Genomic DNA, 56,379 nt, shown 5'->3' on the forward strand with positions numbered 1-56,379 from the left:
AGTTGCAGGAGACGCGGTTGCTGCTCGATGAGCGGGCCGCGCTGCTCGAGCACACGCGTCGGGACCTGGCCGAGCGGCGGCGGGTGTTGACGATTCGGATCGCGGCCCTTGGCGATCTGACTCGGCGGGCCCCGGATGCCGCGCGGATGCGTGAGGAACTGGCCGCCCTGCCGACCGTGCGAGCCGAACTGCATGCGGAAATGGCTGTGGCCGAGGACGAGGAGCGCACGGCGGCGGCTGCGGCGACCCGGCACGCGGCCGATGCCGAGCGGGCGTCGTCGACTGTCAGGGAGTACCGAATCCGGTGTGAAGATTTGCAACGCATCGCCTCTTCGATTGTCGTTGAGAGCCTGCCCAACCTGACCGAAGCGACGAATGCGTATCAGGCGGCGCACGATGCGTACCTGCGGCAGACGTCCGGGTCGGCGCTGGAGGCCACGATCGCCGAGATCACGAGCCGGTTGGCGGCGCTCGATGAGGAGATTCAGCAGTTCGCGGTGAGTGAGCGGACGACCGCGCAGACGCTGTTGGACGGTTCCGATCCGGCTGCCGTACGGCTGGCGATCGGTCAGGCAGAGAGCGACTTCTTGGCCGCGCAGCGCGATGCGACTCTGGCCGGTGCGGCGCTTTCGAATGCGCAGACGGCTTTGCAGGCTTGTCCGCCGTCGACGCTCGATCTGGTCGCCGATGATGCCGACATTGTGCGGTTGGGGGATGAGGCGCAGCGGGCGTTGGACGAATCGCGCACGGCCGAGCAGGGCGCGCGGGACAAGGCGGGCGCGGCTGAAGTGGAGGCGGTGACCGCTCGACGCCGCGCGGACGACCTGCAGCAGTTGGTCACTGATCTCACGGAGGACACCGAGCCGACCGAGACCGCACTGCCGTTCACCGGTGACGTGGACGTCGCGCGCGAGTCGGCCCGCGGTGCGCGGCGGGCGCTGCAGGCGGCCGATCGGGCCGTGAATGCCGCGCGAAACCGGCTCAATGCCGAGGCGCACCGCATCGACCGGTGGGCCTCCGACGACCGGTTTGCCACGGTGAGCCCGGAGGTTCGCGACCGGTTCCGTGAGGGCCGCCTCGACTTCGACGCCGCCGAGCAGTTGGTCGAGCAGCTTGTGCGCTATCGCCACGGCCTGGCCGGCGAACTCGACGCGGTCGAGAAGGACAAGCACCTCGTCGTGACCGCTTTGTGTGCGGAGGTGCGCGAGGGGCTCAAAACCTTGCAACGTGCGCAGCACCACGCGCAGCTGCCGCCCGGCCTGGCTGACCATTTGCGCAACCGCCGGTTCCTCGACGTCGGCCCGCGGTCAAGTGTGGACACCAGCGACGCCACGCTGCGCAGCCGGGTCGAGCGCCTGGTCGACAAGCTCGTCGCGGGCAAGGACCCAATCCCCGACGGCCTACCCCTCGCGTGGGAGGCGATCGCCGCCGTCGTCGGCCGCGGCAACTTCGTCGCCCGCGTGCTCAAACCGTCAACGGAGCTGACCGACGACCGCCAGCCCGTCGAGCTGATGAGCAAGTGGAGCGGCGGCGAGAAGGTCACCATCGGCCTGCTGCTGTTCTGCATGCTGGCCCGCCTCCGTGCCGCGAACCGCGGCGGCGACGTCCCGGGCCTCGGCGTCCTGCCGATGGACAACCCGCTCGGCACCGCGAACTACGTGGCGTTCCTCGACCTGCAACGCCGGGTGGCGGCCGCGAACGGCATCCAACTCATTTTCTTGTCGGGCTTGGGCGACATGCGCGCGGTCGGCCGCTTCCCGAACGTCGTGCGCATGCGCAACACGCACAACCGCGGCCGCAACTACGCAAGAGTCATGGACCGCGAACTCAACGAGGACCAGATTCTCGAAAGCATCACCACGGCTAGATTGACCTTCCCCATGCAAGGGACCCTGCTGTGAAGACCGAACGGCTCAACTTGCGCCAACTCACCGCGGACGACCTGGACAATCTCGTCTCGCTGGACAGTGATCCGGAAGTGATGCGGTACCTGAACGGTGGGCACCCGACGCCGCTCGCGGAGATCCGGGACTCGGCTCTGCCGCGGATCCTGGCGTATTACGACCGGGGCACCGACTACGGGTACTGGGCGGTTGAGGCTGCCGGTGAGTTTCTCGGCTGGGCGTTCTTTCGGCCGCACCGGGGTGATGGGCCGCCGGTAGATGTGGACCGTTCCGGGATCGAGATCGGGTATCGGCTGAAGCGTTCGGCTTGGGGCAAGGGGTATGCGACTGAGGCTTGCCGGGCTTTGATCGCTCACGGGTTTGACGTGGTTAGCGTTGATCGGGTGTTCGCGGAGACGATGGTCATCAACGCGGGGTCGCGGCGGGTGATGGAGAAGTCCGGGCTACGGCACGTGGCCACGTTCTTCCCGGACTGGCCGGACCCGGTGCCGGGCGACGAGCACGGCGAGGTCCAGTACGCGCTGACCGCCGCGGAGTGGGCTACCACAACATGACCGATGGCTTCCATTTTCTGAAGTTATCCGACATGTGACGCCCGAACGTGTCGGCTTGGTTGCTGAGGGTTGAAACCTAAGGCCAGAGGCGGTTTAACCAGGACGTTTGTCCGAATCAATCCACCTTTTCGTCGATATTTGTCCGGCGTCGGTTCTGTCACGTTGACGTGATGGACCATTCAACTCATGTCACGTTGGGGGGATTCCTGCTCGGCGGGCTCGTGGGGTTCGGGTTCGGCTTCCTCTACGCCATGGCTCGGCGCGCCTGGCGGAGTGTTGCCGGGGCCAAGGAGCTGGCCGGGGAGGCTAGGTCGTCGGCGTGGGCTCGGACCGGAGAGCTGGTCATTCTCGGGTTCTTCCTCGCCGTGTTCGCCGCGCTCGCGCTCGGCGGTCTCACCGACCGGTGACGGATAGCTTCGGGGCGGCGAAGCTATCCGTCAGGCGGGGACGCGGTGGGATTTCAGGTGGGTCATGATGGCTTCGTTGGCTTCCCAGCCGTCGGGGAACTTCACGATTTCGTTGAGGTAGACGCGGCCGGTTGAGGGGTGGTCGTCCAGGAGTTGCGCTATGCCGGCCCTGGCTACCGCTATGCACGCGTGTCTGTGGCGGGAAGTCAGGACGCACAGGCGGCCGGCTTCCAGGTGGAAGGCGGTTGCGTCTCGGCGGCCGGATAGTGGGTGCCAGATTACTGTCACGTCGTACTCGCGGCCCTGGAGGCGGTTGGCTGTGTCTACCGTTATGCCGGAGTCCGGGGGTAGGTGTTGGCGGACTGCTGTGGCTTGGTCTCGGTGGGCGGTGCCGATCGCTATTCGGTCTGGTGTTAGCTCGGAGGCCTCTGAGCGCTCGGAAACTGTTATCGCTCCTCGTTCCAGTAGGCGTAGGGCTACCGTTGCGCAGGCTTTGGCTACCTCGTCGTCGGTTCGCATGCTGTGTCTGGCCGGGAGTTCGTGTAGCGCCCAGCCGGTTGTTGCTGCCATTTCGAGAGTCGCGTCCACTGGGGACGATCCGAAGGCGTGGGTTGAGAAGGACATTTTGCGGTCAGAGAGAGCCGTGCCCGACGTGAAGCCGGTGAACGGATAGAAGGCTTCTGAGATCACCGGGGCGGCTGTTGCTGGTAGGCGCCACGAGACTGGTAGGCGGTGTTGGGGGATGTCTGGGTTGTGGCGTAGTAGGACGGCCACGGCGCTGAGTTGGGGGTCCCAGGACAAGCCCGCCCAGCGTTCGGTTTCCACTGTGGAGAATGGGTCCAGTTGGCCTGGGTCGCCTACGAACAGGGTGCGTTCGAAGCGGCCCGCGATTTGTAGCAAGGCGTCCGAGCGCATCTGGTAGGCCTCGTCGATGATGGCGCAGGGCCATTCGCCCGTTGTTACCGTCGCCCACTTGGCGGATGTGCCGATGATGACTGCGGAGCCCGCTAGACCGGCTACCGCATTGTCGACCGAGACGTTGTTGTGTGAAGCGATTCTTGGTACTGGTACATAGCCCTGAGCGGACAGGCGGCCGATCGGCAACGTGGGCGATGAGCGGGCCAGGTTGGCGATCAGATCGTCCACCTGTTCGTTGGTCTGGGCGACGATGGCCAGCGGCTCGCCGGTCTCAGCGATATGGCGTGCGGCCCGGACTACCAGCGTTGATTTGCCGGCGCCCGGTGGGGAGTCGACGACCACGCCTTCGCTCGCCGAAAGGGAAGACATCACAGCGGGGAAGATGTCGGTCATGACCAGGCCTCCACGGCGTCCTCTTCCGTCGGTTCCGGCGGTGGTGGTGGGCCGCCGTGCGTCCACGGTGTGTCTTCCGCCTGAGGGAAATTGCCGCCGGGCTGGAAAGCGGTCGACACCGTGCTGTACGTGACCCGTTCGGCCAATTCGGGGACGCTGCCGGGAGTTGGGGTCAGGGCTCGGCCCATGCCGCCCGTCAGCTCCAGAACAATGTCGGAGCCGTCGATCGAGACAATGCGAGCGGTTTGCGCGCGGCGGGTTGGGGACTGCAGTTCGGTACCCACGGGAAGCTTGAACGGATCCGTCGTGCGGACTGTCACATGTGGACGGAGCTTCCGGCGCGGGCCCGTCGCGTCCAGGCGGGTCGGGTCGGCCGCCACCACCTCGCCGGCGAAAGCCTCACCGGCCAGGCGGAACTCGGCCATGACCAGGGGGTCGTCCAAGGCGCGCTGGGCGTCGTACAAGGACTGGGCGCGTTCCAGGCGGTTGAGGCGGCGGGCGGCGGCCACGGCACTGTCGCGGCGGGCCTGGGGCAGCGCGGTGCCGGTTTGCAGGTACTCGACGTAGTTCGTGTACACGTCCCGGTCGTCGGCCCAGCGCTCCACCACCGTGGCGCCGGGCTCCACCGTGCGCAACAGGTCGATGCCGCGCCACATCAGCTGCCACGTCGGGTCCAGCTGACCTTGCAGTACCGCGCGCAAATGCTCCAACGCCTGCTGGCGGGCGATCGGGTCGGCGTCCGTTTTCGCGTACCGGTTGATGGCGGGCATCAATGCGGCCGCGTCGAATGTCGGGTCGGTCGTGGGGCCCGCCGGTGGCCAGATGGCGGCGTCCTCGGCGTCGCGGGCGGCCTCGAACGGGTCGTCGGTGAACCAGGCCATCAACGCGGCCAGATTCGCGTCCTCGACCGCGCTCTGGCCGGTGGCCCAGTGGGCACTCAATGTCGACGTCATGGCCAAGGTCAGCGATGAGCCCGGGTGCTCCGCGCGTTCGGCGAAGAACGTCAGCCACTTTCCTAGCGTGGGGACGATTGGCTTCACCGCGTATTCGCCCCAGATGCGGCGGAGCCTCGTCGAGCGGCCGAACAAGCGCAGGAAGGCGATGCCGCCGGGGTTCGGGACCAGGATTTGCGGCGCGTCGGTAAAACGGCGTTTGCCGCGGATCTCCTCCTGGCGGCGGGCGAAGCTGTCCACATAGGACACCAAGATGCGGCCCAGTTCGGCGGCGAACTCGAAGCGCTGGTCGCGGTTTCTCGGCTGCGGGACGATGAGAAGCCTTGGCGCCTCCACAGAATCGCCCAGCATCGCGGCCAACGGTGCGTTCGCCTCGCCGGCCAAAGTCAATGGGATGAACACCAGTGGGCGGTCGGCCAAGTGGACATGGCGGACGGTGGTGATTGGCTGGGCGGCCTCGGCTCGGACGGCCAATGCGCGGGCCAAGGACGTCAGTGCGCTCATACCGGCGCCCCGAGGCACTCCTCGCGCAGACGCCGGGCTGCACGCAGTACCAATGAAGCTTCAATTTGCTCTGGAGACGCCTCCCGATCGCCGGTCGCGAGTTGTAGTGCCGTATCGACGTACTCGATGCTGCCGAGCTCCTCGGCCACCGATTTGCCGAGCGCGTGGGTACTGCCTCTGGCCTCGTCGCGGCAGAAGTACGACATTTCGCAGGTCGAAAGGCACTCCGGCGAATAGCGGGCCGGAATGTCCTCGATGGCGGCGCACAGTTCACCGGGTGGGCGAGTGGGGCGGCCGTCGCGATCCGGCGCCAGGTCGAAGGTGACGCCCTGGGAAACGTGGGCGAGAACCTCGTCGATGCGGGTCATGTTCCGGAGTTGGCGTTTGAGGACGGTCAGTTGGCGGCGTACGTCGAGCTTTGTTCCGACGGCGTGATTGGAAAAGTTCTCCGGGCAGACGAGGACAACTTCGTGCGAGACCGTGGCCGGATCCTGGTCGAGCTCCTCCAATAGCTGACGGAGCGCCAGAACGTAGACCGCTGACTGCACGGCCGCCGCGGCTACCTTGCCACCGTCCGCTTGGCCATCGATCACGGCGAAGCTCTTGATTTCGATGATGTAGAAGGTGCCCTCGTACTTGAATGCGATGAGGTCCGGCTCGAGGAAGACCTGACGGCCACCGACCGGGATTCTCAGGAGTGGGTGGTCGAACAGGGTGCCGTCGGCAGTGGTCGCGGCGGCGCCGAGTACCTGGCGCGCATAGCGGTGGCGGACTTCCTGGCTCTCGTTGCCGGCCACCTCCTCGAGGTCGTGGTAGGCGACCTCGGGAATGTCCAAGTGCAGCACTTCGCGCAGCATTGTGAGCAACTCCGCGCAGCCGTTCGCTTTCACCTGGTTGACGAACGCACGAGTGCGCGTGATGGCGAACGGCGACTGGCCGTATGGCGGAGCGAAACCCGTGCGCGCCGCCAGTGTTCGTTTGTCCACGCCGGCGGCGTCGAGGACGGCTCGGCGGCGACAGCCCGGGTTGGTCGTCAAGGCGGCGATCGTGCGCGCGTTGTGCGGAAGCGGCGGCACCGGACCGCGCAGGTCGGCGAGCCGGTCTTCGATGCTGTTCACGGTCTGTCCTTCGCGGTCAGGTACCGGTCCGTGGCACCACTTTCAGGTTGACGCCGAACAGCTGACCGGCGTCGTCGAGCTGGGCCCGGGCCCTGGCGGCGGCCGCTTCGCGGTGCGACCGGTCGATCGGCTCGTGGGTCTCCAGCTCCGCGTTGGCGGCGCGGATGACGGCATGCGGCTTGGCCTGGCCGATCCCGTCCGCGGCGCCGGGGATGTTCTCCGCGAACAGCCACAGTAGGCGCGCGGTGGCCCGGTCGGTATCGGCAAGGCGGTGGACGTGTTCCGCGATGCTGACCGCCGCCCGGAGGAAGTCGACACGGGGGCTGAGGGCTCCGACGATGCGCTGCTCGAGCGGCCAGGTCGAGATCGCGAGGAGGCCGCGGACCGGCGCGAACCGATCGGCGGTGAGCGCGGCGCACAGGTAATACGGCCGGGAGAACGGGGCTGCGCGAAACGAACGCTCTTCGTCACGGCGCAGGCTGGTGAGCTTCGCTCCGTTGATGTCGCCGCCGAAGCAGGCGTTGTACACCTGAGCGATCAACTTGGGTGCGGCCGCCACGCTCAGGAGCGTCAGCGCGCTGTGCACCTGCTCGCGCAACGGCAGCAGCGAACCGCTCTCCCGGGGTGCGGGGATGGTGGCCGGCGCCAGCTCGGCCAGGGCCGCTTCCCACTCCTCGTCGAGGGCCTGCTGCTGGGCTCGGAGCATGCGGACGCGCGGCCAGTCGCCGGCTGCGGTGGCCTGCCGAATCTCGGTGCGCAGGGCTGTGAGCTGCTGTTCGAGCTCCTCTGCGGCCTCCGACATACGTTTGACGGTACCCCTCCCAGTAATTTCCAGCAATCCCCACTTCTCTCCAGATTGGGCGCTTGCGTGCCTCCAGTATCTTCCAGTAAGTTCCAGTAATTGCTCAGTGTCCGGTTCTAGGGAGTCGAGGGGGACCCCATGCACGAGCCCACGAGCGCAGCGTCCCGGTCCGTCAGCATTTCCGGCGAATATCCCCTGGTGGCGAGCGAGTCGCGCCGCCGCGATGACGAGGTGAGCCAGATGGTCGCAATGTCTGATGAGCGTCGCGTGGTCGGCGGCGCCGCCCTGGAAGCCATCCTGGAGGGCCTGCGTTCGGCGGGCCTCAACCCGGTGGTCGTAACCGACCTGCCGGGCGACGCGGAGATTGTCGTCGTCGCGATCACGCTGACCGAGAAGACGGGCTGGCAGACGCTGAGCGAACGTGAGCGATCGGTGGCGGATCTGGTCCGCAAGGGCCTGACGAACCGGCAGATCGCGACTCGACTGGGCATCTCGACGCATACGGTCAACTTCCATCTGCGGCGGATCTTTCAGAAGCTCAACATCTCGTCTCGGGTCGAGCTGGCGGCCGGGCCGGAGTAAGCCGAGCTGCTGGGCCGGACCGGAGCTGCCGGCCGGGACCGAAGCGAGTTGAGCTGGCGGTCGGACCGGAGTGAGGGGAGTTGGCCGCCGGGTCGGAGCATGTCGAGCTGGCCGCCGGGTCGGAGTAAGCGGCCGGGCGCTGGGCAACACAGGACGACATGGCGGTTGTTCTTATGACGGGCGCTTCCGGCGCGATCGGGCACATGCTGCGCGAGCGGCTCCAGCACCACGACCTGCGGCTCACCGACGTGGAAGCCGAGGCGGGGGTGGCGGCGCTCGACGTTACTGACGGCGCCGCGGTTGCGCGAATGTGCGCTGGCGTGGACGCGATCGTGCACCTCGGCGGGATCGCGAGCGAAGGGCCGTTCGAGGATGTGCTCGCCGTGAACGTGCGCGGGACTGAGCGAGTTCTGCAAGCGGCGCACGAGATGAACGTCCCGCGCGTCGTGCTCGCGTCGAGCAATCACGCCGTCGGTTTGCACGTGCGCGGTGACGACATGCACGGCGGCGACATGCACGGGCGCGGCGGCGGCATGCACGCGCGCGGCGGCGGCATGCACGCGCGCGGCGGCGACATGCACGCGCGCGGCGACCACATGCGCGGCGGCGACGTGCGCGTGCAAACCGACGGCGTGCGCGGCGGCGACATGCTCGCTGACGACATCGCGCCGCGGCCCGACTCGTACTACGGGTGGAGTAAGGCGGCCATGGAGGCGCTCGGGCGGCTCTACCACGACCGGTACGGGCTGCACGTCGTCTGCCTCCGCATCGGGACCTGCACCGAGCGGCCCCAGCACGCCCGCGACCTGGCCACCTGGCTGTCGCCCGACGACGCCGGGCGGCTGGTCGACGCTGCCCTCCACGCGACCGGGTTCCGGCTGGTCTGGGGTGTCTCAGCGAACACCCGGCGCTGGTGGTCGGACGCGGGCGGCCGCGCGATCGGATACGAGCCCAAAGACGACGCCGAGCGGTTCAAGGACGACGTCGAACCGCCGAAGCCGGAGGACAGACTGGTCGGCGGGGACATGGCGACGCGACCACTGGGGGTGTAGAAAACTGCACCCCCAGGTCGGAATCCATCCTCAATCCGTCGACACGTGAAGATCTTTAGATTTATCGCATGCCACACGACATGCAACCGGCGCTCGAGATTGCCGGGCTGACCAAGCGATTCGGGGACAAGGTCGCCGTCGACGCGATCGATCTGGTTGTACCGCAGGGCTCGTTCTACGGGCTCGTCGGGCAGAACGGGGCCGGCAAGACCACCACGCTCTCCATGGCGGTGGGGCTGCTGCGGCCCGACGGCGGGTCGGCGCGGATTTTCGGAGCCGACGTGTGGACGGACTCCAACAACGCAAAAGCCCTGGTGGGGGTACTGCCCGACGGTCTGGCGATGCCCGAGCGGCTCACCGGCCGGGAGGTGCTGACCTACCTGGGCCTGCTGCGCGGGATGCGCAAAGAGGTCGTCGCGCAGCGGGCCGACGAGCTGCTGGCGGTGCTCGAACTGGACAACGCCGAGCGCACGCTCGTGGTGGAGTACTCCACCGGCATGCGCAAAAAGATCGGGCTCGCCACCGCACTGCTGCACGCGCCACGGCTGCTGGTGCTCGACGAGCCGTTCGAAGCCGTCGACCCGGTGTCGGCGGCAACCATCAAGACGATCCTGCGCGGGTTCGTCGCCGCCGGCGGGTCGATCGTGCTGTCCAGCCACGTCATGGCGCTGGTCGAGCAGCTCTGCGACAACGTCGGGGTGGTCGACAACGGCAAGGTCGTCGCGGCCGGCCCGCTCGACGCGGTGCGCGGCGCGAACACCCTCGAAGAGACGTTCGTGCAACTGGTCGGCGGGGAGCGGACCAACTCGAAAGGGGAGCTGTCGTGGCTGTCGCGTTGACCATGGCGCAGATGAAGCTCGCGGTGATGCGGCACTCGTATCGCGGACAGCGGGCCCAGATGGCCGGCACCGGCGCCGCGATCGGTGTGCTCCTCGCGGGCGGCACCGCCTACCTCGGCTACCTCAACCCGGACTGGCTCGCCGCGGCCCTCGCCGTGTGGCTGCTCGGCTGGATGCTCGGCCCGGTGTTCATGGGTGGCGGCGACGAAACGCTGCGTCCGGAGTACTTCTCCATACTCGGCCTCTCGCCCCGCCGGCTCGCCACCGGGCTGCTCACCGCGTCGTTCGTCGGTGTCGCTCCGCTTGTCACATTCGGTGCGCTGGCCGGGCTGATTGTCGCCGGGACGCGCGTTGGTGCGCTGAACGCCCTTGTCGCAGTACCAGCGATGCTTCTGCAGCTTTCGGTTTTTGTTCTTTTGTCGAAGATCGCCGTCGCGGTTGTCGGGATCGCACTGCGGTCACGGGTCGGAGCGATCGCCGCCGGCGTCATCAACGGCGTAATCCTTTCGTCTCTCGGACAGATCTGGGTGTTCATGGTCGCGTTCGGCGTGAGCGGGACGCCGGCCGCCGTGTGGTGGATGCCGTCGGCTTGGGGCCTGCGCGCGGTCCGCGGTGAGTGGATTTTCCTTGCGGCTCTGGCGGCACTGGTACTGGTCCTGCTCGCACTGTGGGCATTGCTGCTCGGTCGGCGGGCCGGACGGCCACGAGTCTCCGGACGCGGACGGCGCCCGATCACCGCCGGGACGGCCGCCGGTGCAGTTGTCGCCAAGGAGTTCCGCACCTGGTCGCGCGATCTCGTCCGCAGCCACCAGCTGGCATTCGCCCTGGCCTACGGCGTCTGGTTCGCCGCCAGCCCGCTGATCGTGGGCTGGAACGGGATGCTGCCGTACGCCGGGCCGATCTTCGTCGTCATGGCCGCCGGCATGGCCTCCAACCTGTACGGGACCGACGGCACCGCGCTGTGGCTGACGATGATGACGCCCGGCGCGACCGACGTCCGCGGCCGCCAGCTGGCCTGGATCACCACCCAGGGCGTCATCGCGATCATCATCACCGTGACCTGCACGGCGATCACCGGTGGACCGTGGCCGCTGATCCTGGCCCTGCTGCCCGCGCTGCTCGGCGGTGCGGCCGGCCTGGTGCCGCTCGTCTCCGTCTATGCCCTGGTCCCCGGCACCGACCCGCACCGCCGCTCGGGCAACCCACTGCGGACCAGCGAGGACGAGGGCGGGCTCACCGGTCTGGCGTACCTGATGCTGGCGCTCGTGCTGGCGACGGGCGCGCCGGCGGGCCTGGCCGCGTACTGGTTCGGCTGGGCCGGCGTCGCGGTCGGCCTGCTCACCGGCGGCCTGTGCTACTGGCTGTTCGGTCTGCTCGCCGAACGTCGCCTTCTGTCGCACGGCCCGGAACTGCTGGACACAATGCGTACAGGTAAGAAGGCGGCTTCTTCAACTTCGATCATGCGCTTCGAGGAGCTTTCAAAAGTGCGCAAGAACATCGCCGGTCTGGGCTTCGGGTTCGGTGCCATCCCGCTGTTCCCGCAGGGGATCGTCGCGCTGCTCTTCGTGGCCAACGGGAAGACGGACAACTCGTGGTTCCTGGCCACGTACCTGCCCGCACCGTGGAACTATGCGGTGGCGATGGGCTTCATCCTGCTCGGCCTGGCCCTCTACGGATCGGCCCTGTGGGTCGTGCGGAAGCGGCCAGAAGCTGACCGCATCTCGGCCTAACGTTCTTCCTGACCGCTTCTCCGCCTGTTGATTGGGATGATCACGATGACCGCTCAGACGCTCACCGGCGAACGTGCAGATCTGCTCGAGTCGCTCGGCACGGCCCGCTACTTCCTGCGCAACACCGTGCAGGGCCTGACCGACGAGCAGGCACAGCTGCGCCCGACGGTGAGCGAACTGACCCTCGGCGGCCTGATCAAGCACGTCGGGGAGATCGAGCTGGGCTGGGCGCGGTTCGTCGTGGACGGCCCGGCGGCGGTCGCGCCCCCGACCGAGCAGGCCGGCTGGGAGAAGTGGGCCAACGACTTCAAGATGCTCCCGGGCGAGAGCCTGGAGAGGATCCTGCAGCGGTACTCCGAGATCGCCGCCGAAACCGATGAGCTGGTCCGCACGGTCGATCTGGACTCGTCCCACGAGCTCCCGCCGGCCCCCTGGTTCCAGCCGGGCGCCCGCCGCTCTGCCCGCCGTGTGTTCACGCACATCGTGGCCGAGACCGCGCAGCACGCCGGCCACGCGGACATCATCCGCGAGTCGATCGACGGCAAGAAGTCGATGGGCTGAGCTCTCGTAGAAGGGCATCTGCACGTGCATGCAAACGTGCAGATGCCCTTGCACATTGTCCTGACCGGGCGGCACGATACTGCCCGTGACGACGCTGTCTACGCCGACCGCTCGCCCTCAAGCAGTCTGGGGGATGATCGGCCGTCAACTTCGAGCGTTCCGTGTCGCGCGGAACATCAGTCCGGCCGTCGCCGGCCAGCACATCGGTGCCCATGAGTCGAAGATCAGCTGGATCGAGTGCGGCAACGTCAAGGTCAAGGAGGACGACCTGGAGCGCCTGCTCGCGCTGTACCGGGTCACCGGCGCCGAGTGCCGGGCCATCCTCGACCTGACCCGCCGAGCCGGCGATCGTCAGTGGTGGTACCCGCACCGCGATGTGCTTGCCGACTGGTTCTGCTCGTACCTCGTGCTGGAGTCGGCCGCCGAGGTCATCCGCACCTACGAGGTGCATTTCATTCCTGGCATCCTGCAGACGCGCGCCTACGCCGAGGCCGTGATGCGCCAGTGGTACGTCGACGAGGCCGAGGTCCGGCGCCGGGTCGAAGTGCGCATGCGGCGTCAGGAAATCCTGCACGAACAGCGCTCTCCCCACATCTGGGCCGTGATCGACGAGGCGGCGCTCCGCAAGCAGATCGGCGGTCCGCTGGTGATGCGCGAACAACTCGAGTCGCTGATCGAGGCCAACGAGCAGCGGCACATGCGGATCCAGATCTTGCTGTCCGCGGCCGGGGGACACGTGGGCATGGGCAACTCGTTCTCGATCCTGCGCCTGCGCAACGAGCACATGCCGGACGTCGTCTACCTCGAGCAGATCGACAGCGCGCTGTTCTTCACCGAGCGGGAAGAGCTGGATCCGTACCGCGAGGCGATGACTCGTATCAACGTGGCGGCCGGCAAGCCGAACGAGACTCGGAACGTCATCGAGCAGGCGTTGCGCGACGCTCAGTCGCCGCGATAGCACAACGTGCTAAACGACCGCTGGCGCTTGCAATTGCAGACTGCGATGATGGGATTACACAATGGCACGGGCTCCCGTTGAGGAGGGCGTCATGGATCGCGACGTGACGCGGAACGACCAGCTCAGCCCCCAGTCGGACCGGGACAACGGCGTCCCCACGCGAGACTCGAACCGCCTCGAGCGGGCAGCGGAACTCCCCATCCGCCGCCACCGCCGCCGCGAGTACCCGTCGGACGAGGCCTGAACGGACCGGCGTCCGCGGCGACGACCGCGGACGCCGCGCCCATTACCCGGAATGACGTCGTCAATTCGGCCGGTGATGAAGGCGCGCACGTTCCGGTAGCGTGTGGCCGCTTCACGAGGTCTGGGAGGGCGAGTGGCGCGGCGGCGGGGCATCCTTGCGCAGATTCAACGGGCACACGCGCAGCAGGTCCGGGCGCAGCAACGCGCGCAGACCGCATACGTGCGGCAGCAGCAGGCCATGCACCGGGCGGCCGAGCAGGCGATGAAGGCGGCGCAGCGAGCCGCGGTGGCGGACGAGCGCGAGCGTAAACGTCTGTACCTCGAAGCCCGGGCGGCCGAAGTCGCCGCCGACAACGCCGACCTGCAGGCGCACCTGGAGGAGCTCGAAGGCCTGCTGCAGGCGACCCTCACGGTGGACGATCACGTGGATCTCGCCCGCCTGAAGAAGCCGTTCCGGTTCGCGCCGTTCGACCCGGGCCATCTGGGGGTGCCGCTGCCTCCACCGGACTGGCGGCGGTTCGAGCCTCCCGCTCCGACCGGGTTGAGCAAGATGTTCGGCCAGTCGAAGCACGAGCAGCAGCTGGCCGCGGCCCGCTCCCAGTATCAATTCGCGCAAGCCCAGCACGCCGCCGTCGAGACCGACCGGCAGCGCCGAGTGGCCGCCGCCAACGGGCAGTACCAGCAGCAGCGTCAGCAGGCCGAGGCCGAGCTCGCGGCCACCAATGCCGAGATAGACCGGTTCACGGCCGCGTTCCAGGCCGGTGAGCCGGAGGCGGTCGTCGACTACTTCGGCATGGTGCTGTCCAACTCCGTGTACCCCGACGACTTCCCGCAGAACTACCGGCTGGCCTACGTGCCGGAGTCCTGCCAGCTCGTCGTGGAGTACGAGTTGCCGCCGCTGGAGGTCGTCCCGCCCGTCCGGGAGTACCGCTACGTCAAGACCCGCGACGAAGTGACGTCGTCCGCGCGCACGGCCAAGGAAATCAAGGAGCGGTACACCTCGGTAGTCACCCAGGTGACGCTGCGGACGCTCCACGAGCTGTTCGAGGCCGACCGCGGCGGCCTGGTCGAGACAATCGCGTTCAACGGCGTGGTCGACACCACCGACCCGCGCACCGGCCAGGGTGTCCGGCCGTGCTTGATCACGGTCCGTACGACCCGCGAGCAGTACGGCGTGCTCAACCTGGCCAAGGTCGACCCCGCTGCCTGCCTGCAGCACTTGAGCGCCTCGGTGTCGAAGCGCCCCGAGGCCCTCGCTCCGGTGCGGCCGGTCCTTGAGTTCGACATGGTCGACAAGCGGTTTATCGACGAGGTCGACGTGCTGGCCGACCTGGACGAGCGCCCGAACCTGCTGAAGCTCACGCCCAGCGAATTCGAGGCGTTGATTCAAAACTTGTTCACCCGGATGGGCCTCGACACCAAACAGACCCGCCCATCTCGCGACGGCGGTGTCGACTGCGTCGCGTTCGACCACCGCCCGATCTTCGGTGGCAAGGTCGTCATCCAGGCGAAACGGTATCGCCACACCGTCGACGTCTCCGCCGTGCGGGACCTGTTCGGCACGCTCCAGAACGAGGGCGCCTCAAAGGGGATCCTCGTCACCACCAGCGGCTACGGCCCGGCCTCCTACGAGTTCGCCTCCGGCAAGCCACTCGAGCTCATCGACGGCTCGAACCTGCTGTACCTGCTGGCCGAACACGCCGACCTCAAAGCCCGCATCGACCCGACCGAGCTCGACTGATCGGGGGTAAATGCGCTGCGGCCGCTGGCCGGGCCGGTTACGTTGCCCAAATGGGGCGAATCATCTCGATCAATCTGGCGGTACCCGAGGCCAACCCGGCCAAGAGGGACGTCGGCACCACCGGCATCAACAAGCAGCCGGTTGACCGCCTGGTCGAGGTGCGGGCGCCCGGGCCGAAGAAGACCGGGCTGCACAGCGGTCTCGTTGGCGACCAGATCTTCGACACCGACAACCACGGCGGCGACGACCAGGCTGTGTACGCCTACGCGCGCGAGGACTACGACTGGTGGCAGGCCCGCCTGAGCCGCCGCCTGGCCAACGGGCTCTTCGGCGAGAATCTCACCACCGAGGAGGTCGACGTGAACGGCGCGATCATCGGTGAGCGGTGGCGGGTCGGGCCGCGGCTGGTCCTGCAGCCCACGTTCGGGCGCATTCCGTGTGCGACGTTTCAGTACAAGATGAGGGAACCGCGTTGGTTGAAGACCTTCACGCGGGCCAACCGGACCGGGGCCTATCTGCGTGTGGTGGAGCCGGGCGCGATCTGCGCCGGCGACCCGATCACAGTGGAGGACCGGCCCGCGCACGGGGTGACGATCGCGACGGCGTTCAAGGCGTACATGACCGAAACCAAGCAGCTCTCGTCCCTGCTCGAAATTGACGGCCTGCCCGACAGTCTGCGCAAGATCTTCGAGGAGCGCCTGCCCCGGAAGCGGTAGTTCAGCAGGGGCGCCTGGCGGTGTTCGTGATGCTGGAGGCGGTGCGGCCGTCGGTTGCGGTGGCTCGGACGATCCAGGTCGCGGTTGCAGCCTGGAGGCCGCGTACCTCCGTGGCGGCGTACTGGCCGCTGACCATCAGGGGCTGGCTGTGGCTGGCGCCGTCAGGGGTGGTCCAGGTGACAGTGGCGGCGGACAGGGCGGTGTCGGTTGTGGCGCTCACCAGCAGGGTCCATACGGCGCCGTCGCAGGGGGTTGTGCCGTAGGCGGTCACCGTGAACGGGGCGGTCAAGATCATGGCGCCCGGGGCTGGGGGCGACGGGCTCGGGGCTGGGGCGGCGGGCGTGGTCGCAGTCGTGGTCGTGGTTGTCGTCGTGGCGGGAGTCGGCGTCTGGGGTGGGGAGGGCGGAGGTACAGAGCGGGTTGCTGTGGCTGACGTCGTTGTCGTTGCGGTGGGCGGGTTGGGTGTGGTTGAGGCGGCGACCGTTTCCACCGGAATGGCTGATGGGCGGGGTGAAGTGTTGGCTTGGGGGGCGTTGTGGTTGTCGGTCGGGGTGAAGGCCCAGAACGCCACGCCCAGCATCAGGAGCAGGATCAGTGCCGCGCCGGACAGGGTCAGGGCTCGGCGGCGGCGGTTGGCATTGTCGGTCTCGAGCGGGCGGAAGTCGCCTGTGTTGTAGACCGTTCCCGTCTGTACCTCGATCGTGTTCGTGTCGGCCGGGATCTCGAACGCGACCAGGGATGCGTTGATGTTCGGCCACAGGTCCTCGTCCAGCGGGAGGAAGACCGGGGCGTAGCCGGCCAGGAGGGCGGCCGGGCTGAGCTGTTCTCGGCGTAGTTCCGTGCACGTGTCGCAGCTGTCCGCGTGCCGGGCTACACGTTTGCGCAGCTGGGGTGTCAGGTTGCCGGTCCAGCCTTCGAGTAGTCCCGCCAGTTCTGGACAGGTGGCGGAGCCGCCGCGAGCCACGAGCAGCGCGCCGAGTGCGCGTTCCAGTTGGCCGCGGGCTCGGGACAGACGGGCGTGCGCGTTTTTCGTGTCCAGGCCGAGCACCCGGCCGACCATCGGAGCTGACAGGTCGTGCTGGATCGCCAGGTACACCACCTCGCGGTCGCCCGGGCTCAGCGTGTCCGCGGCCGCGTGCACGAGCTCGCGGACCTGCGCGGCCGCGACCGGGCGGGTCAAGTCGACATCCGCGGCCACCGGCTCGTCGATCGCGTCCAGGGGGACGTTGCGGCTTCGTGCGCGAGTCTGGCGGTGGCACTCGTTGCGGACGATCGCGTACAGCCACGGACGTAACTGGTCCGGTGTGCGGAGCTGATCGATGTGCTCGCGGGCGTTCAGGAAAGCGTCGTGCAGAGCGTCGGCGGCTGTCTGGTCGTCGCCGTGGACGAGCGTTCGGGCGTACGTGAGCAAGCGGGCGGCGTAGCGCCGGTAGACGCCCTCCCAACCCGACGGCTCGCCGGTGCGCATGGCGGCGACCAAGGTCGCGTCGTCCGCGAGTTCGTCCACGAAAGAAATTCCTCCACCGAAAACTGTTGGCATTGCCCGGCGGCCGCACTCCTACGGATGTCGCACACGAAGCAACACGACAGCGACACCACAGCAACCCACCGACAACCGAAGGAGACGTCATGCCGATCCCGAATTCCGTCCGCCGGGCGATCGCGTCCACCCTCGCGGGTGCCTTGCTTACCGGCCTGAGCTGGGGTATTGCCGCGCCGGCCCGAGCTGCGGACCCACCGGGCGTTTCGTTCGAGGTCGACTCGCGGCTGCACCCGAGCGTGCGCACGGTCGAGCCGGTCGGACGCACAACCGGTACCCGCGAAATCGGCGTTTTGGAGGTTCCGGACGCGGGGCCGGCCGAACTCGTGCTCGACGAGGTCATGGTGCACACCGCCGACCAGCAAGGGCTCGACGCGTTCGTGCAACGGTGGGACGGGCAGGTGCTCGACTCGTACGATGCGGACGCCGACGGACAGGATCACCTCGTCCGGGTGAACGTGGCCAAGGCCGACCCCGCGCAGCTGCCGGCCGACCTGCTGGCGACGGAGCCGCGGCAGCGCGGGACCTACCGGGCCGGGGATGAGCGGGTCCTGCGGCTGCTGGCCCTGGCCGCTTCGGAGTGGAAGGCCGGCACCGAAGTCGTCGTCAACTGGCTGGTCGAGCCGACCGGCATCGCGCAAGGGCAGGTGTTCGAGGCACCGGACATCAACAAGAACGTGTTCGAGTGGTCGTACATGCGTGCCGGTGGGGACATGGACACCGGCGTGGCGCCGGCGTGGCAGCTGCTGCAGGCGAAGGGGAAGCTGCAGCCGACGCTCAAGTACATGGTCGTCGACGGCGGGTTTTCGCCGAACAACGACTTCCCGAACGAGTTCTCCATCCACAAGGGCAGCTGGGGCGATAGCAACCCGCACGGCTGCAGCAACAACTCGTCGTGTCCGTGGCACGGCACGGACGTGTCGATGACCGGGGCTGGGCGAGTCGACAACGGGTACGGTACCGCCGGCTCGGGTGGACCGGTCGTCAAGAAGCTGGTCGCGGTCGGCAACGGGCTCGACTACTGGACCGTCCTGCGCCGGACCGAGAAGGCGGCCGAGGACGAGCACCCGGACGTGGTGAACATGAGCTTCACGCGCGATGTGCACTTGGGCGTTGCTCATGCGCGCAAGTGGACAGATCGACGGATGCAGCATGTTGCGGCGACCGGTGCGCTCATGGTCGCGGCGGCCGGGAACGACGGCAAGACGGTGGACAGCGACACGCTGTTCGTGCCGTGCGAGAGCAAGCACGTCATGTGCGTCGGCGGGATGAACACCGACGCCACGCGAGCGGCCGGCTCCAACTTCGGGCTGGTCGACAACCAGACGTCGGTGGAGATCTACGGGCCGATGTGCGTGCGCGTGCTCGCCGATCCGGGGCACTCGCTGGAAATGGCGACCAAGAACGGCTGCGGCACCAGCTTCGCGTCGCCGTTCGTCGGTGGCGTCGCCGCGCTGGTCAAGGCCGCGAACCCGGCGCTCACCGCACCGCAGATCCGGCAGATCCTCAACGAAACCGCGCACGTCGGCGGGCTCGGCGCGGACGTCACGGGCAGCCAGCGACGCGTCGACGCGCTCGCCGCGGTCGGCAAAGCGCTGAACGTGCCGATCGGAGCGCCGAAGGTCGTCATCGACAAGCCGACCCCGAACCAGCAGGTGAGCAGCGGCGCGACGGTCGACCTGTGGGGCACGGCGACGGACTTCAAGGGCGCCGCGGTGCCGATCACCTGGACCAGCGACAAGGCCGGCGTGCTCAGTCACGAGTCCAAGACCGCGGTGGGTCCCCTCGCTCCCGGCACGCATGTGATCACCGCGAGCGCGACTGACAGTACCGGCAAAATTGGCACCTCCAAAGTGACCATCACGGTCACCGACGCGCCGCCAACGGCGAAGATCTCCTCGCCGCCGGCCGGCATCAAGGTCGTCGAGGGTGAGGCGGTCAACCTGGCCGGTGTCTCGTTCGATCCGGACACGTTCCAGTCGGTGCCCGACAATCAGGCCAAGTGGGAGGTCAAGCGCAACAATGTGCTCGTCTTCAATGCGGTCGGGCACAAAGCGACGCTGCCGGCCAGCAAGGTGACGCCCGGTTCGTACAGCGTGAAGTTCACCGCCGGTCCGACCTCGGCAACCCGGACGTTCACGGTTGTCGCCGGCGCCGGCAAACCGACAGCGACGATCACGACCCCGACCAAGGATCTCTGGGTGCAGTCGCTCGGCGGTGTGCCATTGAAGTTCGATTTCGGGGGTACCGCGCACGACCCGCAGGACGGCACGCTCACCGGCGACCGGTACCGCTGGACGGCCTACAGCCCGGGCGGCACCAAGAAGGTGCTCTGTGAAGGTAGCGCGGTGCCGAAGAGCGGCGGAAACGATCAGATCGTGCTGCCGAAGAACTGCGCGACCGCCACGGGCGAGCTCGGCGTCCTGTTCGATGAGGGGCTCGACGCCACGACCTGGACCGTGTGGCTCGAGGCCTTCGACAGCGGCGGACTGGTCGGCACGGACTCGGTGACGGTGACCGTCGTGTTCAACGTGCACTGAGCGAACGAAATCGCCCCGGACACCGCGTGGTGTCCGGGGCGCTCGTTTCGGGTCAGACGACCGGAGCCTGGGCCTCAGGTGCGAACGGCGCCGGGGTGGGCTCGGCCGGCATGAGGATCCACAGGATCGGGTAGATCAGGATCTGGCTGCCGGGGATGGCCAGCAGGATCAGGACGAACAGCAGCCGGGCCGGCCACGGGTCGATGCCGAACCGCTGTCCGAGTCCGGCGACGACACCGCCCAACAGCCGGCCGTGCGTCGGACGAACCAGACCGTGCTGACGCATCGTGCCGTAGACGGTTTCCATTGTCGCTCCCTTTCGAAGGTGCCTCATCTGATGCATCAAGCATGGGCGCCGACGGGGGTGGGAGGCATCAGGGACCGACCCCGGCCGGTCCCTGGCCCCCGTACCCCGAGCTGACTCAGGGCTTTCAGAACTGCGAGTTGACGCTGATCAGGAAGCCGGTGTTGATCGGGGTGCCGGCGTTGGTGAAGCAGTTGACGTCGCGGACGACGGTGTCGGGCGGGAAGTGGAACCACGCGCCGTTGAGGCCGCAGAAGTCGGAGGTCGGGCCGGCCGCGGTGACCTGGACGGTGTCGGGGGTGACTGCCAAATTCGGGAACTTCAGCAGGTACAGGCCTGTGCCGGCCGGTCCGATGCCGTTGACGCCGCCGGTCGAGTTGAAGTTCGTCGACGCGGGGCCCAGGGGCGGGCGGTTCCAGAGGTACCCGAAGTACTTCGGCGGCCAGGACGCCCCGTACAGCGAGGTCTGGTACTGGTACGTCAGCGTGAACCGCGTGTTCACCGGCGCACCCAGCGCGTCGAAGCAGCCGACCAGCACGGTCTGGCCGCTCGCGTTCGAGGCCCACTTGAACACCTTGCAGCGGGCCGCCGTCGGCGACACGGCGGTGGCCTGCAGGCTGCCGTCGACCGGGCCGGGCGTACCGAGAGCCGGGAACTTGACCGTCCACTGGCCGACCGGGCCGGGCGTGACCGAGTTGAGGCCGCCCATCGAGTTGAACGAGTCGACCAGGGCCCCGGTCGGTTGCGCGTCGACGTAGCCGAAGCGGCCGTTGATGGCGATGTTCGGCGGGGAGCTGCGCTCGAAGAACGCGGTGAACGGGGTGAAGTCGGGGGCGCCACCGGCCTTGTAGCAGTCGATGTACACGACCTCGTCAACGCCGGACGGACCCCAGGTGTTGGCCTGGCACCAGTGCGGGGCGGCGTTGATCGCGGTCACGTGCACGACGCCGCGCGGGGCGGCGGCGCCCGGGAACACGATGCGGTAGCGGCCGGGCGGGCCGGTGACGACGGTCGTCGCGGCGGGGGTCGTGCCGGTGGCGACGGTGGCGGTGCCGTCCCAGAGCACGAACGCGAAGCGGTCGGGCATGGCCGCGCTGGCGGGCGCGGTCCAGGCCAGGGCGCCGGCGGAGAGCGCCATCAGGAGTGTGGCCCCACGGGCCAACAGTCTCATCATGACCAGAAATAGAAGCATCTAAATCTAGCGTTCAGTGTCGGATGCGCTACACAGCGCTGTTATTGCGGACAAGATCATCGTGGCGGCGGCGATCCCGAGTAGCCTCAGCCACGGCACCGGAACCGCCAGGGGACCGGTGACCAGCAGCAGTGTCAGCCACAGACCGCCGACAGCCAGCACGGCGGAGAAGCCGGCCAGCACGACGCCGACCGCAACGGCGATCAGTGTCTCGGCAACGGTCACCCACCTCGCGAAAAAGGCAGGAGCGCCGAGCAGCCGCAGCGTACGCCGGTCCGAAGCACGGTCCGGCGCGGCCATGATCAGAGTGTTGACGAGGCTCAGAGCCGCATAGCCCAGGATGACGCCGAGGACCACGAAGAGGCCGGTCCGGCTGGCGCTGGACGGCGGCTGCGAAATGTCCGCGGAGGCGGAAAAGGCATTTCCCGCACCCACCAGCACATCGGACGGACTGCCGAGCGGCAGCTCGCCGATCACACGCAGCGCGGCCGGCGATCCGTCCGCGAGCCATACGTGGGCTGTCGAACCGACCGGCAGCCCGAGATCGGGGGTCACCATGATCGCGTCGTCCGGCACCCAGGTGACCGCGGCGGCGGGGCGGCGGATGAGGGCGGTGTCACCCTCGAGGGTGTACACGGTCGTCTTCGGTCCCTGCGGCTGGTTCAGGGCCGCCTTCGCGGTGTCGGTGAGGGCGGACGCGGTGAGCAGGGAGGCCGCCAGACCGACGATCACCAGGACCGGGGCGGCGATGGCCGCGGTACGCCGGGTCGACGCGGCCGCCGACGTCGACGCGAGCAGGCCGGCGGTGCCGGGCAGCCGGACCGCGGAGAAGAGCCGGACCAGCGCCGGGGCGAGGAGACCGGCCGCGGCCACGAGGAGCATCACCACCGGCATGTACGTCTTGCGGTTCAATGCGCCCGCCGGATTGTCGACCGCTGTGACCACCATCGTCGCCAGCGCGGTCCCGAGCACCGTCAGTCCCAGCACCCAGCGCGTGATCGGCATCGTTCGCGGCTCGACCGCCGTGTCCCGCAACGCTTCTCCCGGTCGCACCCGGCTGGCCCGCCAGGCCGCCGCGAGCGAGCCGAGCAGCGCGACGAACGCACCGGAGCCGAACGCTGTCCACAGTGGCCAGTCCGCGTCGCTCAGGACCGAGATCCAGCCTGGGGCCAGGCGTGGCAGCGCGATCCGGCCGAGCGCGGGGCCGCCGACGGCGCCGACGGCGGACGCTGTGGTGGCGATGAACAGGGCTTCGCAGTACACGAGACGCCGCACTTGTCCTGGCGTGGCGCCGGTTGCGCGCAGGAGGGCGAACTCACCGCGGCGCTGCGCGACGGCGAACGCGAACGTGGATGCGACGAGGAAGATGGCCACGAAGACGGCGAAGCCCAGGGCGATGCCGGCGATCGTGGCGGCGTTGTTGCGGTCGCGGGCGTCGGGCTCGCGGTTGGCGTCGAGGCGGGCTCGGTCCTGGCCGACCAGGACCTGGGCGCGGTCGCCCACGACCGCCCTTACCTCGGCGGCCGGACTGTGCAGGGCCAGGGCATCGACGCGGGGGGAGAGGGCCGCGGCTTGGGGGTCGCTGAAGAACACCGCCGGCTGCGGGCCGCGGGTGACGATACCCACGATTTGGTACTGCCTGGAGCCGCCATCGCCAACCACGAGTACTCGGTCGCCGAGCGGGCCGTCGACGACCGCGATCTCGTCATCGGACACTGGTGCCCGGCCCGCCGTCAGTGACTGGTCGGCCAGACCGAGCGCGGACCATGGGCGTCCGACATTGGCTTGGCCGTATGAGGCGTGGAATACCCGGTCCACGACCGCGTCCGGCAGTGCGGCTACGACCTCGGGCGGCACACCTCGGGGCACGGCCAACTGTGCGCTGGCGGTGCCTCGCGACGTCGGCACGGTCAGCGTCTGGGCGGCCGCTACGACGACGGGGGCGGTGGAGTACCGCTGCGGGGGGCGGCTCGGCGCGGTCACGGTCGTGTCCAGGACGAGACCCAGCGCGGCCATCAGCGCGGAGCCGAGCGCCAGCGCGACGAAGGTGCCCGCGAACGACCGCCAGCGCAAATGCAGCGTCGCCAGGGCGATCGTGATCACGCCAGCCGCCCGTCGGCCATGTGCAGGACGTGGTCGGCGTGCTTGGCCGCGGTCTCGTCGTGGGTCACCATGATGATCGTCTGGCCGTGCTCGTCGACCAGGTCGCGCAGCAGGCGCAGGACGTCGCGGCCGCTGGCGGAGTCGAGGGCGCCGGTGGGCTCGTCGGCGAACAGGACGGCCGGCGCGGTCACAAGCGCGCGGGCGATCGCGACCCGCTGCTGCTGGCCGCCGGAGAGCTCGTGCGGGCGGTGGCTGCCGCGATCGGCCAGGCCTACGGCGGCCAGGCCGCGCTCCACCGTCGCCTTGTCGGGGCGCTTCCCGGCCAGGCGCAGTGGTAGGCCGACGTTCTGCCTCGCGGTGAGCGCCGGCAGCAGGTTGAAACCCTGGAAGACGAACCCGATCCGGCTCCGCCGCAGCTTGGCCAGCCGCCGCTCGTTCAGCGCCGTCAGATCGTGGCCGTCCAGCACCACCCGGCCGCTCGTCGGTCGGTCCAGGCCGGCCGCGCACTGCAGCAGCGTCGACTTGCCGGAGCCGGACGGGCCCATGATCGCGGTGAAGGTGGCCGGCTCGAACGCGACTGAGACATTGTTGAGAGCGGTGACGCCGTTGCGGTACTGACGGGTGAGCTCTTGCAGTTGCACGACTGGCATGGGTTGACGCTAGGAATTCGTTGACCTGAGGCGGTACCGGACGGATGACTGGGTGAGCCCTTAAGGAGAGGACGTGGGGGCGGGTAGGTTGGCGATCGTGCTGCGGGGGCGGGAGGCTGATCAAGCGCTGGTTGCGGGGGTGTTGCGGGCACCGGGCGGTGGTGTGCTCGTGCTGCGCGGCGACCCCGGGATCGGCAAGTCGGCGCTGCTGGACCAGGCGGCTGCGGCGGCGTCCGGGTCTGCCGTCCTGCGGTGTGCGGGCGTGCCGAGCGAATCCGGGATCGCTTACTCGGGCGTCCATCAGCTTCTGGGGTTGTCCGCGGATGGGCCTGCGGTCCTGGGCCGGTTGGCCGAGCTGGCCCCGGTTGCGTGCTTCATCGACGACGCTCAGTGGCTTGACGCTGACTCCGCGCAGGCGCTTCGGTTTGCTGCCCGCCGGCTTCCTGATGCGCCCATCGTGATGATCTTCGCCGGTCGTGACGAGTTCGACGCCGCTGACCTGCCGGCCCATCGGTTGTTGGGATTGCGACCGGAGGCGGCTGAGCATCTGGTCGCCGACCAGCCGCCGGCGGTGCGCGCCCGGCTCCTCGCCGAGGCCGCCGGCAACCCGCTTGCCCTCCTTGAGTTGCCCCGCTCGTTTCCGGACGACCATCGGCCGCTGCCGCTGCCGCGCCGCATCCAGGAGGCGTTCGCGGCCCGCCTCGAGCCGCTCCCGCCCGCGACCCGTGCCGCCCTATTATTCGTCGCCGCCGACGAAGACGTGGATCTTGCGGCGCTTTTTGACGTTGGGTGCACGGCCGAATCGCTCGCCGTAGCCGAAACGGCCGGGCTCATCGAGGTTGTCCATGACCGGGTCGCCTTCACCCATCCGTTCCTGCGGGCGGCGGTGTATCGGCAGCCGACGTTCGACCGCCGCCTCGAAGTCCACCGCACCCTCGCCGCCGTCGTCACCGATCCCGTCCGCCGGGCCTGGCACCTCGCCGACGCCGCCACCGGGCCGAACGAGGAGGCCGCGTCCGCCCTCGAAGCCATCGCGGCCCGGAACTTCGCCGATGCCGCCGTCGGTGCTCGGCGCCTCGCCGATGCCGCCGTCCGTGTCAGGCATTTTGCCGGAGCCGACGCCGCCGTCGGTGCCAGGCATTTTGCCGGAGCCGATGCCGCCGCCGGTGCCCGGGACTACTTCGCCGACGCTGTGATCGGTCCAGACCTGGAAGCGGCCACAGCCCTGGAGGCCATCGGCGCCTGGCGACGCGCCGCCGAGCTGAGCGCCGACCCGGCGAAGCGCAGCGCCCGCCTGGTCGCCGCGGCCTCAGCAGCCGACGTTGCCGGACACGACGACCTGGCCCGGGAGCTCCTCGATCGGCTGCCCCGCGACCACGCACCCGCGCTGCGGGCCCGTCTCGCCTTCGCCGCCGGCGACCCCGCCACCGCCCACGAACTGCTGGTGACCGCGGCCGCGAAGGCTCCCAAATCGGAGGCCGGCCCGCTGCTCGTCGACGCCGCCCGCAACGCCTGGCTCCTCGGCGACGGGCCGCGGCTGGCCGAGGTCGCGCAGCTCCTGCACGACCGCGGGCTACGGGCCGCCGCCGGACTCGACGCGGTACGCGCCGCCGTTGACGGTGACCCCGTGCCGGACGAAGGCCGACAGATCATCGCCGAACTGATCGCCGATCGCAGCGGACCGCCCGAGGCGCGCCAGACCGCCGCGTTCGTCGCCGGACTGGTCGGCGTATTCGAGTCGAGCAGCGATCCGGCGGCCGCGGTGTACTTGGGGCGCTTCGACGACGCCGCGGCGGCAGGGTCGGCCGGCGTGCGCGCATGGCTCGCGGCCGTGCGCGGCGACGACGAGGAGTGTGTGCGACTCGCCGCCACCGGGGATCGGGTCTGGGCCGAGTGGGCGCTCGCGCTGCTGGACCTCGGTCGGGGACGTGCGGCCGAGGCGGCGGACCGGTTCGAGCACATGCCGGCCGCCCCGGTGTTCTTGGTGCCCGACCGGGTGGAGGCCGCGATCCGGGCCGGCCGCCGGGCCACCGCCGAGGCCGCGACCGCCCGGCTGGCGAACTGGCCCTGGCCGTCGAACTGGGCGAAAGCGGCCCTCGACCGGTGCAACGCATCGCTGGGCCAGGACGTCAGCGTCCGCACCGACCTGCCCTGGGAGGCGGCCCGCACACACCTGGTGCTGGGCGAGCGCCTACGACGCGAGCGCCGCAAGACCGAGGCCCGCGGTCATCTGCGGGCGGCGGCCGAGCTGTTCGACCGCCTGGGCGCCGTGCCGTGGGCCGATCGCGCCCGGTCCGAGCTGCGAGCCGCGGGTGAGGTGGTCGCGGCATCACAGCAGCGGAATACGTTGTCCCCGCAGGAGTTGCAGATCGTCAAACTCGCCGCGGCCGGCCGGACCAACCGCGAGATCGCCGCGATGCTGTTCATCAGCCCGAAAACGGTGAGCTACCACCTGTACCGAGCCTTCCCGAAACTCGGCGTCACGAGCCGGACGCAGCTGGCCCAATTCAAGCTATAAGCGGCGCCGGGGGTACTGCGACGCACCCGCGCCGGCATCGTTTCGTCGACATTCGGCCACGCCGACCGATGGCCGTCGCGGTGCGCGATCCGCACGCGGGTGAACGGCTCCGGCCCCCGCCGACGAACCCCTCATCGCCAGTCAACAGAGAGTGTAATTTACAGCGATCGTCACCAATGTTACGTAACAACATGTGCCGTATTCGCAGGGTTGTTGCAGGTAGTTGACGTGGATTTCACGACGCGGCTACGGTCCCGCATCAGGAAAGCGCTTTCCCCGGTATTGGAGGAGCAGATGCGGTCCAGTCCCACGCGGCGGCGGGTGCGAATCGCGCTCGCGGCCGTGTCCGGTGTCGTCGCGGTGGCGGGGGTGACGCTGGTTGCCACGAACTCGGCGTCCGCGGCCACCGTCGACACCGGCGCCACGTACGTCTTCGTCAACCGCAACAGCGGCAAGGTCATCGACGTCTACAACTGGGCGACGAACGACGGCGCCCCCGTGAACCAGTGGTCGCGCAACGATCTCACGGTGCAGCAGTGGAAGTTCGTCGACGCCGGCTCCGGGTATTACAAGATCAAGTCGGTCATGAGCGGGAAGGTCCTCGACCTGCCCAACTCGACCGACGGCCTCCAGCTCGTCCAGAACGCCGACAGTGGCTCGACGACCCAGCACTTCCGGCTGCAGGACTCCTCGGGCGGGTACGTCCGCTTCGTCAACCGCCACAGCAACAAGGTCATCGAGACCTGGGAGTGGTCGACGGCCGACGGGGCCAAGCTGGACGGGTACACCAACCTCGACGGCGCCAACCAGCAATGGCAGCTGGTCAAGCTCGGCTCCGGCGGCGGTGGGAGCACTCCGACGTCCGGCGGCGGCAGCACCCCGACCGGCGCGTGGCCGTCCGCCAGCGGCTCCGCCTCGGTCAGCGGCACCATCAAGGTCAGCGGCACGCTCGACGGCGGGATGAAGCGGTACTGCTGCATCGGCGACGGTGGCCAAAGTGAGTCCCAGGACCCGATGTTCGAGCTCGCCGATGGTGCGACGCTGAAGAACGTCATCATCGGCTCGCCCGCCGGTGACGGTGTGCACTGCCTGGGCCGCTGCACGATCCAGAACGTGTGGTGGGAGGACGTGGGCGAGGACGCGGCCACGTTCCTGGGCACGAACGGTGGTGACTCCTACATCATCGGCGGCGGCGCGAAGTCCGCGACCGACAAGGTGTTCCAGCACAACGGCAACGGCACCGTGCACATCAGCAACTTCTATGCCAGCAACATCGGCAAGCTGTACCGCGGCTGTGGCAACTGCACCAACCACTACGAGCGGCACGTGACCGTCGACAACGTGCTCCTGGTCAGCACGAAGTACGTCGTCGGCATCAACACCAACTGGGGCGACACCGCCACCCTGACCCGGGTCGTCGTGCAGAGCTCCTCCGGCATCCACATCTGCGCCGAATTCACCGGCGTCGCCAAGGGCTCCGAGCCGAAGTACCTCGGCGACGGCATGGGCGACGGGCACTGCAACTTCAAGTCCTCGGACATCACCTACAAGTAGCCCTCGCCAAGGAACTTGAGGTCCCGCTCGTAGGCGTAGTTGCGAGCGGCGCTCGCCGGCGTCGCCCCGTGCACGGTTTCCGCGTGCGGGTCGGCGCCGACGTCGAGCAATGCGCGAATGAACGCCACGTCGCCGCCGTGCATGACCGCCTCGTACAACGGCGTCCGCCCGATCCGATCCCGAACGTCAACCGCCACGCCTTCGCCCAACAGCACCGGCAAGACGCGCTCGTGGTCCAGCCACACCGCCATGTGCAGCAACGACCACCCGTTCCCGGCGCGCATCCGCGGATCGATGGCCCCGTCCGCCAGCCCCTGCAAGAGCAGCTCGGTATCCCCGAACTGCAGCCGCCGCATGATCCCGCGCCGATACTCATGCAGCTTCCGCGGCAGCCGCCCGCCGCCGGCCGTCCAGGCCTCCTCAACGGCAAGGCAGCCCCCGACCTCCCCGCCGAGCGCCCGCAGCATCTCCTCCCGCTGCCGCTCCTCATCGGAATGCTGGACGTGCAGCGTGAGCCGGCCGTTCGTCAACGACACCCGATGCCAAACTCCATTGCACCGGACGTAAACATCGACCGGCACCGATACGTTGGGCACTCCACGAAGCGACTTATCGGAGATATGCGGCGTCGGGGTATAAGTCCGAAAAGTCCGATCACGAAGTGTCGGACTTTTCGTAGCAATGGGACCCTTCGGAGCGGCCGGACTTCTCGCAGCAGTTGGACCCGGCACAGCAATCGGACTCGGCGCTGCGATCGAACTCGGCGCTGCGATCGGACTCTGCGCGGCAACGGGTGCGACGAGCGGGTGGAGATCGTCGAGAGTCATAAGACCCGCGGTGATCAGCGCGAGCTCCGGCGGTACCGGCGACGTGGGTATCCGGACCGGGACTTCCATCCAGTCGCCCAGGTCGGCCAGCTCGGCGGTGAGGTCGGGCAGGTTGAGCGTCAAAGATGAGCTGAAGAGCGTGTTGACCTGGTCTACCTCGAAGGCGGCGGCGGCCTCGCGGGCTAGATTGGCTACGCCGATGGGGCTGGTCGGGGAGAAGCCGGGGCGTTGCAGAGCCTGCGGGTTGTCGAACTCCACGGTGATGCCGCAGCGGCTCCAGGCCTCGGTCAAGTTGCCCTCGGCCAGCAGCGCGAAGATGTCGTCGCCGGTCCAGAGCGATGTCTGGTCTTCAATGCAGCGGACATCCCAGGTGTACCGCGGCGTGTAGAACCAGCGCACGTACTCCAGGTCGGGGAGGGTTACGACGCTCAGCTCGCCCCGTTGCGGGCCCTGCGGGGACTTCGGGAGTTTGAGGCGCAGCAGCGGGCTGTTCGCGGCGTTGATGCGAGGGGCTAGGACGGCACTCACCTGGGGTTGCAGGGTGCCGCGGCCGCCCGCGTGCCTGGGGAGGTGCCACCAGAGCAGGTCCAGGCACAGATGCCGCAGGTCGTCTTCCAAGGCCGCCGTCGCCTCGGAGCCGTAGGTGTTGTGGACGGTGTTCAGATCGATGTCGACCGTGACCGGCATGAGCGTTGCCGCGGTCCGCCAGTCGCCCTCGGACCGGGCCGCAGCGGCTGCCGCGACCAATGCCCGCGACGGCATCTGGGACCGGATGTTGCGCCATAACGGCAGCTCGCGAGGGTTGATCGGCAGGCCGGCCGGATTCGAACCGGCGTCTTCCAACTTCGTAAGATGGCGTGACGACCTCTGCACTACAGCCTGCCGCGCATGAGCGTAGTGGACCCAGTCACCGCGCGACCGTATCGACCTCGCTCACCCGGCGCTCGCCCGGGGCAGGTGAACCGGGGCCGGCCGCACTTTGCCGACTGTGCGTAACCATGAGCCGGTGTAGGGTAACCCAGTTCGCAGGCCCGCCGGCATTGAGAGGAACTGATGGTTGACGTTGCGCTGCTGCTGGGTGGCCCGTCCGAGGAGCGCGGGAGCTCGCTCGACTCCGCACGCTCCGTAGCGGACCACCTCGAGGGCGGCGTCGTCCACCTCACCGAAATCATCTATTTCGACCGTCGGTTGCGCGCCTATTCGATTCCGCGCGGCCTGCTGTACTGCAACACACCCGCCGACCTCGACGCCAAACTCGCGCACGAGGGCTCGCCGCTGACCGGCGATGAGTTGACCGCCCGCTTGCGCGCGGCCGGCCTGATCTTCCCCGTCATACCCGGCGAGTTCGGCGCGGACGGCCAGATTCAGACACTGCTGGAGCGCGCGGATGTGCCGTTCGTCGGCTCCGGTGCGCAGGCGTGCGCGACGGCCTTCGACAAGTACCAGACGGGCTTGGACAAGTACCAGACGGGCTTGGACGAGTACCAGACGGGCTTGGACAAGTACCAACGGAAAACCGCTCGTGACAGCGTCGAGGTCACCACCATCGTCCTGGAAGGCGAGGACGGCCCGGTCGCGCTCATCCCGACCGGGATGAGCGACGACGACACGATCGCGCACCTCCAGAAGGCCGTCGAGGCCGAGTTCACCGCCCTCGGTCTGCGCGATTTTGCCCGTATCGACATCCGGCTGCAGTCCGACGGCTCGGTCCTGATCGCCGACGTCCAGCCGATCACCGCCCTGGACCAGCACAGCCCCCTCTTCCGCCAGGCCGCCCGGCTCGGCCTGACCCACGCCGACGTGCTGCGCGAGATCCTCCGCAGCGCCGCCCGCCGCCACGGCCTGCCGTTCCGCCTCCAGTACGACCAGCCCACCCGGCGCGGCGCTCCCGTGGCCATCCTGTGCGACGGCCAGGCGTCGGTGCCGAGCGGCACCAATGTGTGGCTGAAGCTCCGCCGTTCTTACAAATACGCGCCGGAGTTGTACTTCCTGTCGCCCGACGACTCCGTGTGGCAACTGTCGTATTCGTCAGCCCTGCGCGACTCGGCCGAGCAGTTCGAGCACGCCTGCCGCGAAGCCCAGCGCCTCGAGACCCACCGCCGCCGGCTGGCCGACCAGACCATCGCCCGGCTGCGCTTGCCCGCCGAGGCCCTGGGCGCCGACGTCACGCCGCCGCTCCAGCTGACGATGGACGAGTTCCTGGACCGCCACGACCTGGTGTTCATCGCCCGGCCCGACGACGAGGGCGACAACACCACCCTGCAAGCACTGTTCGACAAACACGAGATCCGCTACAACACCTCGGCCCCCGACGCCGACCCAGCCGAAGATTCGCCGCTGCCGCCAGTGCCGCCCCGCATCCGCTTCGAACGCATCCTGGACCTCGCCACCCACGCCTAGCCACCTTGCACAAGATGCAAGGTAGTATGCATCTTGTGCAAGTACGGTCTCGGCTACTGCCGCTGCTGCGCACGCCTCTGATAGGCGAGCTGCTGGCGTGGCTGTTCCTGCACCCGGACGAGAGCGCTTCCGTGGCCGAGCTGGCCCGTCGATTCGACGTGTCGCAGTCCACCATGAGTCGCGAGGCCAACCATCTCACCAAGGCCGGCCTCATCCGCGAGGAGCGGCGCGGAAACCTGCGCCTCCTGCAGGCCGACCTCACCAACCCCCTCGCCCGGCCGCTCACCGAGCTCCTGACGCTCACCTACGGTCCGGCAGCGGTCCTGGCCGATCTCCTGCCCCCGGTGGACGGAGTGGACGCCGCATACATTTACGGCTCCTGGGCGGCCCGCTACGCGGGCGAGGCCGGCCCACCCCCACGCGACGTCGACGTCCTGATCGTGGGCGAAGCCGACGAGGACGACCTCGAAGACGCCGCCCGCTCCGCCGAACGGCAACTGGGCCGCGAGGTCAACATCCATCGTGTCTCCGCCGCCGCCTGGCACTCGCCCGGTGACGACCCGTTCCTGGCCTCGGTCCGCTCCCGCCCGTCATACCCGATTGTCGAACCCGGAGACGGAGACCAGCCGTGAGATGGCAGCAGGGCCGCCAGATCATCGACGTCGCCGCCCGGGTCCTGGACCAGATGAGTCCGCTGTAAGTCCGTCAGGCGGCTGGGTGAAGACCGCGCGATCCACGGATCAGCAGGACGACGACAAGCGGGCGTAAGAAACCGGGGGCTGTTCGCACTACCTCGTGTGAGGACCGTGGAATCTACCGACGAAGGCCGGCGGTTCACCGTCATGTACCGGGCGTGTCATCGGCACGTGTACGCGTACGCGGTGAGCCGGGTCGGGCGTGATCTCGCTGACGACGTCGTCGGCGACACTTTTCTTGTTGCCTGGCGGCGGTTTGCGGACCTGCCGGCGCGCGATCCGATTCCCTGGCTGCTCGGCGTCGCGCGCAATGTCGTGCGGGAGCGGTATCGGACCGAGGCTCGGCAAGTGAGTCTGGTCGCCGAGTTGCGTGATTGGGTCGCCGAAGCCCGCGCCGACGTCGCCGACGACGTGGTGGAACGGGCGGCGATGCTGGCGGCCCTGGCCGGGCTGGCCGAGGACGACCGGGAGTTGTTGACCCTGGTCGCCTGGCACGGGCTGTCCGCGCGGGCCGCGGCCCGGGTCGTGGGCTGCTCGACGGCCACCTACTTCGTCCGCCTCCACCGGGCCCGTAAACGCCTCGAGGCCGCCCTGACCAACCCCCAGACTAGGAGCACAGCCGATGAACGACACCATGCGCCGACTGGCTGAGGCCCGCCCGGCCCGGCTCGACCCCGCCGCGCCGCCGCCCGAGCTCGCGCTGACCTCACGGGCGGTCCAGCGCCGCCGTTCGCCCCGGCGCCTGATCCTGGCGGCCGCCGTCACCGCCGCGGCCGCCATCGCAATCACCGCCGCCACGACCATCCACGAACCCTCCACCCGCCCGACAAATCCGACAAATGCCGAGAAATCCGAATCAGCAACGAACAACATCCTGCTCGTCGCGGCCACCAAGAACGAGACCGCGCAGGCCAAGGACGGCCGCTACTGGGTCCTCCGGCAGACCCACATCGAGGAAGGCGCCCGGACGATCATCGAAGAGCGCTGGCTCGCCACCAGGCCGGGCGACCCGAGCAGCGGCTTCTTCCGGGACCCTGACCAAACCGACACCTGGACCCCAAGAGCGATGCAGGGCCACACCTCGGAGAACAACTTCCTGGTCGGTGGCCGCCCCATCACCCTCGCCGAGCTCAACGCACTCCCGACAAACCCCCAAGCGCTCCAGGCCGCAGTACCCCACGACCGCCCCGAGGACGTGTTCTTCAGCGGCGCCGCGCTCGTGCTCGACCTGCCCGCCCCCGCGCCGGTGCGGGCCGCCGCCTACCGCATGCTCGCCGCCCTGCCCGGCATCGAAACCCTCGGCGAGGTCACCGACGCCCTGGGCCGCAAGGGGGTCGCGGTGGCCTACTCCCGCCGGGGCGACTCCGGCGCCATCGGCCAGCAACGGCTGATCGTCGACCCGGCGACCGGCCAGGCGTTGGCCCAGGAGTCATGGACCGACGGCAAGCGCCTCAGCTGTACCGCCGTCATGAAGGCCGAGTTCGCCGACGGCCCGATCCCAGCCACGCTCACAGGGAGCTGACGAACCGCCCCATCCGGCGAACGGCCTCGTCCAGCAGCGGGAGGGCCGTGGCGTAACTGCAGCGAATGTGCCCCTCCCCGGAGGGTCCGAAGACGCTGCCGGGCACCACGGCCACCCGCTCGGCCTCCAGCAGGCGGGCGGCGAACGTCTCCGAGTCGAGGCCGGTCGTGCGGATCGACGGGAAGGCGTAGAACGCGCCCTGCGGCTCGTGGCAGGTCAGGCCGATCTCGTTCAGGCCCTTCACGAACACGCGGCGGCGCCGGTCGTAGTCGGCGACCATCTCCGTCACCTGCGACTCGCCGGAGCGCAGGCCTTCGAGGGCGGCGGCCTGCGAGACGTGCGGCGCGCACAGCATCGTGTACTGATGAATCCGCCCGACCAGCTCCAGAATCGGTGCGGGAGCGCAGATGTACCCCACCCGCCAACCCGTCATCGCATGCGCCTTCGAGAACCCGCCGAGCACCACGGTCCGGTCCCGGGCCCCGGGCAGCGATGCGACGCAGGTGTGCGGTGCGTCGTACGAAAGCCGCTCGTAGATTTCGTCCGACACCAGGTACAGGTCGTGCCGCACGGCCAGGTCGGCCAACTCGGCCAGCAACGAAGCCGGCTGGATCGCCCCGGTCGGGTTGGACGGCGACGACACCAGGATCGCCTTCGTCCGGGGTGTGATCGCCCGCTCGATCTCGTCGATCAGCAGCTCGAACGTCGGCGACGAGGGCACGTAGACCGGGGTCCCGCCGGCGAACGTCACGCACGGGCCGTAGGCGACGTAGCACGGCTCGGGAATGATGACCTCGTCACCGACGTCGAGCAACGTGCGCATGACGAGGTCGAGGCCCTGCGACACCCCAGAGGTGATCAAGCACTCGGCAGCGAAGTCGAAGTCGACCGAGTACCGCCGCGAAAGGTCCGAAACAATGGCCTGACGCAGCTCCGGCAGGCCCGCGTTCGACGTGTATGTGGTGAAGCCCTGCTCCAGCGCGTAGATGCCGGCCTCGCGGACGTGCCACGGTGTCACGTAGTCCGGCTCGCCGACGCCGAGGGAGATGACGCCCTCGAGGGTGGCCGCGATGTCGAAGAAGCGGCGGATGCCCGACGGCGGGCAGGCGGCGACGATCGGGTTGAGCGGCTTCATGGCGTGACCGGCAGGCGGCGGTCGGGCGTCGGGGCGGCGTAGAGCTCGTCGTCGTCCTTGTACGTCTTCATCACGAAGTGCGTGGCCGTCGCCGTGACCCGCTCGATCGTCGAGAGCTTCTGCGCGACGAAGTCGGCGATGTCGTGCATGCTGCGCCCGGCCACCACGCAGCGCAGGTCCTGGGCGCCGGAGACGAGGTACACCGAGCGCACCTCCGGGAAGCGGGAGATCCGCAGCGCGACGTCGTCGAAGCCGAGGCCGCGGGCCGGGGTCACGGCCACGTCGATGAACGCGGTGATCAGCTGCTCGCCGCTGATCTCGCGCAGCCGGTCGGCGTCGATCACGGCCTTGTATCGCCGGATGACACCCTGCTGCTCCCACGCCGCGACCTGCGCCCGGACCCGTTCGACGGCGATTCCGGTGAGGTCCGAGATCCGTTCCGGTGTCGCGTGAGCGTCCTTCCGGAGGATCTCCATGATCTCCAACACCCGGCAATCTTACTGTCCGTGCAGCTGCGCGCTCCAACTACTATTCAGCGAATGGACCCAGTCTCGGTCGCCGAGGTGGCGTCGATCGTCGGCGGAACCGTGCATTTCCTTGGGGAAGAGCGCGAGGTCGGCAGCGTCGCCATTCACTCGGACCGGTTACAGGCGGACAGTCTCTTCTTCGCGCTGCAGGGTGTTACGGACGGTCACCGGTTCGTGGCGCGGGCGCTCGCGAACGGGGCCATCTCCGCGGTCGTGGCCGAGGCGCACCTCGCCGACCTGCCCCGCGACCAGGGGACCCTGATCGCCGTCGAAGATCCGCTCACCGCGCTGCAGGAGATGGCCGTCTGGTGGCGGCGGCAGCTGGCCTCGACGACATTCGTGGCGGTCATCGGCAGCAACGGCAAGACGCTGACCAAGGACGCGCTGGTCGGGCTGCTGGCCGCGCACCGCACCACCTACGGCAGCCCGGGCAGCTACAACAGCCAGCTCGGCGTCGCCCTGTCGGTGCTGCAATGCCCGAAGGACGTCCCGGTCGCGGTGATCGAGGCGGCCGCGACCGAGCCCGGCGAGATGGCCCGGCTGAAGCGGATGGTCGACCCGCACGCCGTCGTGTTCACCAACCTCGGCTCGCGCAGCGGCCAGAGCTTCGGCCGCCGTGACGAGCACGCCCGCGAGCTGCTGAGCATGGCGACGGACCTGCCCGAAGACGGCTGGCTCCTGATGGGTGAAGACGATTCGGGGGTACTGGCCCAAGCCCGGCACATCGCCAAAGCGCACCAGATCCGCCAGGCCGGAGAAGCCCTGCCCCGCCTGACCCGGCAGCGGCACGTCGAACGGTCCTCGGTGGTGCGGGCCGCGCTGCCCGACGGCACCGAAGAGGACCTTTTGGTCGCCACGCCCTCTGTGGAGGTGCTCAAGGACCTGGAGCTGGCCATGGGCGCGGCGACCCTGCTCGGCCTGCCCGGCGCCGACCTGCTCGCGGCGGTGGCCGACTACACGCCGCCGTCGACGCGGATGCAGATGTGGCGGCGGCCCGACGGCGCGACAGTCGTCGGTGAGCTGGCCAACAGCGACCCGCTCGCGCTGAGCAGCGCCCTGCGCACCGCCCGCTCGCTGGTCGGCCCGCACGGCCGCACGCTCATGATCATCGGTGACCCGCTGGCCGGGCTGACCGCGGAGCGGGCCGAGGCGATCGCCGGCTGCCTGCGCGCCGAGCACGTGCGGGTCGTGTGCGGCCTGACCGCCGACGCGCACGGGCTGATCGAGGCGGCCCTGGCCGGCAGCGACGTGGCCGTGCACCGCTTCCCCGACGAGGACCGCATGCGCACGTTCGTCGCCACCGAGCTGCGGCCGGACGATGTCGCGCTCGTGCACGTGCCGCGCGACACCATGGTCACCGACTCCTGGATGCACCTCGTGGAGACCGCCGCGGCCACCCGCCTCTACGTCGACCTGGCCGCTGTCAAGGACAACGTCGCCGCGTTCCGCAAGCTGGTCGGCCCGCACACCAAGCTGATGGGCGTCGTGAAGGCGGAGGCCTACGGCACCAACCCCGTGACCGTCGCGCACACCCTGCGCGAGGCCGGCGTGGACTGGCTCGGCGTGGCCACCGCGGACGAAGGGGTGGCGCTGCGGCGGGCTGGAGTACAAATGCCGATCCTGGTGTTTCTGGCCGTTCCGGGTGATCTTGACCGGCTCGTGCGCAACCGGTTGACCCCGTCGCTGTACTCCACCGAGATGTACGACGCCGCGTGCCGGGCCGCCGCCGCATCCGGCCGCCGGCTGGACGTGCACGTCGAGGTCGACTCCGGCATGCACCGCAGCGGGCTCTATCCGGAGGCCGCGATCGAGCTGCTGGGCAAGCTGCGCGACCACGAGCACCTGCGGCTGGCCGGCCTGATGAGCCACCTCGGCTGCACCGACGACCCGGCCGAGGACGATCTGACCCGCGAGCAGCTCAAACGGTTTGGCACGGTCTGCACGGCCGCCGCCGACCTGGGCTTCGACGACATCGTGCGGCACACCGCGGCGACGGCGGCCACGATCCGCTTCCCCGAGGCCCGCTACGACATGGTCCGCATCGGCATCGGCCTTTACGGCCTGCAGCCGTCGACGGCCACCAGCAGCCTGATCACGCTGACGCCGGGCGTCGGCCTGGTGTCGCGGATCGTCGAGATCCACAACATGGCGCCGGGGGAGCGGGTCGGCTACGGCGGCCTGTTCCGCGCCCACTCGCCGGACACCCGCATCGCGCTGATCGCCGCCGGCTACTACGACGCCGTGCCGCGCGCCTTCCGCAAGGTCGGCTACGTGCTGGTCAACGGCCGCCGCTGCGAGATCGCCGGCACCATCTCGATGGACTCGATGGCGATCGACATCACCGGGCACCCGGACGTGGAGGTGGGCGCGGACGTGCTCATCTTCGGCCAGTACGCCGGCCACTCCACCCCGATCGAGCAGGCCGCCGCGGCCATGGACACCGTCTCACACGAGGTCTTGACCCAGGTCGGCCCGCGCGTCCAGCGGATCTTCACCCAGCATTAGCTGTCCTGGTACCGCACTGAGCTCCCACAGCCGCAGGACCGGCCCGACGGTCAGCCACCGCCCCGGGGTCGCCGATGTGCGCAGGGCCCGGACCGGCACGTCGAGCGGGCCCACGGGGCGCAGCGTCCGGATCGCCACGAGGTCGTCGTTGATCACCGCGTAGTCGTCGGAGATCAGCGCGCACCCGTCGACCGGCTCCTCGATGCGGCGCCCGGCCAGCTGGGTGCCGGTGGCCAGGTCGTGCCAGGTCACGTCGGGCTCGTCCCAGCCGGTGGCCAGGTAGCCGCGGGTGCCCGTCGCGATGACGTAGCCGCCGCCGAGGGGCTGCAGCGTGATCCGGCCGCCGGCCAGCCACGGGCGCAGCGGGCTGTCCTCGAAGCGGCTCACGATCAGGTCGCGGCCGGTCAGCATCGGGTCCTCGACGTCGGTCGCGGCCAGCATGCGGCCCGTGCCGATGTCCACCGCCGCGAGCAGGTCGTCGCGGGTCACCCAGAGGCAGTCGGTGGCCAGGTGCAGCTCGAGGAGGCCGGTGCCGTGCCGCCAGCGGACCTCGCCGTCGGTGCCCAGCGCGACGACCTGCGTCTTGTCCCCGACGACCAGGGTGTGGCCGTCGAAGTCCGCGGAGAAGTCGTCCTCGAGCTCCGGCAGCGCGATCCGGTGCACCGGCTGGAGCTGCGCAGACAGCACCACGGCGGCGGCCGGTTCGATGACGAGCCAGCCGCCGTCGGGCAGGGCGGTGATATCGCGGACGTCGGCGACCGGAGTCGCGGTGACCAGGCGCGGGAGCATCATCCCGCCGACCCGGTCAGGCCGCCAGCTCGCGCCACTCCGGCCGGCCGCCCATCCAGGCGTCGGCCAAGATCTGTGCCGCGGCCTTGCTCGGGCACTCGTGCGTCTTGGTGGGGCCGCTCGCGCCGCCGGTCTGGGCCTGGACTTCCCACTGCGGCCCATTCACACGGAGATACACATCGCGACGTCCGCGCGGGCCGTGTACGCCATTCCACCAGTGTCGCTCGACGGTCATGAACAAACGGTACCGGCCACACGCCCCAGAACGGAATCCGCAGACTGTCAACCGTCCGTACACACTACGCAACCATCACCCGGTAACTACGGAGCGCTGCTGCAGCCGCCGCCACGCGAACCAGATCAGGATCACCGCGGCCGCGCCGAAAACGATGTTGCCGGTCAGGTGGACGGCCAGATCCGCCCGGCCGGAGGGCTGCTTGACGAACGCGTGCCAGGTGTACGTCAGCAGCGCCCCGGTGCCGATCGCCAGCCGGTGCGCGTCACCCCAGCCCACCCGGGCCGACCACAGGCCGGCCGCGACGAGGAAGACGACGATGCCGGCCACCTCGAGGGTCACGCCAAGCCAGACCGGCAGCGAGTCGACGGTGGTGATCATGACGAACGCGGCGCCCGTCACGAGCGTCATCGTGAGCACGACCCACGGGCTCGGGGCGGTGCCGGCGGGCGCGGGCGAGCGGAACCGGACGAACACGCCCGCCGCCAGGAGCAGCACGACGATCACGCCGGTGACGGTGAACTGAGCGGCGGTCGCGGTGTACGGCCACTGCGACATGTTGATCGCGGTGGTCGCGGCGATCCCGATGGCGAAGAGGATCACGGTGACGATCAGGCCGCGGCGCTTCAGCCACGGTTTCGTGCGCCGCTCCCCGGCGAAGCCCTCCATCAGCAGGATCGGGGCGCTGATGCTCCAGAAGACGTGGATGCCGATGACGAAGATCGTCCACGGCACGCCGATGCCCAGGGCCGGGATGTACCCGGGGGCGAGCAGGTGGTCGTCGGCGTAGTTGGGGTTGAACAGGGACTGGGTGGTCAGCCCCTCCTCCATCACGCCGTAGGCGAGGGCCAGGATGAGCATGTTGGGCCAGCCGAGGCCGCGGCGGCGGGCCACCTCGCGGATCAGCAGGGCGCCGCCGCCGTACATCGCCGCCAGCACGATGATCGCGGGCAGCAGCACGATCGGGGTGTTGCCCAGCAGAAACTCACCGACCAGCGGGGCGAGGAAGAACAGGCCGAGCACCAGGGCGTTGCGTCTGATCATGCCCACTAATAGACGCCCGTGGACCGCTCATCACCAGGTACATGCGCAGCGCATCGCCCGGTACAAATGTCATGCCCGGCCCGTGGCCATTCGCAGGCCCTTCGCGGCCAGACGGTCGGCCCGCTCGTTCTCCGGATGCCCGTTGTGCCCCTTGACCCAGTGCCACTCGACGTCGTGCACGGCGACGAGCGCGTCCAGCTCCGTCCAGAGGTCGACGTTCTTGACCGGCTGCTTGTCCGTCGTCTGCCAGCCGTTGCGCTTCCAGCGCGGTACCCAGGACATGATGCCGTTGCGGACGTATGAGCTGTCCGTGTAGAGGTGCACGACCACCGGCCTGGTGAGGCTCGACAACGCGCGGATCGGCGCCGTGAGCTCCATCCGGTTGTTCGTGGTCTGCGTCGCCTCCCCGCCGCACAGCTCCTTCTCCACCGTGCCGTAACGCAGGACGGCGCCCCAGCCCCCCGGTCCCGGGTTTCCGCTGCAGGCGCCGTCCGTGTAGATCTCGACGTGGGTCACACAGGTATTAGACCCTGTCTCACACCGTGTGCCACTTCTGGTTGGCCGTGCCGGCGCAGTCCCACAGCTGCAGCCGCGCGTTGTTGTTGCCGTTCCAGTCCTTGATGTCGACGCACTTGTTCGCCTGCGGGTTGACCAGGTCGCCGGCCGCGCTCAGCACGAACTGCTGCGCGGCGTTGCCGGAGCAGGTGGCGATCTGGATCACGGCCCCGTTGGCGGTCGAGCCCCAGGCCACGTCCATGCACTTGTTGTTGTCGGTGCGCAGCGTGCCGTTGGTGAACGTCCACTTCTGGTTGTTGCTGCCCGTGCAGTCCCACACGATCAGGAACTGGCCGTCGTTGAACTTCCAGTCCGGCACGTCGACGCACTTGCCGTTCCAGTTGCTGGCGATCGCCTTGACGTTGCCCGGGTTGGCCGGCGGCTGCGTGGTCGGGTTCGCCGGCGGCTTGGTCGTCGTGGGCGGCTGGGTCGTGGTGGGCGGCGGGTTCGAGCCGCCGCTGAACGGGCTCAACGTGATCCCGGCCGAGCGCGGGTCACCGTCGTGGACCAGCGACTCCTGGTTCTGCACGTCGTCGAAGGCGAAGCCGTAGGCCTTGCCGTCGGCCATGTTCGCGTGGATGACCCGCGAGTAGTGGTTGGTCAGCGCGCTCTTGTAGAAGTCGGCCCCGGTGCCGCCCGGCTGCGTGTCGATCGTGCCGAGCGTGCTGCGGTGCAGGGCCGCGCAGAGCGTGCGCGCGATCGGCCCGACGACCTGGTCGTTCGGCGCGCCGAGAGCACCGTCGCAGCCCCAGACGTTCGACGTCGACGGGCGCTGGAACGAGGCGACCTGCTGGCCGGAGCCGTTCGTGAAGTTCATGACGGTGCCGCTGGTGCGGCCGAAGTACTTCACGTTCGGCTGGTCGCCGAACGGCACCACCGTCAGCGTCTTCGTGGTGTAGGCGTTCCAGGCGTTGGCGATGTACGGATCGAGGTACGTGGCGCTGAACAGCCCGGCGTCGGCGGCCTTGCCGGGGCTGAGGACGCGCAGCACGGTACCGTCGCCGCGGGTCACGATCGTGTTGCCCCAGCCGGACTGGGCCTTCAGCTGGTCGATCACGTTCTGCCGGCCGTTGGCCTTGAGCGCGCCGGTCGTGCTCGTCGCGCCGCTCGCACCGGTGACGCTGACCGCGTGCGGCACCGCGAACATGTCGACCTGCGAGCTGTTGAGCCACAGGCCGGAGTCGTTGTAGGTGAACTCGCTCCAGTCGAACAGGATGTCGTGGTTCGGGTCGCCCGCGGCCCACGGCGCCGGCTGGACCAGGCCGTCCGGGGTCAGGAAGAACTTAAGCTTCTCGCCAAGCGACATGTACACCCGGCCGGAGAGGTTCTTCGGCAGCTGGATCGTCTTGGTGGCCCCGTTGGTCGGCCCCGGGATCGACACGTCCGGCGCCGGCATGGGCGGGTTGGTGCCGGCCGACCACTGCGTGAACGTCCCGTTGGCGGAGACGTAGCCGAGCTTGCCGGTACTGAGGTTGGTGCCGAGTACGTACAGGTAGACGGAGTCCCCGCGGCCCGTGGTGTTGGTGACGTTGAACGGCAGCAGCGACGGCCCGGCCGCCTGCGCCGACGGCAGGGCGGCGATGGCCACGGGTATGGCGGCGGCGACCAGGGCGGCCGCGCCGAGCAGCTTTGTCCTCAAGCGCACGGGAACTCCTAGGCTGGATCGTGCCGGCTTCCCGTCTCGGCGAAGCGGCTGTGAGAGCGCTTTCAGAGTCGCTGCCAGGGGTAACGCGAGTCAACGGAAGCGAACAAGACCCAACGATCTCTTAAGGACGTGTTGAGATAGACGGGCCTAGCAAGACGTACGTACGGTTTGCTACAGTGCCGTCATGCCACGATTGCCTGCGGGGGCCCTGAGGCTGCTGGTCCTGATCTCGCTCATCAATACCACCGGCTCCGGCCTGTGGATGGTGTCGAGCGCGATCTACCTGACCCGATACGCCGGGCTCTCGATCACCCAGACCGGCCTCGCCCTGACCCTGACCGGCCTGGTCTGCATGATCGCCAGCGCGCCGATGGGCTACGTCGCCGACCGGCTCGGCGCGCGCGAGGTCTTCGTCGCCGGGCTGATCGTCCAGGGCCTCGGCACGGCCGCCTTCGTTTCGGTGCAGAACATGTGGGAGTACCTCCTGATCGGCGTCCCCCTCGCCGTCGCCGACGCCGCCCAGCGCGGGGCCAAGGGGGCCGTCATCGGCGGCGCCGTCCCGCCCGAGGAGCGCGTACGCACCCGTGCGTACCTCCGCTCCGTCACCAACGTAGGTATCGCCATCGGATCGGCCCTCGCCGGCGTAGCCCTGGCGGCCGACAACCGCTGGGCCTACGTAGCCCTGATCCTCGGCGATGCCCTGACGTACCTGATCGCCGCCGCCATCGCCACCCGCCTCGACCCGATCCCGCGCACCGCCCACACCCCGGGCGCGCCGCGGCTGGTGGCCCTGCGCGACCGGTCGTTCCTGGTGTTCGTCCTGCTCGACGGGCTGCTCTCGACGCACTTCGGGCTGTTCGAGGTCGGTCTGCCACTGTGGATCGCGCACCGCACCGACGCCCCCACGTGGCTCGTCGCCGTGGTCTATCTGACGAACACCACCGCGGTCGTCCTGCTGCAGGTGCGGGCGGCTCGCGGTACCGACGAGCCGAAAGGGGCGGCCCGAGCGGCTCGACGGGCCGGACTGGTCCTGCTCATCGCCAGTGGGCTGTATGCGCTGTCCGGACACGCGAGCGGGCTGGTGACCATCGCCCTGCTGATCGCCGGCGCGCTGGTGCACGTGGTGGGGGAGCTGTGGCACTCGGCGTCGGGCTGGGGCATCTCGTTCGGGCTGTCACCGGCGGACAAGCACGGGCAATACCAGGGGGCGTATGCGATCGGGATGCAGCTCGGGCAGATGCTCGCCCCGATCGTCGTGACGACCCTCGCGGTCGGCTGGGGCGACCCCGGCTGGCTGCTGCTCGGGGTCGCCTTCGCCCTGGCCGGCGCCGCGATGCCACCGACCGTCGACTGGGCTCTGCGCAAGCGCCCGTTCGCGCCGGATCAGTTGCCGACGCCCAAGCTGGACATGGCGGCCGAGGGGTAGCGGTCGCCGCGGGCCGAGCCGGCCGGGACCGCCGCCTCGATCTCGGCGAGGTCTTCCGCGCTCAGCGTCAGGTCGGCCGCGCCGATGGCCTCGGCCAGCCGCTCCCGGGTCCGGGCCCCGATCAGCGGGACGATCAGGTCGCCCTGCGCCGCGACCCAGGCGATGGCCAGCTGCGCGACCGTGCACCCCTTCGCGTCGGCCACCTTGCGCAGCGCCTCGACCAGGCTCAGATTGTGCTCGACGTTGCCGGCCGTGAACCGCGGGTGCAGCCCCCGGAAGTCGCCGGGCGTCTTGCGCTCGGCGCTGTAGTACCCGGAGATCAGCCCGCGCGAGAGCACCCCGTAGGCGGTCATGCCGATCCCGAGCTCCTTGAGCGTCGGCAGCACCTCGGCCTCGACCGCCCGCGACAGCAGGGAGTATTCGATCTGCAGGTCCGCCACCGGGTGCACGGCGTGTGCCCGCCGGACCGTCTCGGCGTCGACCTCGGACAGCCCCAGCTGCCGCACCCAGCCCGCCTCGATCAGCTCCTTGATCGCGCCGACGGTCTCCTCGATCGGCACCGCCGGGTCGAGCCGGGCCGGGCGGTAGACGTCGACGTGGTCGGTGCCGAGCCGGGCCAGGGAGTGCGCCAGGAAGTTGCGGATCGCCGCCGGCCGGCTGTCCTGCCCGCCCGGGCGCCCGTCCGGGCTGAGCAGCACCCCGAACTTGACGCTCAACCGGTAGCGGTCGCGCGGGACGTCCTTCAGCGCCTCGCCGAGCAGCATCTCGTTGTGCCCGGCCCCGTAGTGGTCGCTGGTGTCGATCAGTGTGACCCCGGCGTCGAGCGCGGCGTGCACGGTCGCGATGCTCTCGCCGCGGTCGGCCGGCCCGTAGGACCCGGACATGCTCATGGCGCCCAGGCCAAGGTTTCGTGTCTGCATGCCTTCACCGTGCCCCGCCGCGCGCCGGTGCGGGAGCGGAGCGTTCATCGTAGGAGAGGCACTCCCTGGCTGCGCCTCTCGTTTGCGGGGAGGATGGGGTTCATGCAGCGTGAGCAGCTAGCGGACTTCCTGCGCCGCCGCCGTGAGGCGATCCGCCCGGCCGAGGTCGGCATCCCCGACGGCCCCCGCCGCCGCACCACCGGCCTGCGCCGCGAGGAGGTCGCCCGCCTGGCCGGCATGTCGGTCGACTACGTGGTGCGACTGGAGCAGGCCCGCAGCAGCCAGCCGTCCGCGCAGCTCCTGGCCGCCCTGGCCCGGGCCCTGCGCCTGTCCGAGGACGAACGCACCCACCTGTTCCACCTGGCCGGCCACCAGCCCCCGGCCGCCGGCGGCACGGCGAGCCTGGCCCGGGCCGGCCTGATCCGCATCCTCGACCTGCTGGGCGACAACCCGGCGATGGTCCTCTCCGACCTGGGCGAGGTCCTGGCCCAGAACCGCGCGTCGGTGCTGCTGGTCGGCGACCACAGCCGCTTCACCGGCCTGCGCCGCTTCCTGGTGTACCGCTGGTTCACCGAACCGGACGCACGCATCATGCAGCCCTCCATCGACTACCCGGACCACGCCCGCCGCCTGGTCGCCGACCTGCGCGCCGCCGCCGGCCGCCGCGCCGACGACCCGGTCGTGGCCGATCTGATCGCGCGGCTGTCGGCGGCCAGCGCGGACTTCCGGGCGCTGTGGTCCGAGCACGAGGTCGGGGTGCGCCGAGCCGACCGCAAGACGGCCCTGCACCCGCGCGTGGGCCCGGTGGTGCTGGACTGCGAAACGCTTGTCACGCCCGACATGGGCCAGGAGCTGGTGGTGATGACCCCGGCCGACGCCGAATCCCGCGAACGCCTGGCCCTGCTGATGGTCCTCGGCAATGAGGAATTCTCAGTGCACTGATGCCCGTTTGCTAGGGTATCGACCGTGTTCAAACTGAAGAGTGTTATGTCCCGGGCCGCCGTCAGCGTCGGTGCCGCGCTGGTCGGCACCGCCGTCGCCCTCGTCGCCACCGGCACGCCGGCCCAAGCGGCCACGCCCAAGTGCAACGCGGCCGGCACCCAGATGACCCTCCGCGGCGTGCTCCTCGACCTCCCCGTGTATCGCACCGGCTCGAGCACCACCGTGCTCTGCGGCGTCTACGAGGGCGACTCCGGCGACGACGTGAACCAGCTCCAGTGGACCCTCATCTACTGCTACAGCGAGAATCTGAAGCAGGACGGCAAGTTCGGCACCAAGACCAAGGCCGCCCTGGTGCGCGCCCAGGGCCGCGAGCACGTCAAGGCCGACGGCTCCTACGGTCCCAACACCGCCCTGGCACTCCTGCACCCGCAGCTCGGCCCGGGCGGCTGCGGCAAGCTGTAGCCCCGGTTTCGGCGGCCCACTCGGCCGGAGTGAGCCGCCGAAATTTCATTTTCTAGTGCGTTCGTCGTACTGCTTGCGGGCGTCGACAACTTCCTCGATGTGCTGCGTCGACCACTCCGTGAGCGCCTTCAGGGGACCGCGCAGGGTCTGGCCGAGCGGCGTCAGCTCGTAGTCCACACGGATCGGCGCCTCTGGATAGACCGTCCGCCGGATCAGCCCGTCGCGTTCGAGCGTGCGCAGCGTCTGAGTGAGCATCTTCTCGCTGATCCCCCCGAGCTGCTGCCGCAGCTGCGTGAACCGACGCGCACCGTGCCGGCCGAGCTCGCCCATCACCAGGACCGCCCATTTGCTGCCGATCTGGTCGAGCACGTCACGCGACGGGCAGCCGCGCGTATACGGGTCCCACGATGGTGTGGACTCGCTCACTTCCCGGTCCGTCGCCACAAACCTCACCTGGATCCTTTCGCCCGGGTGGGCACCTTACCCGAAAGTTCGCCCTTACCAAAGGAGAGCGACCAGGTCATCGTGGGTTCCGGTCGCGGAAGTCCCGCGGCGGAAAGGTGTCACCGCCATGTCGATCGTTGTCACTGCGGCCTCCGGAAATCTGGGCCGGCTCACCGTCGAAGCGCTGCTGACCCGGGGGGTGCCGGCCTCCGAGATCGTCGCCACCAGCCGTGACATCAGCCGGATCAAGGACTTCGCCGACCGCGGTGTCGAGGTCCGCCGGGCCGACTTCGCGGAGTCCGGCAGCCTCCCCGCGGCCTTCGAGGGCGTGGACAAGCTTCTGCTGATCTCCACCACGACCCCGAGCGAGCGCGTCGCCAACCACCGCCGCGCCATCGACGCCGCGGTGGTGGCGGGCGCGTCGCTGGTCGCGTTCACGAGCATGCTGCACGCGGACACGTCCACCACCCTGCTTGCTCCCACCCACCGGGCCACGGAGGAGTACTTGCGCGAGCGCCTCCCCAGCGTGATGCTGCGCAACGGCTGGTACCTGGAGAACTACACCGACCAGCTCCCTCAGGTCCTACCGGGCGGAGCGCTCGTCGGGGCCGTCGGCCCGGGCCGGATCAGCGCGGCGACCCGAGCCGACTACGCCGACGCCGCCGCGGTCGTGCTGACTGCCGAAGGCCACGACGGCCAGGTGTACGAGCTGGGCGGCGATGCGGACTTCACCCTGGCGCAGCTGGCCGCGGCGATCTCGGCCGCGACGGGCGAGCGGATCGGCTACACCGATCTGCCGGTCGACGAGTTCGCCCAGGTGCTGCTCGACGCGGGCGTGCCCGCCGAGCTGGCGCAGGTCCTCGCGGACGCCGACCGCGCCATGAGCCACGATGAAATGTTCACCGACTCCGGCGACTTGGGGCGCCTGATCGGACGGCCGACGACGACCCCGGCGGAAGCGATCGCCGCCGCCCTCCGCTGACCGGGCGGCGCCGCGCCGTCCCGCCTGATTGGGGCAGCGTGAACCGGGCGGGGGCGCCAGATGCTCGCGACTTTCGTCCTGGGCGGCGCCGGCGGTGCGGATTCGGCCATGTCGGCACATGCATCAGCGCATCAGGCGGGCGGCGAAGGCGGCGAGCACCTCAGCGCATCAGCGCATCAGGCGGGCGGCGAAGGCGGCGAGCACTTCGGCGGTGTCGTGGCCGGCGTTGATCGAGGTGGTGAGCAGGTCCAGGAGCAGGCCGTCGACGGCGTAGTGGAGCAGGGCAATTTCGAAGTCGCCGCCGGGCAGGCCGGTGGTGGCGTGGAAGGCGACGTCGTCGCGATAGCCGCGGTGCAGGGTGTCGGCGAGCAGGCGGCCGAGTTCGGGGCGGCGGGCGCCCTCGAGGCGGAGTTCGAACAGGGCGCGCATCAGGTCGGGTTCGCGGGTGGTGCGGCGGACGATGTCGAGCAGGTAGTCGGCCTGGCTGCGGCCCGCCAAAGTGGCCAGGTCGGCCGGGGCCGGGGCCATTCGGGCGAAGATGCGCTCGGCCAGGCCGCTGAGCAACGCGTCGCGGGAGCGGAAGTAATTCGAGGTCGTGCCGGCCGGGACGGCGGCCTCCTGGTCGACGGCGCGGTGGGTCAGGCCACGCGCCCCCGCACTGGCGAGCACGCGCAGTCCGGCGTCGGCTAGCAGGTCACGGCGCTGCGGGTTGCTGACCATGGGCGACACACTAGCACCAACCACTGCAGGTGTTGTACTTTAACCACGACGCCCATAGTGGTTAGGAGACAGTGCGCATGCGAAAGCTCGTCTACTACGTGGCCTCGACGATCGACGGGTTCATCGCCGGTCCCGCCGGGGAGACCGAGTTCTTCCCGTTCGAGGCGGACCTGCGGGAGTTCATCCGGAGCCGATACCCCGAGACGCTCCCGACCCATGTCCGTCCGCACGTCGGCATCCCGGACGGCACCCCGAACCTGGCCTTCGACACGCTCGTCATGGGCCGGGCAACGCTCGAACCCGCACTTCAGGCCGGGATCGCCCGTCCATATGCGCACCTGCGGCAGTACACCTTCAGCCGGCACCTCCAAAAGGGATCGGAAGTCGTCGACCGCGACCCGGTGGAGTTCGTGCGCGAGCTCAAACAGCAGGACGGGCTGGACATCTGGCTCTGCGGTGGCGGTGACCTCGCCGGGCAGCTGCTCGGCGAGGTCGACGAACTGGTCATCAAGCTCAGCCCGGTCATCGCCGGTCAGGGCATCCCGCTCGTGCGAACGGGTTTCGACCCGATCCGCTTCACGTTGGTGTCGACGACGCCGCTCGAAAGCGGCGTCGTCGTGCTCACTTATGAGCGTTCTGCGCGCCTGGCAAAGGCTTGATGGCGTTGGCGATCATCGCGGCCAGGGCCACCAGGACGGTCACCGCGACCAGCGACTTGATGACCGTGAAGTGGTCGCCCAGGAAGCCGATCATCGGCGGACCGCCCAGGAACGCGCAGTAGCCGATCGAGGCGACCACGCTCACCCGCGGCGCGGCGAAGCGGGGGTCGTCGGAGGCGGCGCTCATGCCGACCGGGAAGCCCAGCGACGTGCCGAGGCCCCACAGCAGCGCGCCGATGAACGCGGTCAGCACGTTGGGGCCGAAGATGAACAGGGCCAGGCCGGCGACCGTGATGACCGACAGGGCCCGCAGGACCGGGACGCGGCCGTAGCGGTCGAGCAGGTCCGGGCCGAACCAGCGGCCGGTGGTCATCGCGGCCAGGAAGACCGCGAAGGCGAGGGTGCCCACCGCGGCCGACGCCTGATAACCGTCGATCATCGAGATGCTGATCCAGTCGATACCGGTACCCTCCGCCAAAGCGAATGCCAGCACGAAGACTCCGACGAGCAGGGTGCGCGGCTCACGCCAGAAGCGAAGCGTGTGCTGCAGGCCGCTGTCGCCTTCGGCCGGGGCGGACTCGGCCGCGCCGTCCGGCATGAACGTGCGCACGGCGTAGATCGTGCTCGCGCCGACGACGATGGCGGTGAGCGCGAGGTGCAGCGTGACCGGCACGTGGAGGGTGACCATGAGCGCGCCGAGGAGCGCGCCGGCGACGGTACCCACGCTGAATCCGGCATGGAAACGCGCCATGATCGAGCGGCCGACTGCGCGTTCGACGACCGCGCCCTGCACGTTCATGGCCACGTCCCAGGCGCCCATGGCAAACCCGAACAGCAGCAGGCTCACCACGACCGGTGCGATGCCGAGGTGATAGCCGGACGCGGCGCCGGCCAGGGCGACCGTCAGCAACGCGGCCATCACCGCGACCGTCTTGCGCGAGCCGAACCGGGCCACGATGTGCCCGGAGCCGACCAGCGCGAGGATCGAGCCAGCGGCCATGGACAGCAGGACCAGGCCGAGCTTGGAGGGGGCGAGGTGCAGGGCGTCGCGGATCTGCGGGATGCGCGAGGCCCAGCTGGCCGAGGCGACGCCGGACCAGATGAACGCGGCGTACGTGGCCCGGGTGGCGGCCCCCGCCTGCGCCTCGACGGCGATTGGGGTGGTTGTGATCATCACGTTCCGATCGTTCGGTCGACGACCGTGCGGATGTCCTGGCGGGACACCGGTCCGGTCGACAGGGTCTTGTGCATGACCAGGCCTTCGATCAGGGCGTCGATGCCCCGGGCCGTGGTCGGGTCGACGAACCGCTCGAGCACGGCCCGGCTCGCGCGCATCCAGGTCTCGGTGACCTCGCGCAGCGCCGGCTCGCGCAGGGCGGCCAGATACAGCTCGTAGGCGATCGCCCAGTCCGAGGGGCTGGCCCCGGCGTCGCCGTCGATGAGGTCGGTGACCGCCTCGACGAGCTGCTCGCGGCTCTCAACACCGCGGAAGTGCGCCTCGTAGATGACCGACATCCGCTCGGCGTGGCGCCGGAACGCTTGGCAGCGCAGGTCTTCGAGGCTGGTGAAGTGGTACGTCAGCGACCCGAGCGGCACATCGGCGGCCGCGGCGATGAGCCGGTGGGTCGTCCCGGCGACCCCGTGCTCGGCGATGACCGCGATGGCCGCGTCGATGATGCGGTCCTTGCGGTCGGGGTCGTGCCTTCGGACAGACATGCTCAGAGTTCGCGGACGATCCGTGCGGGATTCCCGACCGCGACGACATTGGCGGGCAGATCCTTGACGACGACCGCCCCCGCGCCGACGACGGTGTTCGCGCCGATGGTGACGCCCGGGCACACGATGACCCCGCCCCCGAGCCACACGTTGTCCCCGATGGTGATCGGCGACCCGGCCTCCCACTTGTCCCGCCGCTGCTGCGCGTCCACCGGATGCCACGCCGTCAGCAGCTGCACGTTGGTGGCGATCTGGACGTCGTCCCCGATCGTCACCCGCGCCACATCGAGGCAGACGAAGCCGAAGTTCACAAAACTCCGAGCGCCGAAGAAGGTTTGGTACCCGTAATCGAACTGCACCGGCGTCCGGATCTCGGTCTCATCCCCGAGTGCACCGAGCAGCTCGGTGAGCAGCTTGCGCTTGGCATCCCCGTCGGAGGCCGGCAGCAGGTTGATCCGCCGCGTGAGCTCCTGCGCCCGCAGGTAGTCCCGCCCGATCTCAGCGTCAGCGATGTACAGCTCCCCATCGAGCATCCGCTGCCGCATGGACTTCTCCGTCATGTGTACAAACGTACACTGGATATGTACGCCTGTACACAGCTTCTCTTTACCGATATTGAAACACGGGCTTGCAGCGCCCGACGAGACTGCGCGGACCCCGCACCGGACGGCCCGGTGTCGGTCAGGAGGCGGCGCCGGCCGGGATGACGTGGGTGGCGCCCTCGCCGAGGCGCTGGACGACCAGCGTGGCGATCTCCGGGGTCAGGTTGCGGGCGTCGGCGACGTTCCAGCCCTCGCCGGCCGCGTACGAGGCGCCCTTCCACGTCGGGTGCAGGACCGGGATGACGGTCTGCATGACGGCCTCGAAGGTGCGCTGGTCGGCGGCGGTGTCGAAGGTCGTGATAGTGACAACCGTGCCGTTGATGGTGCAGGTGCCCTGGTCGCGGTACTTGTAGACGGTCTCGTCGTGGGTGGCCGCCTTCGTGTACCCGTCGCAGGCCAGGGCGGTCGCCACCTTCGCGGCGTCCTCGCCCTGGTAGGTGGGCTTGTTGATGGCGGCGATCGCGTTCGGGGCCTGCCAGCCGGCGACACCCGCCACGGCGGCCAGCGCGACCGCACCCAGGACCAGCCGGCCCCGCTTCCGCCGTGGTGCGACGGACTCGGTGGCCGGCTCGTCCAGGTCGATGATCGTGGCCATTGGGCAACCCCGCTTCTGCTTCGCCGGTATCGGTACAAATTCAGGCTAGTTGCAGAATTGGTGCAGATCTGTCCACCGACCTGCCGCGGTTGCCCGCCCCAACCAGGGGACTTTCTATAGGGCCGACGCCGGGACCGCGGACATGACCGGGAACCAGGTCGAGGGCTGGGCGGGGTCGGCGAACTCCAGCTCCTGCAGGGTCTTGAGCAACTCGCTCTGCGGGATGTTGGCGCCGCCGTCGGCGTAGATCTCGGCCAGGTACTTGCCGTCGGCCGACATGCGGAAGCACAGGTTCGCGTTGCCGGAGTTGCAGTACGCGGTGCCGCCCGGGCGCTGGTGGGTGCTGTCCGTGAACTCCACCGGGTACAGGGCGATGCGCACGGTCGGGCCGTGCTCGTAGGACGCGTCGACCGGCTCGGTCAGCGACGTGTACGACGGGCGGGTCTGCATCAGGCGGATGCTCGCCGACATGTACGACGCCCCGGACGGGAAGTCGTCCGTGCGGCCGGCCGAGCTCAGGACGTACCCCCGCGGCGTGTATTTGGCTTTGATGGAGACGGTGGCCGGGGACGCCGGCGCGGAGGTCAGGCCCGACGCCAGTTTGAGCAGCTCGCCCTGGTTGAACTCGCCGTTGACGACCGAGCTCGCGACGGCCCACGCGTTGTCGGCGTACTGCCAGGCCAGGGCCACGTTCGGGCCGATGTCGGACGAGTCGATGTACATGACCTTGCTCATGAACAGGCCCGGGCGGCCGTTGACGGTGACCTTCTCGCCGGCCGCGAACTTGGTGGGCTGGAAGACGCCCGGGCGGTAGACGGTGATGTTGGCGCTGTACAGGGGCGAGAAGGCGACGACCTGGTTGGTCTGGCCGTCGTAGAGGTCCGACATCTGCTTGCCGCGCTGCACGTACAGCTCCTGGTAGCCGGGCGTGACGTGCTCGGCGCCGGTGACGGTGAAGTCGCCGACCTTGTAGCCCTTGAAGCCGTACGTCCAGTCCGCGTCCGGGTAGGTCACGGCCGAAGGCTGCGCGGCCACGACCGCCGGCGCGTCGGTGCTTTTGCCGGCGAACGCTTGCGGCAGCGCGATCGCCGCGACGACGGCCGCCGCGGTCGCGACCGCCGCACCGCCTTGGAGCAGCTTGTGCCGGCCCCGCCGGCGACGGCCCGCGGCCACCACGTCGTCGACGCCGCGGCCCATCGGCGGCGCCTCCGACAGGGCGTCGACGCGCGCCTGTTGCAGCAGGTCTTGCATGTTCTGGCTCATGACGCCCTCTCGATGTGTCCGGATCCCGCGATCGAACCCAGGGGTTCGGCGACGTCGAGCCGCGCACGCAGCCTGGCCAGGCCGCGCGCGGTGTTGGTCTTGACGGTCCCCTCCGGGCACCGCAGCGCCTCTGCGGTCTCCGACACGGTCCGGCCCTCGAGGTATCGCAGGACCAGCACCGCCCGCTGCTGCACCGGCAGGGTGCGCAGCGCGTCGAGGACCGTCAGCCGGTCGATGACGTCCGGCGTGCCGTCGCGCACGGCCGGCTCCGGCAGGTTGTCGCCCACCGTGTGCTCCCGGCGCCACCAGGGCCGGCGCACCTCGTCGACCGCCGCCCGCACGACCATGGTGCGGGCGTAGCTCTCCGGCCGGTCGACCTTCCGCCAGCGCCCGTACAGCTTGGCCAGGGCCGTGCACACGGCGTCCTCGGCGAGCTGCCAGTCGCCGCAGGTGAGGTACGCCAAACCGCGCAGCTGCTCCATCTGCACGGAGACGAACTCCCGGAACGCCACCTCGTCGTCGCGGTTCACCAGTCAGTGCTCCAATCGTCGCGGAGGCTAGACGTTCGTCACCGGCCATCGCGTTTCAGCATCGCCCAAAAACTTTTCCGGCGGCGGCGGGCCGGCCCCGGCCCCCCTTCGCGCACCCTCGTCACCAGGATCTCGTCGAGCCGGGCGGCGACCCGCTCCAGCAGCGGCGCCCCCAGCACGCAGATCGTGTACTCCCAGGGGTGCCCGAAGGTGCCGTACCGGAGGTCCTCGGCCAGGTGGATGCTGTAGTCACCGTCCGGCATCATGCTGGCGGGCCAGTGCGGCCCGTCCGCGGCCGTGATGGCGTGCGGCCGGATCCGATAACAGTCGTGGTGCCAGTCCAGAATTAGCAGGGTCTCTTCGGGCCCCGTGCAAGCCCACAGCCCGTCGTTGACGGCCTCGACCATCGCATCCAGCTTCAGATAGTCCGGATCATCGTCAAGGCCCGCGAGGCTCCAGGTCACCGAGTCGGCCGGCTCCCTGATCGCCGGCCAGCCGGCACTGTCCATCCCGGGCCGAAACTCGAACTGCCGCTCGAACCGCGCCCACACCCGCCGGTACTCACGCTCGTCAAGCCTCTCAACGGCCGCCGCCATACCACCCATCTTCCCTGCGTACGAAGGCATGCGCGGGAGGATTGCGGGCCCGGCCGAGCCGGAGACAAGAACCGGCGGAGCCGGAGAAGCAGAGAGGCCATTAGGAGCCGGAGAAGCCGAAAGGCCATTACTCGGGTCCGCGGTGATTGCGGTCCGCTGCTCCCGCCAGACACCGGTCGGCCCCAGGGGGCCTCCCTTCGGCGTCCGTAGTAATTGCGGTGCCGAAAACACGACGCCCGCGGCGCCGCCAACGCCGCGAACGCCGCACCGCTTTGCGCCGCACCGCCCGCGCCGCGCCGCACCGCCACCAGCGCCGCGCTCTTACGCAGCGCCGCCAGCACCGCACGCCTTACATAGCGCCGCTAACGCCGCTACCGCCTCCAGCCCCCCGTTTTATGGGGATAAAGGCGAAATGTCCGGCGACGGAGTCGCCGGACATTTCGTCCTACAGGAGGGAGCAGTGGCTTACATCGACGAGGCCGGGACGAAGGTGTAGCCGGCGGCCTGGATGCCTTCGACCGTGTCCTTCAGGTAGCTGACCGGGACGTACGGGTGGAAGAAGAAGCTCGCCACGCCGTCCTTCACGGTGGTGTTCAGCTGGGCGGAGTTGACCAGGTCGGCCGGGAGCATCGCCGGGTGGTTGTTGTACGGCTCCAGTTCGATGTTGCCCAGGTTCTCCGGGTAGGTCAGGACGCCGTAGATGTCGCGGACGGTGTACGGGAAGAACTGGCCGATGATCCGCGTGTTGTCGAGGTCGCCGCCGCGCAGGGCGCCGGAGGAGTACAGGCCGCGGTCGTAGCGGGTATTGAACGTGGCCGCCACGGCGCGGTTCGAGGCGTCGCTGCCGGCGTAGTGCGGGAACTCGAAGATCGTCGGCTTGGCCAGGCCGGCCTTGGCGAACTCGGCGAACGCGCTGTCGATCCGGGACTGGGCCCAGGCCTGCGAGTCCTCGGCGACCGGGCCGTCGTAGATGACGTTGTTGGTGACCGGGTCGACGTGGGCCGTGTAGAACTCGAAGTCGTCGGCGCTGACGCCGTTGTACGGGTTGTCCTTCGACGCGTACTGGTGCGTGTAGCCGTGCATCAGCAGCGTCCCGCCGTGCGCCTGCATGTTCTTCAGCGCCTGGATGACGAGCGGGCGGTCGGCGAGGGTGTAGTCCTCGGGCACGCCGTTGTTGTAGGCGCCCTTCGCGTCGATGTACCGCGAGTACACCGCGACGGAGAACGGCACGTTCATGCTCGACAGGTAGGTCGTGATCGCGTTGAGCTCGGCCGGGTCGGCGTCGGGGCCGACGTCTTCGATGCGGACCAGGGCCCGGTGCCGCTCGACCGTGTTCGGCGCGAGCGCCTCCTCGAGGAGGTTGGCGAAGGCGACGTACCGGTCGTTGGTGGCCATGTACGAGTAGGGGATCTCGCCGAGGTAGGTGAAGTTGCCGGAGCGGACGCCCCACGAGAACGCGGAGCTGTCGCTGTCGCGCACGGCGTTGCCGATCGCGGTGGCCTTGGTCTCGTCGTAGATGACGGTGTCCATGATGCCGGCCATGTTCTGCGGGTCGCGGCTGAACGTCTTGCCCTCGTAGTTGACCTTCGACACCGCCGACACGTCGAACGACTTCCAGGTGAAGCCGCGGTTGGCGGCGAAGTTCGGGTCGCGGGCCGTGAGCTGCCAGATGTTGTCGTACACCCAGATGACCGGCTTGGTCGTCGCGGTCACGTCGTCGAGGAACGCGGTCGGCAGCGGCTCGTCGTAGGTCGAGCCCATGTAGATGACGGCCTGGTAGTCGTTCAGCTCGCCGGCCGTGTAGTTCACGACGGGCTGCGCGGTCCAGTCGCCGAAGTGCGAGGACAGCTGCGAGGTCGCGATCGCGTACTGCTCACCCAGGAACCCGTACGGGCCCGTCGTGTCGTACAAAACCAGGGTCTTGCCGGTCGCGCCCGGGATGCCGGCGCCGTTGCGGGCGTCGACGAGCGGCGTCGCCGGCGTCGTCACGATCGTCGACGGTGAGGCCGAGGAGACATTGCCGGCCGCGTCAAGAGCTTCGACGCTGAAGGTGTACTGCGTGCGCGCGCTCAATCCGGAGATCGTCGCGCTGGTCGCGGTGACCGTCTGCACGCTCGGGCCACCGGTGACGCGGTAGGACACGACGCCCTGGTCGTCCGTCGACGCGGTCCACGAGAGCGCGACGCTCGTCGAGGTGAGCTCGCCCGCGACCGGCGCACCCGGGGCGGTCGGCGCGGTCACGTCCGGCGGGGGCGGCGGGGTCAGCG

General features: G+C 69.2%; 53 protein-coding genes and 1 tRNA gene (2 of these 54 running past the window's edge). 25 read left to right on the forward strand and 29 right to left on the reverse strand.

Annotated features, from left to right (window positions below; genetic code table 11):
* The 3 genes from ACIA8L_RS00795 to ACIA8L_RS00805 form a co-directional block, all read left to right on the forward strand.
* A protein-coding gene (locus ACIA8L_RS00795; RefSeq protein WP_395899006.1) for a hypothetical protein crosses the window boundary here: on the forward strand, positions 1-1,901 show its end. It extends 2,419 nt beyond the left edge of the window; the window shows 1,901 of its 4,320 coding nt (coding positions 2,420-4,320); its start codon lies off the left edge, out of view; it ends in the stop codon at positions 1,899-1,901.
* On the forward strand, positions 1,898-2,458 hold the full coding sequence (locus ACIA8L_RS00800) for a GNAT family N-acetyltransferase (RefSeq protein ID WP_395899007.1): 561 nt from the start codon (positions 1,898-1,900) through the stop codon (positions 2,456-2,458). Before ACIA8L_RS00795 ends, ACIA8L_RS00800 begins: the two co-directional genes overlap by 4 nt.
* 170 nt (positions 2,459-2,628) lie before the next feature.
* Positions 2,629-2,865 (forward strand): hypothetical protein, encoded by a 237-nt coding sequence (locus tag ACIA8L_RS00805; protein WP_395899009.1) that lies wholly within the window; start codon positions 2,629-2,631, stop codon positions 2,863-2,865.
* A 30-nt stretch (positions 2,866-2,895) separates the two neighbouring features.
* Here ACIA8L_RS00805 and ACIA8L_RS00810 read toward each other — a convergent pair whose 3' ends face one another.
* The 4 genes from ACIA8L_RS00810 to ACIA8L_RS00825 are packed head-to-tail and all read right to left on the reverse strand — an operon-like array spanning position 2,896 to position 7,553.
* Positions 2,896-4,176, reverse strand: coding sequence for an AAA family ATPase (locus tag ACIA8L_RS00810; RefSeq protein ID WP_395899011.1), 1,281 nt, complete (start codon positions 4,174-4,176; stop codon positions 2,896-2,898).
* Positions 4,173-5,633 (reverse strand): hypothetical protein, encoded by a 1,461-nt coding sequence (locus ACIA8L_RS00815; RefSeq protein WP_395899012.1) that lies wholly within the window; start codon positions 5,631-5,633, stop codon positions 4,173-4,175. Before ACIA8L_RS00815 ends, ACIA8L_RS00810 begins: the two co-directional genes overlap by 4 nt.
* Positions 5,630-6,751, reverse strand: a complete 1,122-nt coding sequence (locus tag ACIA8L_RS00820) for a hypothetical protein (RefSeq protein ID WP_395899014.1) — start codon at positions 6,749-6,751, stop codon at positions 5,630-5,632. The genes ACIA8L_RS00815 and ACIA8L_RS00820 overlap by 4 nt, the downstream gene beginning before the upstream one ends.
* Before the next feature lie 16 nt (positions 6,752-6,767).
* Positions 6,768-7,553, reverse strand: a complete 786-nt coding sequence (locus ACIA8L_RS00825) for a hypothetical protein (protein WP_395899016.1) — start codon at positions 7,551-7,553, stop codon at positions 6,768-6,770.
* A 138-nt stretch (positions 7,554-7,691) separates the two neighbouring features.
* Between ACIA8L_RS00825 and ACIA8L_RS00830 the strand changes: the two genes are divergently transcribed.
* From ACIA8L_RS00830 to ACIA8L_RS00870, 9 genes are all read left to right on the forward strand, one after another.
* On the forward strand, positions 7,692-8,135 hold the full coding sequence (locus ACIA8L_RS00830) for a LuxR family transcriptional regulator (RefSeq protein WP_395899018.1): 444 nt from the start codon (positions 7,692-7,694) through the stop codon (positions 8,133-8,135).
* A gap of 173 nt (positions 8,136-8,308) precedes the next feature.
* Positions 8,309-9,187, forward strand: a complete 879-nt coding sequence (locus tag ACIA8L_RS00835; RefSeq protein WP_395901654.1) for an NAD-dependent epimerase/dehydratase family protein — start codon at positions 8,309-8,311, stop codon at positions 9,185-9,187.
* Positions 9,188-9,255: 68 nt separating this feature from the next.
* On the forward strand, positions 9,256-10,026 hold the full coding sequence (locus tag ACIA8L_RS00840) for an ABC transporter ATP-binding protein (protein WP_395899020.1): 771 nt from the start codon (positions 9,256-9,258) through the stop codon (positions 10,024-10,026).
* Complete coding sequence (locus ACIA8L_RS00845; RefSeq protein WP_395899022.1) at positions 10,011-11,756, forward strand: hypothetical protein; 1,746 nt, start codon at positions 10,011-10,013, stop codon at positions 11,754-11,756. Before ACIA8L_RS00840 ends, ACIA8L_RS00845 begins: the two co-directional genes overlap by 16 nt.
* A gap of 45 nt (positions 11,757-11,801) precedes the next feature.
* Complete coding sequence (locus ACIA8L_RS00850) at positions 11,802-12,317, forward strand: DinB family protein (protein ID WP_395899024.1); 516 nt, start codon at positions 11,802-11,804, stop codon at positions 12,315-12,317.
* A gap of 85 nt (positions 12,318-12,402) precedes the next feature.
* The gene (locus tag ACIA8L_RS00855) at positions 12,403-13,275 is read left to right on the forward strand and encodes a helix-turn-helix domain-containing protein (protein ID WP_395899026.1); all 873 of its coding nucleotides are present in this window, start codon (positions 12,403-12,405) and stop codon (positions 13,273-13,275) included.
* A gap of 91 nt (positions 13,276-13,366) precedes the next feature.
* Positions 13,367-13,519: a hypothetical protein gene (locus tag ACIA8L_RS00860; RefSeq protein WP_395899028.1), complete on the forward strand. Its 153-nt coding sequence runs from the start codon at positions 13,367-13,369 to the stop codon at positions 13,517-13,519.
* A gap of 132 nt (positions 13,520-13,651) precedes the next feature.
* A complete protein-coding gene (locus ACIA8L_RS00865) occupies positions 13,652-15,259 on the forward strand; it encodes a restriction endonuclease (RefSeq protein WP_395899030.1) in 1,608 nt (535 codons plus the stop codon).
* A 50-nt stretch (positions 15,260-15,309) separates the two neighbouring features.
* On the forward strand, positions 15,310-15,975 hold the full coding sequence (locus ACIA8L_RS00870; protein WP_395899032.1) for an MOSC domain-containing protein: 666 nt from the start codon (positions 15,310-15,312) through the stop codon (positions 15,973-15,975).
* Between the two features lies 1 nt (position 15,976).
* Here the strand turns inward: ACIA8L_RS00870 and ACIA8L_RS00875 are convergent, their stop codons facing one another.
* Entirely contained in the window at positions 15,977-17,482 is a 1,506-nt protein-coding gene (locus tag ACIA8L_RS00875) for an RNA polymerase sigma factor (protein ID WP_395899033.1), read from the reverse strand.
* 122 nt (positions 17,483-17,604) lie between these two features.
* Here ACIA8L_RS00875 and ACIA8L_RS00880 point away from each other — a divergent pair, with 122 nt between their 5' ends.
* The gene (locus ACIA8L_RS00880) at positions 17,605-20,055 is read left to right on the forward strand and encodes a S8 family serine peptidase (protein WP_395899035.1); all 2,451 of its coding nucleotides are present in this window, start codon (positions 17,605-17,607) and stop codon (positions 20,053-20,055) included.
* 52 nt (positions 20,056-20,107) lie between these two features.
* Here ACIA8L_RS00880 and ACIA8L_RS00885 read toward each other — a convergent pair whose 3' ends face one another.
* The 4 genes from ACIA8L_RS00885 to ACIA8L_RS00900 form a co-directional block, all read right to left on the reverse strand.
* Complete coding sequence (locus ACIA8L_RS00885; RefSeq protein WP_395899037.1) at positions 20,108-20,362, reverse strand: PspC domain-containing protein; 255 nt, start codon at positions 20,360-20,362, stop codon at positions 20,108-20,110.
* Between the two features lie 124 nt (positions 20,363-20,486).
* On the reverse strand, positions 20,487-21,533 hold the full coding sequence (locus tag ACIA8L_RS00890) for a hypothetical protein (RefSeq protein WP_395899039.1): 1,047 nt from the start codon (positions 21,531-21,533) through the stop codon (positions 20,487-20,489).
* Between the two features lie 24 nt (positions 21,534-21,557).
* Positions 21,558-23,654: an FtsX-like permease family protein gene (locus ACIA8L_RS00895; protein WP_395899041.1), complete on the reverse strand. Its 2,097-nt coding sequence runs from the start codon at positions 23,652-23,654 to the stop codon at positions 21,558-21,560.
* Complete coding sequence (locus ACIA8L_RS00900) at positions 23,651-24,304, reverse strand: ABC transporter ATP-binding protein (RefSeq protein WP_395899043.1); 654 nt, start codon at positions 24,302-24,304, stop codon at positions 23,651-23,653. The genes ACIA8L_RS00895 and ACIA8L_RS00900 overlap by 4 nt, the downstream gene beginning before the upstream one ends.
* A gap of 73 nt (positions 24,305-24,377) precedes the next feature.
* On the opposite strand from ACIA8L_RS00900, the gene ACIA8L_RS00905 reads away from it, so the two are divergent.
* Together ACIA8L_RS00905 and ACIA8L_RS00910 are read left to right on the forward strand one after the other, a co-directional pair.
* Positions 24,378-26,822, forward strand: coding sequence for a LuxR C-terminal-related transcriptional regulator (locus tag ACIA8L_RS00905; RefSeq protein ID WP_395899045.1), 2,445 nt, complete (start codon positions 24,378-24,380; stop codon positions 26,820-26,822).
* A 294-nt stretch (positions 26,823-27,116) separates the two neighbouring features.
* Positions 27,117-28,376, forward strand: coding sequence for a pectate lyase (locus tag ACIA8L_RS00910; RefSeq protein ID WP_395899047.1), 1,260 nt, complete (start codon positions 27,117-27,119; stop codon positions 28,374-28,376).
* Here the strand turns inward: ACIA8L_RS00910 and ACIA8L_RS00915 are convergent.
* Together ACIA8L_RS00915 and ACIA8L_RS00920 are read right to left on the reverse strand one after the other, a co-directional pair.
* Positions 28,367-30,046: an ankyrin repeat domain-containing protein gene (locus ACIA8L_RS00915; protein ID WP_395899049.1), complete on the reverse strand. Its 1,680-nt coding sequence runs from the start codon at positions 30,044-30,046 to the stop codon at positions 28,367-28,369. The two genes, ACIA8L_RS00910 and ACIA8L_RS00915, sit on opposite strands and share 10 nt — an antisense overlap.
* Positions 30,013-30,085, reverse strand: a tRNA-Arg gene (locus tag ACIA8L_RS00920). Before ACIA8L_RS00920 ends, ACIA8L_RS00915 begins: the two co-directional genes overlap by 34 nt.
* 171 nt (positions 30,086-30,256) lie before the next feature.
* Between ACIA8L_RS00920 and ACIA8L_RS00925 the strand changes: the two genes are divergently transcribed.
* The 4 genes from ACIA8L_RS00925 to ACIA8L_RS00940 all read left to right on the forward strand — a co-directional run bounded on the left by ACIA8L_RS00925 (position 30,257) and on the right by ACIA8L_RS00940 (position 33,820).
* Positions 30,257-31,603, forward strand: a complete 1,347-nt coding sequence (locus tag ACIA8L_RS00925) for a hypothetical protein (RefSeq protein ID WP_395899051.1) — start codon at positions 30,257-30,259, stop codon at positions 31,601-31,603.
* A 35-nt stretch (positions 31,604-31,638) separates the two neighbouring features.
* Complete coding sequence (locus tag ACIA8L_RS00930; RefSeq protein ID WP_395899053.1) at positions 31,639-32,235, forward strand: MarR family transcriptional regulator; 597 nt, start codon at positions 31,639-31,641, stop codon at positions 32,233-32,235.
* A 210-nt stretch (positions 32,236-32,445) separates the two neighbouring features.
* Complete coding sequence (locus ACIA8L_RS00935) at positions 32,446-32,949, forward strand: RNA polymerase sigma factor (RefSeq protein ID WP_395901656.1); 504 nt, start codon at positions 32,446-32,448, stop codon at positions 32,947-32,949.
* The gene (locus tag ACIA8L_RS00940) at positions 32,921-33,820 is read left to right on the forward strand and encodes a CU044_5270 family protein (protein ID WP_395899055.1); all 900 of its coding nucleotides are present in this window, start codon (positions 32,921-32,923) and stop codon (positions 33,818-33,820) included. The genes ACIA8L_RS00935 and ACIA8L_RS00940 overlap by 29 nt, the downstream gene beginning before the upstream one ends.
* Here ACIA8L_RS00940 and ACIA8L_RS00945 read toward each other — a convergent pair.
* Together ACIA8L_RS00945 and ACIA8L_RS00950 are read right to left on the reverse strand one after the other, a co-directional pair.
* Positions 33,807-34,955, reverse strand: a complete 1,149-nt coding sequence (locus ACIA8L_RS00945; protein ID WP_395899057.1) for an aminotransferase class I/II-fold pyridoxal phosphate-dependent enzyme — start codon at positions 34,953-34,955, stop codon at positions 33,807-33,809. The genes ACIA8L_RS00940 and ACIA8L_RS00945 overlap by 14 nt on opposite strands.
* The gene (locus ACIA8L_RS00950) at positions 34,952-35,443 is read right to left on the reverse strand and encodes an Lrp/AsnC family transcriptional regulator (protein WP_395899059.1); all 492 of its coding nucleotides are present in this window, start codon (positions 35,441-35,443) and stop codon (positions 34,952-34,954) included. The genes ACIA8L_RS00945 and ACIA8L_RS00950 overlap by 4 nt, the downstream gene beginning before the upstream one ends.
* Before the next feature lie 51 nt (positions 35,444-35,494).
* Here ACIA8L_RS00950 and alr point away from each other — a divergent pair, with 51 nt between their 5' ends.
* A complete protein-coding gene (gene alr, locus ACIA8L_RS00955) occupies positions 35,495-37,987 on the forward strand; it encodes an alanine racemase (RefSeq protein WP_395899061.1) in 2,493 nt (830 codons plus the stop codon).
* Here the strand turns inward: alr and ACIA8L_RS00960 are convergent.
* The 5 genes from ACIA8L_RS00960 to ACIA8L_RS00980 form a co-directional block, all read right to left on the reverse strand.
* The gene (locus ACIA8L_RS00960; RefSeq protein WP_395899063.1) at positions 37,928-38,779 is read right to left on the reverse strand and encodes a hypothetical protein; all 852 of its coding nucleotides are present in this window, start codon (positions 38,777-38,779) and stop codon (positions 37,928-37,930) included. The two genes, alr and ACIA8L_RS00960, sit on opposite strands and share 60 nt — an antisense overlap.
* A 13-nt stretch (positions 38,780-38,792) precedes the next feature.
* Positions 38,793-39,011: a hypothetical protein gene (locus tag ACIA8L_RS00965; protein WP_395899065.1), complete on the reverse strand. Its 219-nt coding sequence runs from the start codon at positions 39,009-39,011 to the stop codon at positions 38,793-38,795.
* A 75-nt stretch (positions 39,012-39,086) separates the two neighbouring features.
* Entirely contained in the window at positions 39,087-40,055 is a 969-nt protein-coding gene (locus tag ACIA8L_RS00970) for a hypothetical protein (RefSeq protein ID WP_395899067.1), read from the reverse strand.
* A gap of 69 nt (positions 40,056-40,124) precedes the next feature.
* Positions 40,125-40,571: a ribonuclease HI gene (gene rnhA, locus ACIA8L_RS00975; protein WP_395899069.1), complete on the reverse strand. Its 447-nt coding sequence runs from the start codon at positions 40,569-40,571 to the stop codon at positions 40,125-40,127.
* 19 nt (positions 40,572-40,590) lie between these two features.
* Positions 40,591-42,255, reverse strand: a complete 1,665-nt coding sequence (locus ACIA8L_RS00980) for a beta-1,3-glucanase family protein (RefSeq protein ID WP_395899071.1) — start codon at positions 42,253-42,255, stop codon at positions 40,591-40,593.
* A 184-nt stretch (positions 42,256-42,439) separates the two neighbouring features.
* On the opposite strand from ACIA8L_RS00980, the gene ACIA8L_RS00985 reads away from it, so the two are divergent.
* Positions 42,440-43,681, forward strand: a complete 1,242-nt coding sequence (locus ACIA8L_RS00985) for an MFS transporter (RefSeq protein WP_395899073.1) — start codon at positions 42,440-42,442, stop codon at positions 43,679-43,681.
* Here ACIA8L_RS00985 and ACIA8L_RS00990 read toward each other — a convergent pair.
* On the reverse strand, positions 43,639-44,601 hold the full coding sequence (locus ACIA8L_RS00990) for an aldo/keto reductase (protein WP_395899075.1): 963 nt from the start codon (positions 44,599-44,601) through the stop codon (positions 43,639-43,641). The two genes, ACIA8L_RS00985 and ACIA8L_RS00990, sit on opposite strands and share 43 nt — an antisense overlap.
* 102 nt (positions 44,602-44,703) lie before the next feature.
* Between ACIA8L_RS00990 and ACIA8L_RS00995 the strand changes: the two genes are divergently transcribed.
* Both ACIA8L_RS00995 and ACIA8L_RS01000 read left to right on the forward strand, forming a co-directional pair.
* A complete protein-coding gene (locus ACIA8L_RS00995) occupies positions 44,704-45,543 on the forward strand; it encodes a helix-turn-helix transcriptional regulator (protein WP_395899077.1) in 840 nt (279 codons plus the stop codon).
* A 24-nt stretch (positions 45,544-45,567) separates the two neighbouring features.
* A complete protein-coding gene (locus tag ACIA8L_RS01000) occupies positions 45,568-46,005 on the forward strand; it encodes a peptidoglycan-binding protein (RefSeq protein WP_395899079.1) in 438 nt (145 codons plus the stop codon).
* Positions 46,006-46,050: 45 nt separating this feature from the next.
* On the opposite strand, the gene ACIA8L_RS01005 is transcribed toward ACIA8L_RS01000, so the two are convergent.
* Entirely contained in the window at positions 46,051-46,458 is a 408-nt protein-coding gene (locus ACIA8L_RS01005; RefSeq protein ID WP_395899081.1) for a winged helix-turn-helix transcriptional regulator, read from the reverse strand.
* Between the two features lie 118 nt (positions 46,459-46,576).
* Between ACIA8L_RS01005 and ACIA8L_RS01010 the strand changes: the two genes are divergently transcribed.
* The gene (locus ACIA8L_RS01010) at positions 46,577-47,431 is read left to right on the forward strand and encodes an NmrA family NAD(P)-binding protein (RefSeq protein WP_395899083.1); all 855 of its coding nucleotides are present in this window, start codon (positions 46,577-46,579) and stop codon (positions 47,429-47,431) included.
* 168 nt (positions 47,432-47,599) lie between these two features.
* Here the strand turns inward: ACIA8L_RS01010 and ACIA8L_RS01015 are convergent, their stop codons facing one another.
* On the reverse strand, positions 47,600-48,151 hold the full coding sequence (locus ACIA8L_RS01015; protein ID WP_395899085.1) for a TetR/AcrR family transcriptional regulator: 552 nt from the start codon (positions 48,149-48,151) through the stop codon (positions 47,600-47,602).
* A gap of 77 nt (positions 48,152-48,228) precedes the next feature.
* Between ACIA8L_RS01015 and ACIA8L_RS01020 the strand changes: the two genes are divergently transcribed.
* Positions 48,229-48,810 carry a dihydrofolate reductase family protein gene (locus ACIA8L_RS01020; RefSeq protein WP_395899087.1) on the forward strand — a complete coding sequence of 194 codons (582 nt, stop codon included), beginning with the start codon at positions 48,229-48,231 and terminating at the stop codon, positions 48,808-48,810.
* On the opposite strand, the gene ACIA8L_RS01025 is transcribed toward ACIA8L_RS01020, so the two are convergent.
* From ACIA8L_RS01025 to ACIA8L_RS01060, 8 genes are all read right to left on the reverse strand, one after another.
* Positions 48,773-49,984 (reverse strand): MFS transporter, encoded by a 1,212-nt coding sequence (locus tag ACIA8L_RS01025; RefSeq protein ID WP_395901658.1) that lies wholly within the window; start codon positions 49,982-49,984, stop codon positions 48,773-48,775. The genes ACIA8L_RS01020 and ACIA8L_RS01025 overlap by 38 nt on opposite strands.
* A complete protein-coding gene (locus tag ACIA8L_RS01030) occupies positions 49,984-50,526 on the reverse strand; it encodes a TetR/AcrR family transcriptional regulator (protein ID WP_395899089.1) in 543 nt (180 codons plus the stop codon). Before ACIA8L_RS01030 ends, ACIA8L_RS01025 begins: the two co-directional genes overlap by 1 nt.
* Positions 50,527-50,528: 2 nt before the next feature.
* Positions 50,529-51,086, reverse strand: a complete 558-nt coding sequence (locus ACIA8L_RS01035; RefSeq protein WP_395899091.1) for a sugar O-acetyltransferase — start codon at positions 51,084-51,086, stop codon at positions 50,529-50,531.
* Between the two features lie 121 nt (positions 51,087-51,207).
* A complete protein-coding gene (locus tag ACIA8L_RS01040; RefSeq protein WP_395899093.1) occupies positions 51,208-51,723 on the reverse strand; it encodes a hypothetical protein in 516 nt (171 codons plus the stop codon).
* 114 nt (positions 51,724-51,837) lie between these two features.
* The gene (locus tag ACIA8L_RS01045) at positions 51,838-52,986 is read right to left on the reverse strand and encodes a hypothetical protein (protein WP_395899095.1); all 1,149 of its coding nucleotides are present in this window, start codon (positions 52,984-52,986) and stop codon (positions 51,838-51,840) included.
* Positions 52,983-53,516, reverse strand: coding sequence for a SigE family RNA polymerase sigma factor (locus ACIA8L_RS01050; RefSeq protein WP_395899097.1), 534 nt, complete (start codon positions 53,514-53,516; stop codon positions 52,983-52,985). The genes ACIA8L_RS01045 and ACIA8L_RS01050 overlap by 4 nt, the downstream gene beginning before the upstream one ends.
* A 38-nt stretch (positions 53,517-53,554) precedes the next feature.
* Positions 53,555-54,112 (reverse strand): DUF2716 domain-containing protein, encoded by a 558-nt coding sequence (locus ACIA8L_RS01055; protein ID WP_395899099.1) that lies wholly within the window; start codon positions 54,110-54,112, stop codon positions 53,555-53,557.
* Between the two features lie 465 nt (positions 54,113-54,577).
* Positions 54,578-56,379 carry the 3' portion of a DUF2334 domain-containing protein gene (locus ACIA8L_RS01060; RefSeq protein WP_395899101.1) on the reverse strand. The gene runs 658 nt beyond the window's last position, so the window shows 1,802 of its 2,460 coding nt (coding positions 659-2,460); its start codon lies beyond the right edge, outside the window; the stop codon is at positions 54,578-54,580.

The sequence above is a fragment of the Dactylosporangium sp. NPDC051541 genome, from assembly GCF_044454505.1.
Classification (GTDB): Bacteria; Actinomycetota; Actinomycetes; order Mycobacteriales; family Micromonosporaceae; genus Dactylosporangium.

What these genes read in the sequence shown, in the direction of transcription:
- ACIA8L_RS00805 (WP_395899009.1), top strand. Translation starts at nt 2,629, where the DNA reads ATGGACCATTCAACTCATGTCACGTTGGGGGGATTCCTGCTCGGCGGG.
- ACIA8L_RS00810 (WP_395899011.1), bottom strand. Translation starts at nt 4,176, where the DNA reads ATGACCGACATCTTCCCCGCTGTGATGTCTTCCCTTTCGGCGAGCGAA.
- ACIA8L_RS00815 (WP_395899012.1), bottom strand. Translation starts at nt 5,633, where the DNA reads ATGAGCGCACTGACGTCCTTGGCCCGCGCATTGGCCGTCCGAGCCGAG.
- ACIA8L_RS00825 (WP_395899016.1), bottom strand. Translation starts at nt 7,553, where the DNA reads ATGTCGGAGGCCGCAGAGGAGCTCGAACAGCAGCTCACAGCCCTGCGC.
- ACIA8L_RS00830 (WP_395899018.1), top strand. Translation starts at nt 7,692, where the DNA reads ATGCACGAGCCCACGAGCGCAGCGTCCCGGTCCGTCAGCATTTCCGGC.
- ACIA8L_RS00835 (WP_395901654.1), top strand. Translation starts at nt 8,309, where the DNA reads ATGACGGGCGCTTCCGGCGCGATCGGGCACATGCTGCGCGAGCGGCTC.
- ACIA8L_RS00840 (WP_395899020.1), top strand. Translation starts at nt 9,256, where the DNA reads ATGCCACACGACATGCAACCGGCGCTCGAGATTGCCGGGCTGACCAAG.
- ACIA8L_RS00850 (WP_395899024.1), top strand. Translation starts at nt 11,802, where the DNA reads ATGACCGCTCAGACGCTCACCGGCGAACGTGCAGATCTGCTCGAGTCG.
- ACIA8L_RS00860 (WP_395899028.1), top strand. Translation starts at nt 13,367, where the DNA reads ATGGATCGCGACGTGACGCGGAACGACCAGCTCAGCCCCCAGTCGGAC.
- ACIA8L_RS00870 (WP_395899032.1), top strand. Translation starts at nt 15,310, where the DNA reads ATGGGGCGAATCATCTCGATCAATCTGGCGGTACCCGAGGCCAACCCG.
- ACIA8L_RS00880 (WP_395899035.1), top strand. Translation starts at nt 17,605, where the DNA reads ATGCCGATCCCGAATTCCGTCCGCCGGGCGATCGCGTCCACCCTCGCG.
- ACIA8L_RS00885 (WP_395899037.1), bottom strand. Translation starts at nt 20,362, where the DNA reads ATGGAAACCGTCTACGGCACGATGCGTCAGCACGGTCTGGTTCGTCCG.
- ACIA8L_RS00890 (WP_395899039.1), bottom strand. Translation starts at nt 21,533, where the DNA reads ATGATGAGACTGTTGGCCCGTGGGGCCACACTCCTGATGGCGCTCTCC.
- ACIA8L_RS00900 (WP_395899043.1), bottom strand. Translation starts at nt 24,304, where the DNA reads ATGCCAGTCGTGCAACTGCAAGAGCTCACCCGTCAGTACCGCAACGGC.
- ACIA8L_RS00910 (WP_395899047.1), top strand. Translation starts at nt 27,117, where the DNA reads ATGCGGTCCAGTCCCACGCGGCGGCGGGTGCGAATCGCGCTCGCGGCC.
- ACIA8L_RS00925 (WP_395899051.1), top strand. Translation starts at nt 30,257, where the DNA reads ATGGTTGACGTTGCGCTGCTGCTGGGTGGCCCGTCCGAGGAGCGCGGG.
- ACIA8L_RS00935 (WP_395901656.1), top strand. Translation starts at nt 32,446, where the DNA reads ATGTACCGGGCGTGTCATCGGCACGTGTACGCGTACGCGGTGAGCCGG.
- ACIA8L_RS00940 (WP_395899055.1), top strand. Translation starts at nt 32,921, where the DNA reads ATGAACGACACCATGCGCCGACTGGCTGAGGCCCGCCCGGCCCGGCTC.
- ACIA8L_RS00945 (WP_395899057.1), bottom strand. Translation starts at nt 34,955, where the DNA reads ATGAAGCCGCTCAACCCGATCGTCGCCGCCTGCCCGCCGTCGGGCATC.
- alr (WP_395899061.1), top strand. Translation starts at nt 35,495, where the DNA reads ATGGACCCAGTCTCGGTCGCCGAGGTGGCGTCGATCGTCGGCGGAACC.
- ACIA8L_RS00960 (WP_395899063.1), bottom strand. Translation starts at nt 38,779, where the DNA reads ATGATGCTCCCGCGCCTGGTCACCGCGACTCCGGTCGCCGACGTCCGC.
- ACIA8L_RS00965 (WP_395899065.1), bottom strand. Translation starts at nt 39,011, where the DNA reads ATGACCGTCGAGCGACACTGGTGGAATGGCGTACACGGCCCGCGCGGA.
- ACIA8L_RS00970 (WP_395899067.1), bottom strand. Translation starts at nt 40,055, where the DNA reads ATGATCAGACGCAACGCCCTGGTGCTCGGCCTGTTCTTCCTCGCCCCG.
- ACIA8L_RS00985 (WP_395899073.1), top strand. Translation starts at nt 42,440, where the DNA reads ATGCCACGATTGCCTGCGGGGGCCCTGAGGCTGCTGGTCCTGATCTCG.
- ACIA8L_RS00990 (WP_395899075.1), bottom strand. Translation starts at nt 44,601, where the DNA reads ATGCAGACACGAAACCTTGGCCTGGGCGCCATGAGCATGTCCGGGTCC.
- ACIA8L_RS00995 (WP_395899077.1), top strand. Translation starts at nt 44,704, where the DNA reads ATGCAGCGTGAGCAGCTAGCGGACTTCCTGCGCCGCCGCCGTGAGGCG.
- ACIA8L_RS01010 (WP_395899083.1), top strand. Translation starts at nt 46,577, where the DNA reads ATGTCGATCGTTGTCACTGCGGCCTCCGGAAATCTGGGCCGGCTCACC.
- ACIA8L_RS01015 (WP_395899085.1), bottom strand. Translation starts at nt 48,151, where the DNA reads ATGGTCAGCAACCCGCAGCGCCGTGACCTGCTAGCCGACGCCGGACTG.
- ACIA8L_RS01020 (WP_395899087.1), top strand. Translation starts at nt 48,229, where the DNA reads ATGCGAAAGCTCGTCTACTACGTGGCCTCGACGATCGACGGGTTCATC.
- ACIA8L_RS01025 (WP_395901658.1), bottom strand. Translation starts at nt 49,984, where the DNA reads ATGATCACAACCACCCCAATCGCCGTCGAGGCGCAGGCGGGGGCCGCC.
- ACIA8L_RS01030 (WP_395899089.1), bottom strand. Translation starts at nt 50,526, where the DNA reads ATGTCTGTCCGAAGGCACGACCCCGACCGCAAGGACCGCATCATCGAC.
- ACIA8L_RS01035 (WP_395899091.1), bottom strand. Translation starts at nt 51,086, where the DNA reads ATGACGGAGAAGTCCATGCGGCAGCGGATGCTCGATGGGGAGCTGTAC.
- ACIA8L_RS01040 (WP_395899093.1), bottom strand. Translation starts at nt 51,723, where the DNA reads ATGGCCACGATCATCGACCTGGACGAGCCGGCCACCGAGTCCGTCGCA.
- ACIA8L_RS01045 (WP_395899095.1), bottom strand. Translation starts at nt 52,986, where the DNA reads ATGAGCCAGAACATGCAAGACCTGCTGCAACAGGCGCGCGTCGACGCC.
- ACIA8L_RS01055 (WP_395899099.1), bottom strand. Translation starts at nt 54,112, where the DNA reads ATGGCGGCGGCCGTTGAGAGGCTTGACGAGCGTGAGTACCGGCGGGTG.